This is a genomic window from Paenibacillus taichungensis (genome assembly GCF_013359905.1).
GTDB classification, from domain to species: Bacteria; Bacillota; Bacilli; order Paenibacillales; family Paenibacillaceae; genus Paenibacillus; species Paenibacillus taichungensis.
This window is the reverse complement of the sequence record NZ_JABMCC010000118.1, coordinates 692057-749727: the sequence shown is the minus strand read 5'-3', so window position 1 is coordinate 749727 and position 57671 is coordinate 692057. Positions and strand designations below refer to the sequence as shown.

The 57671-nt window shown below is 46.3% G+C and carries 53 protein-coding genes (2 of these 53 running past the window's edge); 44 read left to right on the top strand and 9 right to left on the bottom strand.

Annotated elements, in window-relative coordinates; all coding sequences use genetic code 11:
* The 6 genes from HP548_RS26610 to HP548_RS26585 form a co-directional block, all read left to right on the top strand.
* Positions 1–931, top strand: partial view of an ABC transporter permease gene (locus HP548_RS26610; protein WP_175383290.1) — the end only. It extends 1403 nt beyond the left edge of the window; only the last 931 of its 2334 coding nucleotides appear in the window; its start codon lies off the left edge, out of view; its stop codon occupies positions 929–931.
* Between the two features lie 13 nt (positions 932–944).
* Positions 945–1712, top strand: a complete 768-nt coding sequence (locus HP548_RS26605) for an ABC transporter ATP-binding protein (protein WP_099857017.1) — start codon at positions 945–947, stop codon at positions 1710–1712.
* Positions 1713–1772: 60 nt separating this feature from the next.
* Positions 1773–2408 (top strand): TetR/AcrR family transcriptional regulator, encoded by a 636-nt coding sequence (locus tag HP548_RS26600; RefSeq protein ID WP_099857019.1) that lies wholly within the window; start codon positions 1773–1775, stop codon positions 2406–2408.
* 20 nt (positions 2409–2428) lie between these two features.
* The gene (locus tag HP548_RS26595; protein ID WP_099857021.1) at positions 2429–3757 is read left to right on the top strand and encodes an MFS transporter; all 1329 of its coding nucleotides are present in this window, start codon (positions 2429–2431) and stop codon (positions 3755–3757) included.
* 342 nt (positions 3758–4099) lie between these two features.
* Positions 4100–4717 (top strand): hypothetical protein, encoded by a 618-nt coding sequence (locus tag HP548_RS26590; protein WP_099857023.1) that lies wholly within the window; start codon positions 4100–4102, stop codon positions 4715–4717.
* Positions 4717–5070 carry a GNAT family N-acetyltransferase gene (locus HP548_RS26585; RefSeq protein ID WP_175383434.1) on the top strand — a complete coding sequence of 118 codons (354 nt, stop codon included), beginning with the start codon at positions 4717–4719 and terminating at the stop codon, positions 5068–5070. The genes HP548_RS26590 and HP548_RS26585 overlap by 1 nt, the downstream gene beginning before the upstream one ends.
* Before the next feature lie 182 nt (positions 5071–5252).
* Here the strand turns inward: HP548_RS26585 and HP548_RS26580 are convergent, their stop codons facing one another.
* Complete coding sequence (locus HP548_RS26580; RefSeq protein WP_175383289.1) at positions 5253–7013, bottom strand: methyl-accepting chemotaxis protein; 1761 nt, start codon at positions 7011–7013, stop codon at positions 5253–5255.
* 259 nt (positions 7014–7272) lie between these two features.
* Between HP548_RS26580 and HP548_RS26575 the strand changes: the two genes are divergently transcribed.
* The 6 genes from HP548_RS26575 (at position 7273) to HP548_RS26550 (ending at position 11168) form a co-directional block, all read left to right on the top strand.
* Positions 7273–7506: a transcriptional regulator gene (locus tag HP548_RS26575; RefSeq protein ID WP_099857029.1), complete on the top strand. Its 234-nt coding sequence runs from the start codon at positions 7273–7275 to the stop codon at positions 7504–7506.
* Between the two features lie 64 nt (positions 7507–7570).
* Positions 7571–8131: a DUF4367 domain-containing protein gene (locus HP548_RS26570; RefSeq protein ID WP_175383288.1), complete on the top strand. Its 561-nt coding sequence runs from the start codon at positions 7571–7573 to the stop codon at positions 8129–8131.
* 196 nt (positions 8132–8327) lie between these two features.
* A complete protein-coding gene (locus HP548_RS26565; RefSeq protein ID WP_175383287.1) occupies positions 8328–8735 on the top strand; it encodes a hypothetical protein in 408 nt (135 codons plus the stop codon).
* A 150-nt stretch (positions 8736–8885) separates the two neighbouring features.
* Positions 8886–9398 (top strand): pilus assembly protein, encoded by a 513-nt coding sequence (locus HP548_RS26560; protein ID WP_175383286.1) that lies wholly within the window; start codon positions 8886–8888, stop codon positions 9396–9398.
* A gap of 562 nt (positions 9399–9960) precedes the next feature.
* The gene (locus tag HP548_RS26555; RefSeq protein WP_175383285.1) at positions 9961–10581 is read left to right on the top strand and encodes a hypothetical protein; all 621 of its coding nucleotides are present in this window, start codon (positions 9961–9963) and stop codon (positions 10579–10581) included.
* Positions 10582–10712: 131 nt separating this feature from the next.
* Positions 10713–11168, top strand: a complete 456-nt coding sequence (locus HP548_RS26550) for a DinB family protein (RefSeq protein WP_175383284.1) — start codon at positions 10713–10715, stop codon at positions 11166–11168.
* Between the two features lie 117 nt (positions 11169–11285).
* On the opposite strand, the gene HP548_RS26545 is transcribed toward HP548_RS26550, so the two are convergent.
* A complete protein-coding gene (locus tag HP548_RS26545) occupies positions 11286–11840 on the bottom strand; it encodes a stalk domain-containing protein (protein WP_175383283.1) in 555 nt (184 codons plus the stop codon).
* Between the two features lie 100 nt (positions 11841–11940).
* Here HP548_RS26545 and HP548_RS26540 point away from each other — a divergent pair, with 100 nt between their 5' ends.
* From HP548_RS26540 to HP548_RS26525, 4 genes are all read left to right on the top strand, one after another.
* Positions 11941–12384 (top strand): GNAT family N-acetyltransferase, encoded by a 444-nt coding sequence (locus tag HP548_RS26540; protein ID WP_076287906.1) that lies wholly within the window; start codon positions 11941–11943, stop codon positions 12382–12384.
* Between the two features lie 104 nt (positions 12385–12488).
* Entirely contained in the window at positions 12489–13367 is an 879-nt protein-coding gene (gene rarD / locus HP548_RS26535) for an EamA family transporter RarD (RefSeq protein WP_072734803.1), read from the top strand.
* A 285-nt stretch (positions 13368–13652) separates the two neighbouring features.
* The gene (locus tag HP548_RS26530; RefSeq protein WP_175383282.1) at positions 13653–16805 is read left to right on the top strand and encodes a GNAT family N-acetyltransferase; all 3153 of its coding nucleotides are present in this window, start codon (positions 13653–13655) and stop codon (positions 16803–16805) included.
* Position 16806: 1 nt separating this feature from the next.
* Positions 16807–17685 carry an amidohydrolase family protein gene (locus HP548_RS26525; RefSeq protein ID WP_076287908.1) on the top strand — a complete coding sequence of 293 codons (879 nt, stop codon included), beginning with the start codon at positions 16807–16809 and terminating at the stop codon, positions 17683–17685.
* Between the two features lie 169 nt (positions 17686–17854).
* Here HP548_RS26525 and HP548_RS26520 read toward each other — a convergent pair whose 3' ends face one another.
* Together HP548_RS26520 and HP548_RS33505 are read right to left on the bottom strand one after the other, a co-directional pair.
* Positions 17855–18811 carry a phosphotransferase family protein gene (locus HP548_RS26520; RefSeq protein WP_175383281.1) on the bottom strand — a complete coding sequence of 319 codons (957 nt, stop codon included), beginning with the start codon at positions 18809–18811 and terminating at the stop codon, positions 17855–17857.
* Positions 18812–18977: 166 nt separating this feature from the next.
* Positions 18978–19994 (bottom strand): hypothetical protein, encoded by a 1017-nt coding sequence (locus HP548_RS33505; RefSeq protein ID WP_246318217.1) that lies wholly within the window; start codon positions 19992–19994, stop codon positions 18978–18980.
* 261 nt (positions 19995–20255) lie between these two features.
* On the opposite strand from HP548_RS33505, the gene HP548_RS26510 reads away from it, so the two are divergent.
* Positions 20256–22313 (top strand): methyl-accepting chemotaxis protein, encoded by a 2058-nt coding sequence (locus tag HP548_RS26510; RefSeq protein ID WP_175383280.1) that lies wholly within the window; start codon positions 20256–20258, stop codon positions 22311–22313.
* A 173-nt stretch (positions 22314–22486) separates the two neighbouring features.
* Here HP548_RS26510 and HP548_RS26505 read toward each other — a convergent pair whose 3' ends face one another.
* Entirely contained in the window at positions 22487–22861 is a 375-nt protein-coding gene (locus HP548_RS26505) for an iron-sulfur cluster biosynthesis family protein (protein ID WP_256336612.1), read from the bottom strand.
* A gap of 85 nt (positions 22862–22946) precedes the next feature.
* Between HP548_RS26505 and HP548_RS33785 the strand changes: the two genes are divergently transcribed.
* The 7 genes from HP548_RS33785 (at position 22947) to HP548_RS26475 (ending at position 32118) form a co-directional block, all read left to right on the top strand.
* Entirely contained in the window at positions 22947–23072 is a 126-nt protein-coding gene (locus tag HP548_RS33785) for a hypothetical protein (protein ID WP_281364912.1), read from the top strand.
* Positions 23073–23109: 37 nt separating this feature from the next.
* Positions 23110–24138 (top strand): LacI family DNA-binding transcriptional regulator, encoded by a 1029-nt coding sequence (locus HP548_RS26500; protein ID WP_076287911.1) that lies wholly within the window; start codon positions 23110–23112, stop codon positions 24136–24138.
* Between the two features lie 182 nt (positions 24139–24320).
* Entirely contained in the window at positions 24321–25580 is a 1260-nt protein-coding gene (locus HP548_RS26495; RefSeq protein ID WP_076287912.1) for an ABC transporter substrate-binding protein, read from the top strand.
* 101 nt (positions 25581–25681) lie between these two features.
* On the top strand, positions 25682–26569 hold the full coding sequence (locus HP548_RS26490) for a carbohydrate ABC transporter permease (protein ID WP_063565348.1): 888 nt from the start codon (positions 25682–25684) through the stop codon (positions 26567–26569).
* A complete protein-coding gene (locus HP548_RS26485; protein WP_175383279.1) occupies positions 26562–27407 on the top strand; it encodes a carbohydrate ABC transporter permease in 846 nt (281 codons plus the stop codon). Before HP548_RS26490 ends, HP548_RS26485 begins: the two co-directional genes overlap by 8 nt.
* Before the next feature lie 82 nt (positions 27408–27489).
* Positions 27490–29022: a glycoside hydrolase family 30 protein gene (locus HP548_RS26480; protein ID WP_343054937.1), complete on the top strand. Its 1533-nt coding sequence runs from the start codon at positions 27490–27492 to the stop codon at positions 29020–29022.
* Positions 29023–29127: 105 nt separating this feature from the next.
* Positions 29128–32118 carry a beta-galactosidase gene (locus HP548_RS26475; protein ID WP_175383278.1) on the top strand — a complete coding sequence of 997 codons (2991 nt, stop codon included), beginning with the start codon at positions 29128–29130 and terminating at the stop codon, positions 32116–32118.
* 210 nt (positions 32119–32328) lie between these two features.
* On the opposite strand, the gene solA is transcribed toward HP548_RS26475, so the two are convergent.
* The gene (solA, locus tag HP548_RS26470) at positions 32329–33483 is read right to left on the bottom strand and encodes an N-methyl-L-tryptophan oxidase (protein ID WP_175383277.1); all 1155 of its coding nucleotides are present in this window, start codon (positions 33481–33483) and stop codon (positions 32329–32331) included.
* 229 nt (positions 33484–33712) lie between these two features.
* On the opposite strand from solA, the gene argH reads away from it, so the two are divergent.
* The 15 genes from argH to HP548_RS26395 all read left to right on the top strand — a co-directional run bounded on the left by argH (position 33713) and on the right by HP548_RS26395 (position 49655).
* Positions 33713–35221: an argininosuccinate lyase gene (gene argH / locus HP548_RS26465; RefSeq protein WP_343054936.1), complete on the top strand. Its 1509-nt coding sequence runs from the start codon at positions 33713–33715 to the stop codon at positions 35219–35221.
* 18 nt (positions 35222–35239) lie between these two features.
* The gene (locus HP548_RS26460) at positions 35240–36184 is read left to right on the top strand and encodes an amidohydrolase family protein (RefSeq protein ID WP_076287916.1); all 945 of its coding nucleotides are present in this window, start codon (positions 35240–35242) and stop codon (positions 36182–36184) included.
* Between the two features lie 61 nt (positions 36185–36245).
* Positions 36246–37601: an extracellular solute-binding protein gene (locus HP548_RS26455; protein ID WP_175383276.1), complete on the top strand. Its 1356-nt coding sequence runs from the start codon at positions 36246–36248 to the stop codon at positions 37599–37601.
* A 27-nt stretch (positions 37602–37628) separates the two neighbouring features.
* Entirely contained in the window at positions 37629–38576 is a 948-nt protein-coding gene (locus HP548_RS26450; protein WP_175383275.1) for a carbohydrate ABC transporter permease, read from the top strand.
* A gap of 25 nt (positions 38577–38601) precedes the next feature.
* Positions 38602–39462 (top strand): carbohydrate ABC transporter permease, encoded by an 861-nt coding sequence (locus HP548_RS26445; RefSeq protein WP_175383274.1) that lies wholly within the window; start codon positions 38602–38604, stop codon positions 39460–39462.
* 243 nt (positions 39463–39705) lie between these two features.
* Positions 39706–40530, top strand: a complete 825-nt coding sequence (locus tag HP548_RS26440; protein ID WP_175383431.1) for an alpha/beta hydrolase — start codon at positions 39706–39708, stop codon at positions 40528–40530.
* A gap of 109 nt (positions 40531–40639) precedes the next feature.
* Entirely contained in the window at positions 40640–42283 is a 1644-nt protein-coding gene (locus HP548_RS26435; protein WP_175383273.1) for an AraC family transcriptional regulator, read from the top strand.
* A gap of 117 nt (positions 42284–42400) precedes the next feature.
* The gene (locus tag HP548_RS26430) at positions 42401–43402 is read left to right on the top strand and encodes an ABC transporter substrate-binding protein (RefSeq protein ID WP_076287920.1); all 1002 of its coding nucleotides are present in this window, start codon (positions 42401–42403) and stop codon (positions 43400–43402) included.
* A gap of 24 nt (positions 43403–43426) precedes the next feature.
* Positions 43427–44434, top strand: a complete 1008-nt coding sequence (locus tag HP548_RS26425; protein ID WP_076287921.1) for a FecCD family ABC transporter permease — start codon at positions 43427–43429, stop codon at positions 44432–44434.
* Positions 44427–45449 (top strand): FecCD family ABC transporter permease, encoded by a 1023-nt coding sequence (locus HP548_RS26420; RefSeq protein WP_175383272.1) that lies wholly within the window; start codon positions 44427–44429, stop codon positions 45447–45449. Before HP548_RS26425 ends, HP548_RS26420 begins: the two co-directional genes overlap by 8 nt.
* Before the next feature lie 38 nt (positions 45450–45487).
* A complete protein-coding gene (locus HP548_RS26415) occupies positions 45488–46222 on the top strand; it encodes an alpha/beta hydrolase (RefSeq protein ID WP_217504819.1) in 735 nt (244 codons plus the stop codon).
* A gap of 105 nt (positions 46223–46327) precedes the next feature.
* Positions 46328–47083 (top strand): exodeoxyribonuclease III, encoded by a 756-nt coding sequence (locus HP548_RS26410; RefSeq protein ID WP_063565361.1) that lies wholly within the window; start codon positions 46328–46330, stop codon positions 47081–47083.
* Between the two features lie 269 nt (positions 47084–47352).
* Complete coding sequence (locus HP548_RS26405; RefSeq protein ID WP_175383271.1) at positions 47353–48336, top strand: alpha/beta hydrolase; 984 nt, start codon at positions 47353–47355, stop codon at positions 48334–48336.
* Positions 48337–48386: 50 nt separating this feature from the next.
* Positions 48387–48533, top strand: coding sequence for a hypothetical protein (locus HP548_RS26400; RefSeq protein ID WP_175383270.1), 147 nt, complete (start codon positions 48387–48389; stop codon positions 48531–48533).
* Positions 48534–48677: 144 nt separating this feature from the next.
* Positions 48678–49655, top strand: a complete 978-nt coding sequence (locus tag HP548_RS26395) for a diaminopimelate dehydrogenase (RefSeq protein ID WP_409347678.1) — start codon at positions 48678–48680, stop codon at positions 49653–49655.
* Between the two features lie 162 nt (positions 49656–49817).
* On the opposite strand, the gene HP548_RS26390 is transcribed toward HP548_RS26395, so the two are convergent.
* Positions 49818–50672, bottom strand: coding sequence for a pentapeptide repeat-containing protein (locus HP548_RS26390; RefSeq protein WP_175383268.1), 855 nt, complete (start codon positions 50670–50672; stop codon positions 49818–49820).
* A 304-nt stretch (positions 50673–50976) separates the two neighbouring features.
* On the opposite strand from HP548_RS26390, the gene HP548_RS26385 reads away from it, so the two are divergent.
* Positions 50977–51519 (top strand): NADPH-dependent FMN reductase, encoded by a 543-nt coding sequence (locus tag HP548_RS26385; protein WP_076288277.1) that lies wholly within the window; start codon positions 50977–50979, stop codon positions 51517–51519.
* A 194-nt stretch (positions 51520–51713) separates the two neighbouring features.
* Here HP548_RS26385 and gdhA read toward each other — a convergent pair whose 3' ends face one another.
* Entirely contained in the window at positions 51714–53090 is a 1377-nt protein-coding gene (gene gdhA, locus HP548_RS26380; RefSeq protein ID WP_175383267.1) for an NADP-specific glutamate dehydrogenase, read from the bottom strand.
* A gap of 388 nt (positions 53091–53478) precedes the next feature.
* Here gdhA and HP548_RS26375 point away from each other — a divergent pair, with 388 nt between their 5' ends.
* Genes HP548_RS26375 through HP548_RS26365 form a run of 3 tightly spaced genes read left to right on the top strand, consistent with a single transcriptional unit; the run spans position 53479 to position 55657 of the window.
* Complete coding sequence (locus HP548_RS26375) at positions 53479–53952, top strand: GreA/GreB family elongation factor (protein WP_175383266.1); 474 nt, start codon at positions 53479–53481, stop codon at positions 53950–53952.
* On the top strand, positions 53942–54448 hold the full coding sequence (locus tag HP548_RS26370; protein ID WP_076287930.1) for a cation:proton antiporter regulatory subunit: 507 nt from the start codon (positions 53942–53944) through the stop codon (positions 54446–54448). Before HP548_RS26375 ends, HP548_RS26370 begins: the two co-directional genes overlap by 11 nt.
* 3 nt (positions 54449–54451) lie before the next feature.
* Positions 54452–55657, top strand: a complete 1206-nt coding sequence (locus HP548_RS26365) for a cation:proton antiporter (RefSeq protein WP_099857080.1) — start codon at positions 54452–54454, stop codon at positions 55655–55657.
* Positions 55658–55809: 152 nt separating this feature from the next.
* Here HP548_RS26365 and HP548_RS26360 read toward each other — a convergent pair whose 3' ends face one another.
* Entirely contained in the window at positions 55810–56688 is an 879-nt protein-coding gene (locus tag HP548_RS26360; protein ID WP_175383265.1) for a PhzF family phenazine biosynthesis isomerase, read from the bottom strand.
* 180 nt (positions 56689–56868) lie between these two features.
* On the opposite strand from HP548_RS26360, the gene HP548_RS26355 reads away from it, so the two are divergent.
* On the top strand, positions 56869–57671 hold the 5' portion of the coding sequence (locus tag HP548_RS26355) for an NADP-dependent oxidoreductase (protein ID WP_175383264.1). It continues 124 nt past the right edge of the window; 803 of the gene's 927 nt are visible here — the first part of the coding sequence; the start codon lies at positions 56869–56871; its stop codon lies off the right edge, out of view.

The following is a 57671-nucleotide window of genomic DNA, read 5'->3' as shown; positions in this document are numbered from 1 at the left end:
ACACACGGACGATGTGGAGCAACGCTATGATAATCTGATCACCGAGATCAAAAATGACCCGAGTATCAAAACGTATTCCCCACTGGTAACCAGCCAGTTCAAGGTTCGGAATGCGGAGGGCAGCTATGATAATCTGAGCGTGGAGACCGGGGACTTCAGCATTTTCCCTTTGTCCTATGTCAGTGGTAATGCACCAGCAGCCGGGAACGAAATTGCATTGTCGGATGCGAACAGCAGCGAGCTCGGACTGAAAACGGGGGAACAGCTCACCCTGCTGGTAAACGGTAAAGATCAGGTCATGACAGTCAGCGGTATCTATCAAGACGTGACAAACGGCGGGAAAACAGCGAAAGCTCTGCTGCCATACAACAAGGACAGCGTTCTGTGGTATGTGGTCAGCCTTGATCTGAAAGATCGCGGTCAAATGGCGACCAAAATTGCCGAATACGAGACGTCCTTCGCTCCAGCCAAAGTGACGGATCTCCAAGGTTATCTCGATCAGACGCTCGGAGGAACCATTCAGCAATTAAAAATGGTGACCATGCTGGCCTTGGCCATTGGTGTATTCATTTCGATATTAATTACTTCGTTGTTCCTTCAAATGTTGGTAGCAAAGGACAACAATGATATTGCTGTATTGCGAAGTCTCGGTTTTGCCTTATCCAAGATAAAACTGAAGTATGTGGTGATGTCGCTTATTATTTTGGTCGTGGGCGTTGCTGCCGGAACGGTACTGTCCAATACGCTCGGGCCGTTGCTTGTCAGCAGCATCATGTCCACCTTTGGTGCATCCAGTATTGTCTTCGTAATTAACCCGGTACAGGCTTACATCCTGTGTCCGTTGTTGCTTGCAGGCACTATCGTATTGACGGCTTGGATCAGCATCCAGTCGATCAAGGAAACTAGCATATCCAAAATGATCGTGGAATAGGGGAGAATCAGCGATGACAACGATACTAGAAGCAAAAAACGTGAATAAATCCGTAGCAATCGGCGAGAATGATGAACATAGCATTTTGAAAGATATCAATCTCCAGTTAAAAAAGGGAGAGTTCGTCTCGATTATGGGGCCGTCCGGCTCAGGCAAGTCTACATTGTTGTACAACGTTAGCGGCATGGATCAGATCAGTGGCGGGAGTGTCTATTTTAACGGCAAAAAAATATCGGCATTTCAGGAGAGTGATCTGGCCAGTCTGCGCTTGACCAAAATGGGGTTTATCTTTCAGAACATTCATCTTCTCAAAAATCTGAATCTGCTCGACAACATTGTGCTTTCCGCGTATCTTGCCAAGAACAGCAGCAGGGATGCAATTAATACACGGGCGATGTCACTCATGAAAAAGATGGGGATTGATACGCTGGCTCATCACAACATCACGCAAGCTTCAGGGGGACAGTTGCAGCGGATTGCCATTTGCCGGGCGTTGATCAACAATCCGGATATTCTGTTTGGGGATGAGCCGACAGGGGCACTCAATTCCAAGTCAACACACGAAATCATGGATATTCTCGGAGACATCAATGCTGCCGGCACAACCATTCTCCTGGTAACACATGATGTCAAAGTGGCCGCCCGATCGGAACGGGTTCTGTTTATGATGGATGGCAAGCTGGTTGCTGACAAAAATATCGGAAAATATGCAAGAGAACGTCAGGATCTGAAAAACCGGGAAAGCCATCTGTCACAATGGTTAACCGAAATGGGGTTCTAACCGGAGAACTTCACGACTAGAATAGACCGACAGTCGGTCGAATGGATTGGAGGACAGAAAATGAGATTGATCAAAAATCCGGAAGAACGCAGAAATGAAATATTGGATGCCGCCGAGATTCTGTTCGTGACAAAAGGGTACACCAAAGCGACTGTCATGGATATCCTTCAGGCTTGCAGCATTGCGAAGGGTACCTTTTATTATTACTTCCAGTCCAAGGAAGAGGTAATGAACGCCATCGTCATGCGTTTTATTCTGAACGGGGAGGCATCAGCCAGACGTGTGGTATCTGATCCGAACCTGAACGCGCATGACAAAATTTTTCGCATTATTATGGCGCAGAATCAGCCTGATGACAACAAGCTGGGACTGATTGAGCAACTGCACCATGTACAAAATGTGGAAATGCATCAAAAGAGTCTTGTTGAGACAGTTCTTCGATTAAGTCCTATCCTGGCTGAAGTGGTTGAGCAGGGCATCGAGGAAGGAGTGTTTCACACACCCAATCCAAAGGAATCGATTGAGTTTTTACTGGTATCCTCACAATTTTTATTGGATCAGGGTATTTTTCAATGGGAGGAAGATCAGCTTCTCAAAAAAGTGGAAGCTTTCGCTCATATCACAGAACGTGTTCTGGGAGCGGAACAAGGAAGCTTTGCCTATGTTACCCGTTTGTATTTTCCCCATCAAGCCTAAACGAGAAAGGAGCGCTATCAATGGAACACACGGTTCACAAATCTTTCGGTAAGTTTCTGGTTGTATGGTTTGGTCAGCTGATCTCCATGATCGGAATTGGTCTCACGGCCTTCTCACTGGGGGTATATGCTTTTGAAAAGACGAATACGGCAACAAGTGTTGCACTCATTACGCTGTTTACATTTCTGCCCAACATTTTGCTTCGGCCGATTGGAGGTGTCTTGGCAGATAGGTTTGACCGCAGAACGATGATGATCATTGGTGATTTGGGTTCGGCTGCCGGTCTCGTTTTTATTCTGACCATCATGCTTACGGGTGATATTCAGTTATGGCATATCTATGTTGGGGTAGCATTCAGTTCTGTGTTTTCGGCACTGCAAAGTCCGGCATACAAGGCTTCCGCCACCGATCTGCTGGACAAAGACCAATTCTCCAAAGGAAGCGGACTTGTGCAGCTGGCCGAATCCTCCAAATTTTTATTTTCACCCATTATCGCGGGCATTCTGCTCAGTATCACAACCATTAAAGTCATTCTGGTCATTAATATTGCAACATTCCTGATCGCTATTCTGGCTGTGCTGGTTATACGGAAGAGCATGAAGGTGGAGCGCGAGGAAAAAGAAGATCAAAACTGGATGACGGATATTCAGGAGGGATGGCGCGAGGTTGTAACCAATAAGGGAGTGCTGCTGCTGGTCATTATTATCTCTCTGGTTACCTTCTACCTCGGATTCCTGGAGACGCTGATTGGCCCAATGCTCTTGTCTTTCACGGATGCCAAAACACTTGGAACATTTCAGTCAGTTAGCGCTATTGGCATGCTGATTAGCAGTTTATGTATCGGCATATTCACGATGACGAAGAAATACGCCAGTGTGCTGGTGATGGGGTTGATCATGTGCGGACTGTCCTTCTCACTACTTGGGGTCTCCACGAACATTTATTTTATCATCTTCGCTGGCTTCCTGTTCCTCTCTTCACTTCCGTTTGTCAACATGAGTGCGGATGTGTTGGTGCGTAATAACATTGCCAACGAGAAGCAGGGCAGGGTCTGGGGCATCATCGGTATTCTGTCACAGCTCGGCTTCATCATCGCGTACAGTTTGGCCGGATTTCTGGCCGATCACGTGTTCAACCCGCTCATGATGGAGGGAGGGGCACTTGCATCTTCCGTGGGGCAAATCATTGGAACCGGGCCGGGCAGAGGTATTGCCTTACTGTTTATCATTGCAGGTCTGTTCGTGATCCTGATCGCCATCATTACATCTCGTCTGAAAATGATCAAGACACTGGAGCAAAGCAGCGATATTTCATCTCCTCCCGATGTGGGTGGATTGGCACACGATTAGGGAAAATAATGCATCAGAACTGATTATGTTAACAGGAAACGAGAACGGAACAAATTGCCAAGGGGTGTTCTCACAGTGGGAGAACACCCTAACAAGTTTAGTGAAATATTACCGAGTAACGATGTACCGATTAGAGGCGCCTGATAAAATGAATCATGCTATCGTTCGTTCCGTATAGATTTAAGAAAAATTATCCCATGATTGGTTACTTATTGTAGTATATCGCCGCTTTTGTTTAATTAACGATTAGATTACCGTAACTTTCCATGTATTGGTAACGTTTAGAATGTGAAAAGCATGGAAGTGTGGCTAAAGCTAATAAAGAATGCGGAGTGAACAGTTATGAAAATGTACTCTAAGGGCGCCCTAATATCGGGTTTCGTAATTTTTATCATTAGTGTTTCAGGCGGTCTCATGGTATCCCAGAATACAAGTGCTAAAAATACGATTATTCCAAGTCATATCACAGCTATCAACTATTTTGAAAATGAATATGGACTGACATTCGGTAGGATTGAAGATTTGAAATCCGTTGAAATACTACCCGACTTAATCTATGCAGGAAGTGTAGACGGCATTGCTGGATATGTCATGAAAACAGATTATCTTAGTGAAACTACACGGACTGCCCCGCTTTTTGATGTTGACGGGAAAACCATCATTGGTTCTATTTTTGTTGGTGGTAAGAAAACGAATTATCCTAAAAATCGTAATGGGCAAACTTACGGTTCTGCCGTTGAGGCTACTTCTCCAGAAACAGAACCTCAACTAATTGAGGCTATTGGTGTGGATGGTACAGAAGGATATGTACTGAAAAAGGACCTGGATGGCGAGCAACCCAGTACACCTGAAGAAGCCATTGCACTACAGAACAGTAGAGCAGCGGATGGCCGTGATATTCCGCTGTATGATCTGGATGGTGAAAACGTGATTGGTGTGTTTCATGTTGGGGGAAAGTAATCAAAACCCTAGAAAGAACTATTACTCAAATCAATCACTCTTTTGCAGATTATTTCATAATTCATCATCTTGAGGTTGCTGTCGGTGGAATTAGAGTCGTGAAAAAAGATAATCAAATTTATAGTGTTAGCCCAATTTTTGTACTGCCAGAACATCAAGGAAAAGGGAATGCTCAAGAAGTCTTTACAATGGTTGAGCAGATATATGATGATGCAAAGTCATGGAAATCGGGTACCATCTTACAAGAAAAAGGAAACTGTTATTTATATGAAAAGATAGGCTATAAAAACACGGGTACAACAAAAGTAATTAACGACAAAATGACAATGGTATTTTATGGGAATCATTTATAGACGACTAGCTAGGATTAAGTTAACCGTCCTATTAGAAGATGAAATCCTACTCATAACGACTGATTCAACTAACAGGAAACGATAACTCAATAAAAAGAAGGAGGCAGCCGATTAACGTTGATCAGCTGCCTTCAATTAACTCAGGTTAGTTCATATTTGCAAGTGCACTCGCATTTTAGAGATTAATACTTAAATTGGATTGTCAAACGCTCTAACTGCTGTGACATATCCGACAAGGTTGTGGCTAAGCTCGTAATTTGCTCCATTGAAGCCAGTTGTTCTTCTGAAGATGCAGCTATATTTTGTGAGTTGTCTGCAGCTTGAAGCGCAAGATTGGAGACTTGCTCTTGACCCGCTGTTATTTCCTGGACACTTGCAGTTATCTGCTGTGTAACACTGGCGAGTTCTTCCGTTTGTTGTGCGATAAAGTTTGTGGACCCCACAATTTTGTTGAACTGTTGTTCTGTCTCACTAGCAATCTGTATACCGGAGTCGACGTCCTGTTTAACTCGTTCCAACGTTTTAAGAGATTGCTCTATATCTGTACGCATATCATGAATCAACGTGGAAATCTGCCCGGATGACTGATTCGATTGTTCAGCAAGTTTCCTCACTTCAGCAGCAACTACGGAGAAACCGCGGCCTTCTTCTCCTGCACGGGCAGCCTCAATCGAAGCATTTAAAGCCAGAAGGTTAGTCTGCTTTGCGATATCCGTAATGGCATGTAGCATCGTACCGATCTGCTGGCTGCGTTCATCAAGCATCCTCATTACTACATCGGTTTCATTAACGGAATGGTTAATCAGGTTCATTTGCTTCGTCGTGTGCTCTATGGCAGTACTACCTATATTCGCTAATTCCATCGCATCAACAGAAGAATCAGCAATAGTTGATGAGCTTTCCGCTATTCGCTGGATACCAATTGATATTTCCTCGAGTGAGTTGGTTGTCCTTTGAAGCATCATTTGTTGCTCCTGTGCGCCGACTGCAGATTCTTGGATCGAAATGGTGATATTCTCAGTTGCTTGACTGGTGTGCTCTGCTCCAAGGGTCAATTCTTTGGAGGATGAAGCTACCTGCTTTGTGGAGAGGTCGACTTGTCTAATAAGATATCTTATGTTTTTAATCATTTCATTAAAGTCTTTAGACAGCTCACCTATTTCATCTTTGGACTTCATTTTGACTTCTTCAACGGTTAGATCACCGTCCGCAACGGACTTCAGACGTTTGGCGATCTTAAGGATAGGCTTCGTTAGACGCCCTGAGACGATGCTGACGATAACTGATCCGAGAACTACTGCAACTGCCGTAACTATTATTACAAGATAAAGAACTTGCGTTGCACCGCTGTTGAACTCACTTAAATATGCACCTGAACCGACGATCCAGCCCCAATGTGGATCCATTTCAACATATGAAACTTTCGTTTCTATTTCACCTGTATCAGGTAGAGCCCACTTATAGGTGACAAATCCCCCTCCGGCTGATCCAACCTTAACAAGCTCTTTCCCCAAATACACGCCATCTTCCGTTACGACATCTGTCAAATCTTGACCTTCATTTGAAGGATTCATCACGGAATGAGCACTCTTATCAACTGCCCATGGATATCCTGTTTTCCCTACAGTATATTCACTTTTTACAGGTCGCTTATTTTCTGCATTTTTTTCACCGAGCAGTTCGACGCGGAGTTTTTCCTGTGCTTGCTCCAATGTTAAATCTCCGCTCTCTACTTGCTCATTGAGGATGCTAATCATGCCAATAACCATATTCACACTATTTTCAAGTGCTGCCTTGCCTGATTCATTCATTTCAGTTTTCGAAACCGTATACGAAGTGAACCCTATCACAATCGTGGGCACAATTAGTATAGCCAAGCATAGAGTGACTAACTTTGTTCTCAAAGATCTCATTTTTAGTATGGATACAATCTTTGTTTTCACTGTATTTCCCCCTCAACACAACAATTTACAGCTCCCATAACTTTAATAGTTAAAATTTAAAATAAAAGTCTGTACATAATATATCGAAAAAATATACTGTAAAATGAAGTCCTCGAGCTATGCCTTTCCTCTTATCTGAATCCACTTGACCTACTAAAAACATTACGACTAGGAGTTTGTGTTTGGTTTTTGTATAGGAATGCTGTTAATGGACTACGCTTAAGGTTAGATGTGATCTTATGAAGGAGGTCATCGTTTCTTGAAATTTGAACTAGGACGTTGCTTACTGAATGAACGATTGATGGAATCCGGAAAGTCAGCGGAATGGCTGGCAAAGGAATTACTTTTTAAACCGGAACGAGTTTACGACTTTATTGAAAACAAAAGAGTGATGCCACTCAAAATTGCCATATCGATCGCTGATTCCATCGGTTGTGATGTTCGTGCCTTGTATGAGTTAATTCCGAATGATTATGAAGTAATGGGAGACTAATGAAATAAGTGGTAGGTTATGTTAAAGATAAAAATGTGCTTCATAAAATTTGGAGGGAATGCCCTTGCCTAAATGGATTGTTTCATTGATTTTTGTATTTACGCTTTCTGTTGGAATCAACAATGACCTACTCATCGCATCAGCTAAACCTACGCTAGCTTTTTCAAATGTGGATTTGGACAAGCTGCAAACTGCTGCGGATTTCAAACTCTTTACGCCGTCTTACTTGGTTGAAAACTATAAATTAGAAATTAAGGAACCATACCCGTTTGATCTTAGACAATCAGTTTCAAAAGTTAGACTTCATTTTTTTGATGAATCAGGACAGACATATTTGTTTGGAATTGAAGAACATAAGGCGGGTGGATATAAAGTAAACCGAGTTGTCACTAACGTCGATGTTCGTAACCAATCAAGTACAACAAGAACTATAGTCGAGGATTTTATATTTAATGAACGTGGAGAGAAAATGAACATTAATGGAATCGAAGGGCGATTTGAACCATGGGCTAACCATATATCAGGAGGATACTTACGATGGGTACAAAATGATACTTTCATTGAAATGGATAGCAAAGAATTAACTAAAGAGGAAATGATCGCGTTAGCAAAATCAATGAGATGATTCAGTAATTCAAATTAACGGAAAACGAAAGCAATTAAGGCTGCCAGCTTACATGGGAGCCTATTTTATTTGACTTTTAGTAGACCACGAAAGCGGAATGACTTGTATTCTTGAAATTAAGCAACAAATTCAATATAAATCCGTTGTAGTATGAGAGAGGTGATATGATGTGACAAAAATGAGTAGTTGGATCTTAATGTTGGTATTAGTGGTACCCATGATATTTGCTGGGTGTTCATTAACAGAAAAAAATGAAGAAATTGTGACTCAAAGTGTAGTAGCAACTGATTTTGTTCTCGAAGTAACAACGCCAACTATTATAGTTACTGGTGAAGCAATAAAAGTAAAAGGGACTCTTAAATATACTGGTATTCAACCCGTTGAAGTTTCCCATGGAAAACCAATCATTCGTTTTTACTTTTTGGGTAGTAACGAGGAGCGTAATTATAAGGATATGGCATATTTAACTGAGTTTAAGTCAGGTCAACTAGTTGAGGTTGAAGATGAATTTATAGTAACAAAAAAAGGGAAACAAAAACTTCTTGTAAATATTGATGGGGATATCTCATTAACAATGAATCCAATTGAAATTCTTGTTAAATAATCTTAGTTGAATTCGACTAACGGGCAGGTTAACTTAGTGTCATTTTGTGAAATACAGATGTAACTTTCATTGATTTGATAGTGTTATTAATAACAAGGAATGTCCTAAAGGTTCAAGAATAACTATTAAAAGAATACGAGGGATAAAGTTGTGAAAAAAAAGGGGCTTTTTTTGGCTGTTTTATTATTATCTTTAACAACAGCGACCTTAACTGCCTGTGATTCAACAAGTTCAACTCAAGAGAATACCTCTACTCCAAAGTCTGGTGTATTATCAAGCAATTCAACAAGTACAACCCTTACTAATCCTTTAAGTGAAGAAGAGGATAAACCCTCGCACTTTATTGCTTCTGGGGGCGCAACGGTACAGCAACCCTTTACCGTAAATTCGGAATTCGTACATATAAAACTGCTAATGAAGAACAATAGTAGACACGAAGTCAATGTTAGTTTAACACATTTAGATACTAGTACAGTGTATTTCGCTAGAACGATTGCTGCCGGGGAATCTCTGGATTGGATAAATATTAATGAAGGTTTCACGCAAGGAATGCGTACTGGAGGCTACTTGCTTCAATGGAGTGGTGGCGGTTATAACGTTGATGGGGAAGTATGGGGAGCAGCTGGTTCAGACCCGGACGATACTGCTCCTCTATCTTATTGAACTAACGGGCAGGTTAGTTTTAATTTGAGGTATCGCTGCACGGAATCAATAGAACGAGCTATGTGGTAAAATATAGGAGGAGTACTATTCGAAAAATGAGGAGGCAACAAATACATAATGGTCAATGACCTATACCGAAAAATTGGTCCCTTGTTTATAAAGAAAAATCTAGTTCAGTTAGCATTTCAGTTTTTTATTTCTGCGTTAATCGGAGTTATATATACATTTATGATCATTGATGAAACAATAGGTGGCTATATTAATAAAGTATTACCCAGTAAGGATGGACCAGATTTTTATCATTATCTGCCCGTTGTGATCACTGTGTTAATTTACTCGTGTTTCATTCAAAGAAAAGAAAGAATTTTTATAGAAAAAATTTCATTCAGTTGTCTTCATATTCTGATTGCAATACTAAGCTGTATTTCTTCTCTTATCGTTATAATGATGGTTCAATTCCGAATGATGTAACTAATAAATGATTCAACTAACGGGCAGGTAAGTTCACGGCACTAAGTATACTAAAAGGCAGAATACCACGAAGCTTAGGAGGAATAGGAAGATGATTCGGGGTGTAATTATTGAAGGGATGTCTACTGTAGGAAAAACATCATTATTTTCTGCTATAAAGAGATTACATAGTCAAACACCGAATAATGAAAAAACTATAATTGCAATAAGTGAACACTATTCACAAGTATTGCATTCACACCAAGGTGTTTTAAGATCCATGGATAAGGATGAACATATTTCACTTCTAAGTCGACATGTTGATTATCTTGAACAACAATACGATTGGATTAACTCTCTTGGTCATTCCAAACCATCCAAAGGTATATTTTTTCTTTTAGAGAGGTTTCATGTAAATCATAGAGCCGCATTTAAAGCCTCTCCTGAGATTGAGTTGCTTGAGAAACGTCTAAGCAGGATGAATGCACTTTGTGTACTCTTAACCTTGACCCCGGATGCTGTTGAGTCTAGGTATATCGATAGTCGCGGTGAAGCTTGGAAGTCATATGTTATGGGGAATTCTAGAACTCCCCAAGTATGTGAAACGTTTTTAGATAATCAAGAAAATCTTCGAATGGCTACGAAACAATCATTGATTCCAACTATAGAGATTAACACAGATGAAGCGGATTGGGATGCTTATGGGAAACAAGTCCTTACGGATTTAGGTTAAACGATGGCGTTCAACCAAGACGCTATGGCATCCAGACAGAGATCAGTTAAATCGAATGAAAAGCTTCATTGATGAAACGAGCGGAAGACAACATGTTTAAGTAATCGATGAGACCAGGAGGGGAATTCGAAATGAAGACGATCAAGTGTATGATGGAACACCTGTACTGGGCAGACGGACGTATCCTGGACGCGCTCGAAGAGAGTGGGACGAAGAACAAGGACCTTCTGAAACTGGCTCGGCATGTTGCGGTCGCAGAACGAGTCTGGCTGTCCCGATTGCAGGGCAAGGGCAGCGCGCAATATTCGTTATGGGAAGAAGCGGAAGACCTGACGGCGCTCCGGACGATGTTCGAAGAAAATGCTGAGCAATATCGCGTCTATATCGAAGGGCTTGAGGAATCTGAGTTGGACGAAATGATCGACTACGCAAATCAGAGTGGGGTTTCATTCCGAACATCCGTCCGGGACATCCTGTTGCAGGTTCTCTTACATGGGCAATATCACCGGGGACAGATCAATCGGATACTTCGGATCGAATCGGCAGAGCCTGTCCAAGTAGATTACATCACATTCGCGAGACTCTAACGGGCAGGATAGCGTGGCATATAGAGGACTGGATATTCATAGATAGGTTTCTTAATAAGAGGAACAGAAACCTATCCTGGGGATAACCGAAAGAGAATAAAAAAATAAAGGTTTTAATTAATCATTAAACTCAACAAACACATGCATATACTTATCTAATCCTGGAAGACCGGTCGTTTCTTTGATATCCAAAAATTTAAGTTTTTCTTCCCAGTCCACTCTTTCTTGGTCGGACTCATCAGCAGCTACTTCAAAAATATATGCTAAGACAAATGCATCAATACTTGAGACTCCATTTTTTAATTGTACCCACTCTCGAGGGAGAATAACTTGATTTTTACCCGCTGTGATTTCTTTGCCAGAGAAATTAAGAATCAGTTCTTGGCCTTGATTTTTAACCGTAGTAATTTTTTTCTTTCCGTCCCAATTAAACGTTGCTCCAGATTGTTTAAAAACATCCTTCATAGGAACATAAGTGGAGTTATACGTCGTTCTAGTCAACTTGTGGTCCTTTGTGATATTTAGTTCTATCTTTTTTAATGAAGGATTATATGTATACGCTGCACGTTCCTTAAAAGGTAGATCCTTTAAAGGTTGGTCCGTAGCAGATGCAACCGAAACTACACCCACAACTAAAGTTGACATCAACAATAGAGAAACTAATCGCTTCATCTTGATTCCTCCTTAAGTATTGTTATTCACGTAACATAAACGCTACAAGACAGGAAAATGTTTCCTTTAAAATCCATTTGTATGAAAAGGGAGGTTAGGCATGGAAATTAAGATACGAGAAATTGTAGCGAATGATTATACTGAAGTTGTTTTTTTATGGAACGATGTGCTTGAGATTCGCAATGTTGATGATGAAAACTTCCGGGTTACTATAGAAAAAATGAATGAGGATGGGAATTACAAAACATTTGTTGCATTGTTTGAAAATGATGTGGTTGGTTTTGTAACTATAGTTCAGGCATTGTCCATAGGGGTTTCGATTGGTTATTTACATATACAAGCTCTGGCCGTTAAAAAGGAATTTCAGCATCGTGGGGTAGGTACACAACTATTAAGACACACTGAAAATTATGCTAAAGAACTCGGAATATCTAGTATTATTTTATGCAGCGGATTCAAGCGAACCGACGCCCATGCTTTCTATGAGCATAATGGCTATGACAAAGATTCATACTGCTTTGATAAGCTTATTAACCTTGGCTAGTAAGTAATAATTGAATCAAACTAATCAATATTTCCTTTACTTGAGAGGGGATTGAGACGTATAATCCGTTCAGACATCAGAGCAAGAAGAGGGGAAAAATGATTATGAATAACGGGTTAGTCAACGCTATTATTGCGTATATCATGTGGGGGGTTCTCCCGCTTTATTGGAAGTTGTTTAGCGAAGTTCCGGCAGGCGAGATTCTGTCGCATCGGGTTGTATGGTCATTCGTTTTTATGGGTATTCTGGTCGCTGCCCAGCGCCGCTGGGGTGACATAAAGCGGATTGCAACTAACCGCTCGCTTCTTCTGTCCCTCACCGCCAGTGGAATGCTGATTGCAGTTAATTGGCTTATCTTCATCTGGGCGGTCAACAACGGCCATGTCGTAGAGACAAGCCTTGGCTATTATTTGAATCCGTTGCTGAACGTCCTGTTAGCGGTTCTCTTCCTTCGTGAGAAGCCAAACCGCGGCCAATGGCTTGCGATTGCCATCGCTGGCGCAGCGGTGCTTATCATCGCGATTGACTATGGACGGTTTCCGTGGGTCGCGATCTCGCTGGCTGCGTCATTTGGTTTGTACGGCCTGGCGAAGAAAAAGATCAAGCAAGACGCTTCTATAGGTTTATTCTCGGAGACGGCTGTAGTCCTGCCTGTCGCGCTCGGCTACTGGATCTATTTGGCCGTTGTGGGGAAAACGACGGCATGGACGCTGCCTGCACCGACGTTCATTGAATTGCTTCTTTCCGGTGTGGTCACGGCGCTGCCGCTGCTCTTTTTTGCGCGAGCAGCCGCCCGGATGTCGCTGTCAACGCTCGGCTTCGTTCAATATATCGGGCCGACGATCATGTTGTTACTGAGCATATTCGTATTCAAGGAATCGGTCTCGCCGGTTCTGCTCGTTGGCTTTGCGCTCATCTGGACAGCGCTCGTCGTCTACGCTACAGCATCGATTCGCGGCGCGAAACTCGCGAAGGCGAGCTGATGGCACAGGACCCCGGTATTATCAAAATGGCTCTTTCCGTCCAATAAGGCGGAAAGAGCCATTTTTTGTTTGTGGTGTTATCTGACACTTCGAACAAGAGCCGAAAGGCACTTATAAGTTGATAAGAAAGATTTTTAATCCTCTGAAAAAGCTTCCATTTATAGTATGATAAGACTATCGCTAGCTTCTTCAAACATGGCCTGTATTATCTCTGCGGCTATCGGGCAAAGGCCATATCGAATGATCACGAAGACCATCCTATAGATAAAGATAAGGAGACCAAATATGACCGTAACTTCGATTATCGAACAAATCCGTATTATCGAATACGATCCCTCCTACGCTGCCGCAGTCGCTGATATGTGGAACCGCAGTAACGAAAGTTGGGGAGGTGGCACCAACCAGAGAACGGAGGATACCGTTCGCCGGGAGATGGAGACTTCGTCCAATCTTCATGTATTTCTGGCCGTTCATGAGAAAGAGGTTGTTGGCTTCTGTAGTTTTGCCCACTACCGCTATGACGAGAATGCCCTTTATGTACCGCTGTTGAATGTGCGCCCCGATTATCACGGCTACAAGGTCGGACGTAATCTGATCCTGAATGCCGTTCGCAAGACCGTGGAAGCGGGATGGCCTCGCCTGGATCTGTTTACATGGGCAGGTAACACCAAGGCTGTACCGATGTACAAGAAATGCGGGTTCTTCTGGGAGAAAAAGGATGAAAATGTGCATCTGATGAACTTCATCCCGACCATCTTGCAGACGGAAGCACTTGCTCCTTATTTTGAGGAGCTGGATTGGTACGAAGATAGCACCCGTGAACTCGTCATCGAGCCGGATGGCCGACGGGAGCGTGGTTTCGATTTCTTTGATTATTCTTGGAAAAAGGGAGATATCTCCTTGCGAGCCGAATTCGAGAAATCGGGTCGCGGGCTGACAGCTCTCGAAACACCGGAGTACGAAATTACCACAGAGATCGACGATCATGATCTCGTATTTGGTTCCACATACAAGGTTCGCTACCGAATCACGAACCGCTCAGCATCCGAGCTGAAGTTCGAGATCAAGGGTCAGGACAACAAAAATATTCGTTTTGCGCTGGACGTTGCAAGAGCGGTTGCTCCGGGAGAAACGGTAATCGTGGAGGGCGAATTCCACCTTGATCCGGTTCAAGAGGAGCAAAGTCAGAATAAGACCCATCCCGTTGTAACAAGCACATGGCTGATTGGTGGCAGAAAAGCCGAGTTTCGTATGGGCGTTGCCCCGAAATTCCCGGCCAAGATCAACACGGCTTTGCCCGTGAAAGAGCTCTATACAGGCATTCCTGCTGAGCTATACCTGAACGTGGAGAATAATTTTGATGCCGAAGCGGAGTTCACTTTTGACTTGCCAGAAGAAGAATTCCTAGAGTGGGCAGAACGTTCGGTGCGCCTCACGGTCCCTGCAAAAGGCAAAGCCTCTGTACCGGTAGCCTTTACCTTGCGTTCGTATGGTCTCTATGCGCGAGAAGTAGAGGTAACAGCTGTTCCGACGGATAGACAAACAGTATCTTTTACAACCAAGCTGTCTGTTCTAATGAAGGGAACACAAGGACGTTACGGTGGGGAAAACGGGGAACAGTGGGTGGCCGTGAACGGTGCATTCTCCCTCCATATGAGCAAGCAAGAGAACAACATGTGGATTGAATATCCTGGCTCCGTCCACACGTTCTGGTGGACCTATCCGAAGCTGGGTAAGCCATTTGCAGAAGAGTTTTCCAAGAAACAAGCCAAGGAAGTCAACATCTATCCGGAGGGAGAAAACCAGGTTCTCGAAGCACTGTATGAATCGGAAGATTTCCCTGGTATAGAGATCAAGTCCGTGGTCAAACTGTCTGCTAACGGAATTGCGGAGTTTTACCACGAAATTGGGAATACTCGCAGCGCAGAGCTGGAAGAGAATATGTTCTTGATGACGAACTTTGGTTTCTTCGGCAACAGGCTTATTCTCCCGTACCAAGGCCGTTATGTAGACATGGGCGATGCGTACTCTGGCGATCCGAGCCACTGGGACAGCGCCCAAATTACAGAGAACTGGTTGTTCTGTAAGGAAGAGTACGGTGCTTGCGGTATCTATTGGGACCCTTCCCTGAAGCTGCTTCGTCCGGAACACACGCTGGGGTTACAGCATGAGCTAGGCCGTATTCCAGCAGGAGCCGTTGTGCAAACGAAGGCGACCGTATTTGCTCTGAATACCTTTGCCAAATGGCAGGATTTCCGATCTTTCGCCCAAAAACGGCATAGCCCGGTTGTACCGAAGCTGGACAACCATCTTGAGCTGGCATTGGGTGGTGGCAATCCGTTCGCCCAGGATGTGCTGACAGCAGAACTGATTGAACGGAAGATGGTCCCGCTCGCTGGAAACCTGGAACTGTACGTGCAGAATGGTGGCACACCAGAGCACGTAGCTGCTGATATGGAATTAAATCGAGAGCAGGACCTGCGCTCCGCTAAATTGGAATTCTCCCCTGAGGAAAAGGATTCGACAGAAGAACGTGAATTTGGCTGGAAGGTTCGGGCCGTATATCGAGGAGAGGATCGGATTCATGAACGTACCGCGCTCTGGTATCCTCAGACAGGAACAGCCGTTGATTGCGTGATTGAAGAAGGTCCAGCAGGTCCTGTGTACACGGTGAGCAACGGAGTTCTTTCGATGGCAGCTGCCCCTGGTTTCGGAAGTGTCGTGCATTCCTTGAAGTACCAGGGTGAAGAATGGCTGGACAGCACGTATCCGGAAGCAGCCCCGCGTTCCTGGTGGAATCCATGGTACGGTGGACTGGGTGTAGGTATCCCTGGTATGAACGGTTTCAGCCGTCAGTTGGAACAAAGAAGCGCGGCTTGGACGGAGCGGAAGGATGAATTCGGTAACGTCTGGAAAGGAATTCAGATCACAACCCGCATCGAGAAGCATGAAGCGAATCGGGGAATCACGGTACAGCAGCATTACCTCATGCTGCCCGGCGTTCCAGTTCTCTGTGAGTTGCACTCGGTTACGAATGAAAGCGGATTGGCGCTGGATTACTCGCTAGCCGAGGAACATTTCTTCAAACCCTCGCCAGTCTTTGCTGATGGTTGGCTGGAACATCCAGAGCAAGGGCGGTATCCTCTAGGAAAGGTAGACGGATATCTTCAGTCCAAGGGTTTCTTGCGAATGGGAGCAGTTTCGCGTAAAGACATGCTGCATGCAGTGAATCGTTACCCTAATCAGAATGCTGCGGGGTTTGTGAACAATGTGGTGCTTGGTCACAATGTGTATCACAATCTGCCACTGCTGAACGGGGAAACGGTCTGGACAGAGCCGACCTATCTGATTTTGGGGCAAACTCCTCTGAATCCAGAGGATGTACGAGGCCTTCTGCAGCTAAACTTTGCAACTTCAAAAGGTGAAAAGGAGGCTTAACATGCCGATTATTGATATTCACATTCATCTGTCGGACATCGACAGCTTTCATCGAACGGCGATAGATTTATCGAAAGTGGATTATTCTGCCGCTGGCCTCAAGGCGGAGTTTGATAAGAACGACGTGATTCTTGGCATCGGAATGGGGGTTACGGAGCAGACAAAGGGAGCATTCCCGGATTCCAGTTCTCCCAACCCGATGGGACTTGATTTGGAAGAAACGGTTCCTTCATTCCTCATGGAATGCGTCGGCATTAATCCAAACCACCTTGGTGGTGATAACGCTCAGGCCGAGCTGGACCGGATTGAAGCACGATTACAAGCTCCTGAGGTAGCCGGAATTAAACTATATGCGGGGTACTATCATCACTACGTGTATGACAAAATCTACACACCGGTCTATGAACTGGCAGCCAAGTATAACGTGCCGGTGGTCATTCATACAGGAGATACGTACTCGATGAATGGATTGCTCAAGTATGCACATCCGCTGACCGTAGACGAATTAGCTTTTCAACAGCGCGGCGTGAATTTTATGATCTGTCATTTGGGTGATCCTTGGGTGATGGATGCCGCTGAAGTCGTGGCGAAAAATCCGAACGTTTACGCAGATTTGTCAGGCCTTGTTGTCGGTGATCGGCCCCATTTTGAACGGTTTATGAGCGAACCCTTGTTCATGGATCATTTCCGCCGGGCGCTTGTGTATTCGGATCATTACGAGAAAATGCTGTTCGGAACCGACTGGCCGCTCGCGCCGATCGATCTGTATGCAGAATTCGTCCGTCGACTTGTGCCGGAGCAGCATCATGAGAAGGTATTCTACGAGAATGCTTTTGGTTTATTTCCGCGCATTAAACAGCGAATTGCAGATCTGGGTTAAGCACCAGTTCATAATTATCTGAGAAAAATGTATGCCATGTAGGTCGTGGAAGCATATGATGTTCATGCTGAATCCCTATAATGTAAGCTCCTGTCACTTCTGGTGGCAGGAGCTTTTTTGTCCGGCAAAACTGTGAATTCATCTTATGCTTAAACTGGAATGAGGGGGATTAGGAGAACAAAGGTTGAGTTACCATCTTCATATACTTTTTTAAGTCGTCTTTTGCATATGAGTGTTGTTCCCATACCCCAAGGTTCCAACTCATATAGCGGATGCCGAGGTATCGGGATGCCAGGGAGAAATACTTTTCGAATTGATCTTGAGGAATATCGTATCCGTGGGAACTTAGGGCCTCCCGATAGATGTCTACTTGTCTCATATGGCTACAACGCAGAGGAATATCGAAGAACAGGGAGCCATACCGTGCTTCCTCCCAATCAATAAAATAGACATCCTTATTGTTATGTACCAGTACGTTTCCGGGATTCAGATCATTATGGATCATCGTATGCATATGTTCATCTCTGATCAGAACTTCAAGATCATCTACGATGGTACTGGCTAGAGCTTCAATTTCCGATATGATTGGTAATCCAAATTCCGCAATGAATGCTGGGTTTTCTATGGCGGCGTTCCACGAAGGTCTCCAACGATTTTCCATCATGCCGAAGATATGATTCCGATCCACAGTGGGTATCCAGGGCATTTCTTTTTTTAACCCCATATTCGTTCCATGTATGTAAGCCAGCGCTCGTAATTCTTTATTCTGAAGCAGATCCATATCCAGATGGCTATAATCGGTTTGGTAGTCCACATCCTGAATGCAGATCAAGCTGCGATCTTCAGTATGAGGCTCACTTGTTAGACTAAATGGCACATTCGCGCCTTGTGAAAATAATCTGGTCAATGCAGAGCGTTCTATGAACGTGGCTTTCTTCGTAATGACAGAAATGTTCTTTTGCACTCCATTGACTAGGAATTCAATATGATGTCGAAGCAATTCCACGGCCTGAAGTCCCAATTGGATAGGGTTACTTTCCATGCTTAGGATGTGAGCATCCGATGAGACATACTGATGGATGGTTTGTTTTATTAATACTTGTACTGTGATTGATTCCTTACTCATCTGATTGCTCCTTCCTGCTTATTAGTTAAGTAGCTTACCAAGCTTCGCTGTAATTACAAGTGAAACAAGCACCTTATTGGTGAGCCCACTCTACAAGAGCATTCCTGTGTTTCTCAGCAACGTCCCTATTTGCTATTGTTTTTGTGAAGACCTAATTACGGAATGATTATGGATTCGATAGAAGTATAAAATTATTAATGAATCCCTCTTTTTGAAGAAATACCTCTTCGAATTGTTGCGTTTTCAAATCATAGTAATAGATTCCCCGTTCATGTTTGACGTTTGCATCTACATATTCCCCAAGGAAATAAAAACCTCGTCCATCTTTGGATAAGTACAATTCGCTGCTGGCTTTGATAGGAAGGGACATTTTCGTTCTTTCGCCTGTTCTGATATTCACCATACTGTATTCAATGGGATATTTATTGATGTGTTTTGCTGTGGCAATCATGATCTGTTCTGCACGTGCGGACAGAGTTAAGATCTGTTCCTCATGCAGTTCAATGACCTTACGGGTCTGCATGGAAATAGGATCTATTTCAATGATGCTATGGTTTGGAGGGACCATCGGTGTTTGCGCCTTATTGGACTGCTCCATATGAATATACTGCTCTTCTTCAGAATATTGGATGGCATAGGTTTTACTCGTTTCTGGGTTAAACGAAATATCCCATGTAGTTGTATCCAAATCATCGTCATTCAAGATGTTCATCTCTTGTGTTTTCTGATCAAAGAAAATGACTTTGACAGGACGCTCTCCCTTTTTAACAGCAGCCATAACCAAAGTATGATCAACGGTATCTGGAATAATTGAATTAATTGCAAATAAGCCTGTGCTTAATTGTTGAGTCTTTTGTGCCTGAATATCATAGGAAAACAACTCGTCACCCTTATCTTTTCCAACTCCTGAATAATAGATGGTGTCATTTGCTAAGGAAGCTACAGTTAAGGGATATTGTGAGGTATAAGGTAAATCAGATAGTTTAGTTAGAGCCTTCGTTTGGATGTCGTATGTGTATACTCTCATGATCATACCATCATCGGTATCTGTTCCATTAACATATTCCGTGTTTGTAATTGAGAGATATTCATGTGCTTCTTCTTCTGGACCACACCCTGCAATGAAGAGAAGTAAAGTTATTACGACTGCAATAAATTGGTTGGGTAAGATTGTTCTTTTCATTATCTTTGCACCCTTTTCACTAAAAGAAACGATAGATGAATTCAAAGTGAATTATACCTTTATTTTACAAATGGAGTAAATGAAAAAAAATATAATACTAGTTACATATAGTTATATTTTTATTTAGATGAATATGAGTTTTAAAAAAACATTTTCAGTTCAAACGTTGTTCCTGCTGAATAATTGATTGATATCTACCGATATAAAGTTAACCCATACAATATTGGACACAATCAAGGATGAAATGGAAGGTGGATTCATTTGGTATTCGCGAAGGCGAGAGAACGCATGATCAACATGTCGTTCAGAGTCAAATTGCCGCTAATGATCAGTTTACTGGTAACCCTCGTATTGGCGGTAACTGCGGTATTATCTTACACTGTAGCAGCAGTGATTACCCTCGACAAAAGCAAGGATGAGATTAAAGCAACCTCTGACCGGATTGGTGCGGGCTTGCTCACTTCACTAACGTTGGAAGAACAGTCCACGTTCCTGATTACAACACATGGCACATTTCAGGAATTGCTGGAGATTCGAAATAGCGAAGGACAGAATGATGATGTCTTTTTCTCGGAAAATAGTGAACTCGTGGATAAGTCCAATGGTATATTGGCGGACAGCCTCGCAGGGATGGAAGGCAACAGCAATATCATATTGCTGGACCGGAAAGGCATCGTCGTTGCAGCGAACGATCCTGAAGCCCTCGGGGGAGAACGTGCAGATCGTGCGTATTTTCAACAGGCGGTTCAAGGCCAGAATGTAATTAGTGAAGGGGTTATCTCCAAGTCACTGGGTACGCTGGGTACTGCTTTTGCAATGCCGATCTACGATGAAAACAAACAAGTGGAGGGTGTACTCGTATCTACCGCATCAACCTCGTTCTTCGTTGATCAGCTTCAGAACATCAACATTAATGAAGAGGGAAAAGTCATTATTCTGGACCGCGTGGGCACGGTAATGTTCAATTCGGCGGATGAGAAGATGGCGGGGCAGAAGCTTGAGTCTGGTGAATATCAGTCACTGATTGATCTGCCTTCTAATGAGCAACTGCAACAAGGTGATGTTAGCACAAAAGACAAAGTAATCTTTTATTCCAAAATTCCAAGATCAGATTGGACCATCATTGTTGAAGATAAACTAAGTGATGTGCAGAAGCCATTAGGGAAAATGGCGAAACAGATGTATATCGTCCTGTTCAGCGCAATTGCGGTGTCTATCATCGCAGGAATACTGATCTCCTTACTGGTTACCAAACCCATTACAAGGCTAACAGCATTGTTCCAACAACTTGCAGACGGGGATCTGACGGTGCAGGCTAAGGGCAAATATAGCGGAGAATTCAAACAACTGGTGGACAGCTTTAACACGATGGCGGCGGGCAACCAACAGCTGATTTCCAGCATGAATCATTCCATCAGCGTACTGAAAACAAGTACAACCGAACTGGATCTGTCCACCCAGCAGACCTCGACCTCCATTGCCGAAACAACGACAACGGCGTTTGAAATTTCACGAGCCATGGAATCTCAGGCCAATGATACGGAAGCGATCGTGGATAAGTTCATGAACGTGGGCAATAAAATAGCGAACGTCAATGAGATGTCGCAATCAGTGAAGCTCAAGGCAGACGAGATTACGGATGCATTCAAGAACAACCATGAGGTCATTGATGCGTTGATTGCGGTGAACGGACAGAACGAGGCCGAAGTAGCCAACATTTCCAAAATCACAGTGCAGCTCGCTGAAAGCTCCTCTGGCATTCACCAAATTACAGGTACGATAACCGAAATTGCGAATCAGACGAAACTGCTTGCACTTAATGCCTCCATTGAAGCCGCTAGGGCGGGTGAGCACGGACGTGGCTTCGCCGTAGTTGCATCGGAGATCCGCAAACTGGCGGAGCAGACCACAGCCCAATCGGAGGATATCAGCCGGATTGTGATGCAGACGATTGATCATGTCGAGCAGAATAACCGGAGCGTACAAGCCATTGAGGCGATTGCAGAACAGCATAAGAGCAGTGTAGGCCAGACCAAGGAAACGTTCAATTTTGTCACCCAAAATATGAATGAAATGATGGACCAGGTTCAGGCCATTGCCTCTGAGATTGAATCCATTGAACGGGATAAGGATGACGTCATTGGAGCTGCTCAGAACTTATCTGCTTCGGGTGAAGAAGTGTCTGCATCCGTGGAGGAAGTAACCGCGACGATGGAGGAACAGTCAGGTATGACCGAGCATCTGTCAGAGATGGTACAGACCATCGATGGATTGACCAAACAGCTTGTAGAAGCATCATCCCGATTCAAAACAAAGTAAATAAGCGCATGATGTCATTTGATAAGATCCGGTATGCTGCGATTGGTCCTAGAGATAACTTTCCAGTCGCACAACTGGTGCAGGCCATACAAAAACAAACAAAGAAAAAACCTCCCAGCCCGTTAAGTTTCAAGGGTTGGGAGGTTTTTTCGTAGGTCCATATTTTCTAACTTTTATCGTACGAACCAACTGAGCGGCTGCGGCGAAGTGTCTGCGGTATCCCGAAGATCATGGGCTTTGACATGATTGCCGTAGATCATGGAATCACTGCTCAATCGGTAGGAAGGGAAACTGTTCTCTGATTGCAGGCGAAGGCAAGGCTCGAAATAGATCTGTTGCTGTTTGTTGATAAGGAAAGGAAGCGAATCGGATTCAATCCGAATGTCATCACTGTCCGGCTCGTTAACGATCAGAAGCACAGCAGTACCATCACATCCGCATCCATCGGTGTCATAAAACAGCTTGAAATAGCCCGGCCGATCTCCCAGCATCGCGTTAAGTCTTGATTCTGCCAGCGGACTGACCTGAATGATCATAACGTCGTTCACACTCCTCTAATCACCTTATGAATTCGCTTACAATCTAATATATGGAACAATGGTGTGAAATAGAAGGGAAAGCAGGCTGAATCCGATGAAAATTACAAGTTTGGTGGATCATCCGATCGAATGGTTCAATTACTTGAATATCATCGGTAGAGATGCTGTGATGGAGCCTCGGAATGAAACCCATTTCATCCCGATTCCTTATCTGGTATGATAAGCAGGAATATTAGAGAAAAAGGATGGTTCCACATATGACACCGATTACCATATATGACATCGCCAAAGAAGCGAACGTATCCGTATCCACGGTCTCCCGTGTGCTGAATGATACGGCACCTGTGCGTGCAAGCACAAGGGAGAAGATCATGTCCATCATTGAAAAACACCAGTTCCAACCCAACGCGCAGGCGCGCAGTCTGATCAAGAAAGAGACGGGAACCATTGCGATCATCCTGCCAGACATTACGAATCCGTTCTTCCCGGAAGTGTTCTGGGGGGCTGAGAACGAGGCACGTGGATTGGGGTATACGTTCTTCCTGTGCAATACGGCCGGGGATTACAGCCGGGAGTCCGAGTATTTGTCCATTTTGCGCGAGAAGCGGGTAGATGGTATTATTTTTCTCGGTGGACGAATCAACATGCAGGTCTGTCCGGATGAGATGGCTCAGGAATTGATTGATATGGGCAAACGTATGCCGATTGTGCTGGTCAATGGCAACATTGCCAAAGGCGGATTCCATCGGGTGTACACGGATGAAGGAGCGGGAGCCGTTTTGGCTGCTGAACATTTGCTCGAACTGGGACATCGGGATATTGCTTTTGTGGGCGGTTTGAAGGAGTTGTCCACCACGATGGTTAAGGTCAAGGCCATTCAGAAAAAACTGCGTGAGCATGGACTCGAAATTCCGAAAGAGCGTCAACTGCTTGGAAGCTTCTCCATTGAAGATGGCAAACGGGAGATGTCTAAGCTGCTGGACCGTGGAAACCCTCCAACTGCGGTGATCTGCGTGAACGACTACACGGCGATTGGTGCGATTAAGGCGACCATTGAGCATGGCTTATCGATTCCGAAGGATATTTCCATTGTCGGTTTTGATGATACGCCGCTCGCAAGTGCCGTTATACCGGAACTGACGACTGTGTCCCAGAATACGTATCAGCTGGGCAAGCTGGCCGTGGACAAGCTGCATGAACTGATTAATCAGGCTAATCCGAAGAAACAGACCATTCTGCAACCAGAGCTTGTTGTCCGCCAAAGTACTGGACCCGCACCACGATAAATGGGGAATGTTTGAAAAAGAAAGCGTTGACATTCCTTCGGAGGGTGAAATATAATGAGGTCGTGAATGAAACCCCTTTCATAAACTGGAACGGGTTTTAATTTTAAACTTTATGAAACCCATTTCATGAAATGGGTTTCAGTTGTCTGATCTTCCATTCATATTTCAAGGGGGCGCACGGTATGAGAAAAAGTTTAAAGGTCATTTCGTTATTGATGCTGGTCATGGTAATGGGTCTGACAGCCTGTAGCAAGGGTGACAGCGGTGCAGCTGGCGGCAAGGTCGATCTGAGCATGACGATCTGGGGCTCGGAGGACGAGAAGAAGATTTATCAGGAGAGACTCGACATTGTGAAGCAGACCTATCCCGATATTAACGTGAAACTGAACGTCGTTGCCGGGGACTATGACCAAAAGGTTCAGACGATGATCGCCGGGGGAACCGCACCGGACATCATGATGATCGCCGAGAACTATCAGGCGTACGCCTCCAAAAACCAAATTGTTTCGCTGGATGATATGATCCAGGCCAACAATGTGAACATGTCAGAGCGCTATTCTGACGACATCGCCAGCCTGATGAAATTCGATGGTAAACAGTTCGGAATGCCTGACCGTGCAGGCGCGATGGTGCTCTTTTACAACAAAGACCTGTTCGACAAGGCCGGAGTGGAATATCCAACTAAGGAATGGACTCAGGAAGACCTGCTCGCTGCTGCTCAGAAGCTGACGGTGAAGGAGAATGGCAAAACAGTTCAATGGGGTTACTACCCAGGCAGCTGGTGGCCGCAATGGATGCAATTGATCTACCAAAACGGTGGTTCCCTGTTCGATGAGAGCGGCAAACCTACCTTCAATACCGAACCTGTACGTAAGGCACTGCAATTCATGAATGACTTGACCTTCACCCATGGTGTGGGACCAACGCCAACGGAGATTGCCGACATGGGAAATATCGGTGCTGACCCATTGTTCGCCCAAGGCAAGATTGCCATGGAGACGACGGGATTCTGGAATATTGGTTCACTTGCCAAGGTGGAAGGCATCAATTGGGACATTTCTCCGATATGGGGAGAGACTAATGCGTTCTTCAATGGCTTTACGATTACGAACGCGTCCAAACATAAGGAAGAGGCATTCAAAATCATAGAAGCGCTGACTACACCAGAAGCACAATTACCGATGATCAAGGCGGGGCAGGATGCTCCTGCAACAAAGGCCGGCCTGTCCAGCGATGAGTTCCTGAATGCCGAATATGGCGGCAAGAAAATCAACATGGCTGCTTTCAGCGAGTCCACTATCTACGCCGAGCCGTTCAATCCGCAATGGAATGAAATGATGAAGCTCATTAACGACAAGCTGGGTGTCTACTTCAACAATAAAGCTTCACTGGATGATACGGTGACCGAAATTCAGAGCGGACTGGAAAGAATCTACAAATAGAGGTTGTTCACATGCATAAATAGCATCGACAGGGGACAGACGGAATTCGGCATGAATGAATCCGGGTTTCGTCTGCTCGCTTCGTTATGGGAGGGCTTAACGTGAGAAAAAAGGACGGGAAATGGTTTTATATCTTCATCTCGCCTTGGCTGATTGGATTCCTTGGACTTACCCTGGGTCCGATCCTGTTTTCCATCTACATGAGCTTCACCAATTGGGATCTGTTCCAGTCTCCTGAATTCATCGGTATAGACAATTACAAAAACCTGTTGACCGATGACCCGATCTTCTGGAAATCCGTAGGCAATACCTTCTTCTACGCATTAATATCGATTCCGCTGGGCATGTCCATCTCGCTCTGGATTGCGTATTACCTCAACAAAAAAATCAAAGGTATTACCTTCTTCCGCATCCTGTTCTATCTGCCATCTGTCGTTCCGGTAGTTGCAAGCTCACTGCTCTTCATCCATCTGCTTGCACCAACGGAAGGCTTGATCAACCAGGCACTTGCCATCTTCGGCATTCAAGGCCCTGCCTGGCTGCTTGATCCGAACTGGGTTAAACCAGCCTTGATCCTCATGTCGCTATGGGGCGTCGGGGGCGGCGTGGTACTGCTGTTGGCGGGTATGAAAGGTATTCCTCAGGAGCTGTACGAGGCCGCCGCCATTGATGGGGCGAAGAGCTCGCAATCGTTCTTCCACATTACATTTCCAATGCTGACTCCCGTCATCTTCTTCAATCTCGTCACCGGGATGATCGGGGCGCTCCAGACGTTCGCACAGGTATTCATCGTTACAGCAGGTGGACCGGATAATGCCAGTCAGATGGTTGTTCCTTACCTGTTCCAGAATGCGTTCCAGTTCTACAAAATGGGATATGCATCGGCCATTGCCTGGGTTCTGTTCATCATCATCATGGCGTTGACCCTGGTTGTGTTCCGTTCGTCGGCGCTATGGGTGCATTACGAGGAGGGAAAAGCAAATGAGTAATCCATCCACTGTGGAGAAAACGATATCTTACATTTTTCTGATTCTGGTCGGGGTGCTGCTTGCTTCCCCTTTCCTGTACATGATCTCCATCGCACTGGCGAGTGACGCTACAACCGTAAAATCAGCCTTTACCTTCATACCGCTCGAATTCCAATGGTCCAATTTCTATACGATCTTCACGAATAACAATCTGGGTATTTATCTGAAAAATTCAGTCATTATTACCGTCATTACCATTATCGGATCGGTGTTGTCAGCATCGGTCGTATCTTACGGCTTCGCTCGGATCAAGGCGAGAGGCAGTCGGTTCCTGTTCATTGTACTGCTTAGTACGATGATGATTCCGGGCGAGGTGACGATGGTGCCGCAGTTCATCATCTTCCGTCATCTGGATTGGATCAATACATTCTATCCACTGATCGTGCCTAGTTTTTTCGCCGGAGCATTCAACGTATTTCTCATTCGGCAGTTCGTCATGAGCATACCGAAGTCGCTTGATGAAGCTGCCATGATTGACGGCATGGGACATCCGGGAATCTACTGGAAGATCATTATGCCACTCACCTATCCGATACTTGCCGCCATCGCCATTTTCTCGTTTTCCTATAACTGGGGGAACTTCATGGGGCCGCTCATTTACATCAATGATCCGGAGAAAATGCCACTGGCGCTCGGTGTTCAGCTTCTGACTACGGTCGGTGGTGGACAGATGCCGCCATGGAACCTCGTTATGATTGCTTCCCTGTTCCTGACTATTCCAATGGTGCTGGTGTATTTATTCGGACAGCGTTATGTCTATGAAGCGAATATCAGTGGTGGCAGCAGCGGAATCAAGTAACGGGAGGTGAACGCAGTGTTGAAGCCAATGGTGAAAACTAAGACCCGTCTACATCGCACATGGGTAAAGGGCTGCATGTACCATGAATAACAACAAGGCCCCTTTCGACAATGACAACCATAATCATCACAAGCAGCGCAGGTGGCGCAGCCGGAGTTACATCCTGATGGGTGTGGCCCTGATCGCGCTCCTTGCAGGAGGAGGGATTATCATCAATCATTTTGCCAATGAATCATCCAAAACACTTACATTCCAAGGTGAGCCGATACGTCTGAAGCTGGAGCAAACCTATGATCATTTTGAAGGCTGGGGTACGTCGCTTGCGTGGTGGGCCAACGATCTTGGAGGATGGAAAAATCAAGCAAAGGTCAGTGAAGTCATGGATCTGGTGTTTGATGCAGAGAAAGGGCTAGGTCTGAACATTGTTCGCTATAATATTGGCGGTGAGGAGAACCCTGATATGAAGGCGCTTCGGCCCGGAGGAGATGTTCCCGGCTTCCAGCCTGAACCCGGCGTGTGGGATTGGGAGGCAGATGCAGGACAACGTGCCGTATTACAGGGATCTCTGGAACGTGGGGTCAACATTGCCGAGGCGTTCTCCAATTCACCACCTTACTGGATGACAATCAGCGGCTCAGTTACGGGTGCTGTAGATGGCAGCAACAATCTGCGAGAGGATCAGTATGATGCGTTTGCCGATTATCTAACCGAGGTCGTGAAGCATTATCGCGATGAGTGGGGCATTACATTCCGCACACTTGACCCCCTCAATGAACCTTCCTCTGATTGGTGGAAGAAAGGCAATATGCAGGAAGGCAGTCATTTTACCAATGAGAAACAGGCCGAGATTATCAAGAAGGTTGCGGCATCGCTCAAAAGTAAAGGGCTGGATGGTACGGTCATCAGTGCTGCGGACGATAATAGCATTGACGAGACGGTGCACAATTTCAGCCTTTATGATCAGGATACGCTTGATGTGATCGACCAGATTAACACACACTCCTATAATGGTAGCAAAATGGAAGAACTACGCACGCTGGCTGAACGGTATGGCAAGAAACTTTGGATGTCCGAGTATGGGACAGGTGGCAGTGAACCGCATAGTCATGAGGACATGACTTCCGTGCAGGAGCTCGCGGAGCGCATCATGTTCGATCTGAAAATCATGCAGCCTTCTGCCTGGGTGTATTGGCAGGCCGTTGAAGATGAAGGTGCCAACAATAACTGGGGTTTCATTCATGCCAATTTTAATGGCGAAGAGCAGTACGAGATGACAAAACAGTATTATGGCATGGCCCAGTTTACGAAATTCATCCGTCCAGGTGCAACGATTATTCCAACAGATGATGGGCGAACACTTGCCGCATATGATGCAGCTAATCAAAGGCTGGTGCTGGTGATTCGCAATGAGCTATCTGCCGGAACTACAGCATTTGAACTGGGGGCATTTGACTACAGCAATACTTCTACAGCTAAAGTTTATCAGACGTCACCGGATCGGAACATGGAGCAGCTTGAAAATGTTCCGGTATATACCAATGGACTGGAAGTCTCGACTGCGGACAATTCCATCACCACCGTTGTAGTGGAAGGTGTAACGTTGCAGGCGAACTGATGGCCTATTGAAATCGGAATCAAAAAAATCTGGGGATAACAGAGATCGGAAGGTTGTTCTGTCACCGCAGCGATGAACTCAAACACAGAGAAGGAGGGCTTATCTTTGACAGAGAAAACATCCCTTTTGCTTCAGGAGCAGGAAAAGAATAAAAATACCAGAACTGAGCATAGTGCTCGATCTGAACTGACTTACGATCAGCGCAGCTTCATGATGAATGGAGAACGAGTATTTCTGAACAGTGCCACCATTCATTATTTCCGCATGCCAAGGGAGGAATGGCGGGAGGTCTTGATGAAGGCGAAGCTGGCTGGCATGAATTGCATTGATACCTATTTTGCCTGGAACGTGCATGAGCCGGAGGAAGGACAGTGGTCGTTCGAAGGAGACAATGATTGTGGAGCCTTTCTGGACCTGTGTGCAGAGTTGGGCATGTATGTAATCACGAGGCCGGGTCCGTTTATTTGCGCAGAGTGGGATTTCGGCGGCTTTCCGTATTGGCTGGAGACGAAGCAGGGAATCAAGTTCCGACAAAATAATGAAGCCTATCTGCATTATGTAGATCTGTATTTTGACCGGATCATTCCAATCATTCGTGAGCGCCATCTATCTGCTGGAGGCACTGTTATTCTTGTACAGGTCGAGAACGAATACGGGTATCTGATGGATGATGCAGCAGCAAGTGCCCATATGAACCATCTTCGGGACGGTCTGCTTCAGCGAGGGATTGACGTTCCGCTTATCACCTGTGTAGGTGGCGCGGAGGGCACGATTGAAGGAGCCAACTTCTGGTCAGGTGCTGACGGGCATTATGCGAAGCTGCGGGAGAAACAGCCGGATACACCGAAGATCGTTACGGAATTTTGGACGGGATGGTTCGAGAATTGGGGTGGGCCTTCTGCCATTCAGAAGACGGCGCCACTGTTTGAGAAACGCATGATGGAAATTCTTCGCACCGGTTATACCGGAATCAGTCATTACATGTTCTACGGCGGAACCAACTTTGGTGGATATGGTGGCAGAACCGTGGGCAGCAGCGATATTTTCATGATTACTTCCTACGATTATGATGCGCCGCTGAACGAGTACGGGCGGGTAACGGCCAAGTATGCTGTAGCGAAGACGTTATCCTATTTTGTCCATGCGTTTGGCGCTTTGCTGATGGAGACGGAGGAAGTACCAGCGGAGCAGATCAAGGTACGTCATCCGCAAGGCATCTCTGTACGAGGCAGATCTAAAGGCAGCGAGAAGATATGGTTCTTGGAGAGTCACAAGGATGAGCGCGAGACGTTTCACGTCACCCTGGAGGAAGGCAGGACACTTCCTATAGCCCTGAACCCGGGGCAGATTATCCCGATACTGGACAGGATAGAGATTGCCGAGAATGTATATCTGACAGGTGGCACGATGATTACGGGCAATGAAGTGGTGAATGGAGAATTGACCCTGTTCATCGTTGCGGAGGCGGGACAGCGTTCAGTTGTGGAACTGGAGACAAACGTCTTGAATGTACAGGATAGCAGCATGCAGGTACTGGTTGAACGTGATCCGTTAAATGGAGCCTATCGCTTCGAACTGGTACATTTCCGTGAGCCAGGCATCATTCATCTGGAGGCGAGTGGCATCCCCATTCGGTTCGTGGTTCTGGACAAGGAAACGATGGATCGCACGTGGAGAATCAATGGAGGGGGAGGGGCGAAACAGCTGCGTTATGCAATCGGATTAGATGATATAGATGTCTCCCTATCCGGGCAGGTCACGGGTATGATCTCTGATCCGGATCGGAATATTTTGCTTCTCGGTAGCTGGACGGATGGTGAACGATCGTTGACTGGACGTGAGTTCATATACGGAGAAGCAAACGATTCACAGAGCGGCATGCAGGATGAACATGTTCAGGAGTCATCCGCAGCAATTCAGCATGCTCTGTTCAGCACGCCGCCAATGCCACCAAAACTGACGGATTCCCCTGAGTTGTCTCGTGTGATTTTGACAGCGGAACAGCGTGCTTCGAGTGGTCAACCAGCGCATTTTTCCCAGTACGGACAGGATTTCGGGTATCTGTTATACGAGTGCGATTTCGACCGTTCGGTGGATGGAATCACCACCCTGATTCTGCCATCTCTCCAGGACACGGCCAGAATATATGTCAATCGTGTGGAACAGGCACTGGTTCGTCAAGTTGGTGCAGCGGGTGTTCAGGTGCAGACGACGAAAGGAAAGAATACACTTCAGGTGCTGGTACAGCATATGGGCAGGCTAAATTTTTCTCCATATTTGGGTGAAAGCAAAGGTCTGGCAGGATCGGTTTACATCGGTGGTTCCGCTCAGGACATCCGCCGGAATTGGCATGCGGAGCATGGGGTGGTGCATCTCGATGAAGTGAATTATCTTGAGGATGCCCCGCTTCTGAGCAGAAGCTTTACGTTGGATGGCATGGACCGTGCGATTCTCGTTGGAGCGGTGAGCCAAGGATTGCGGCTTAATGGCATGGATGTGCCAATGGAAGGGTATCAGGACTGGTTTTCGTTTAACACGTTGGATCTTTCCCTTTATTTGCGGCCCGGAGAGATCAATACGTTGGAGATGCCTTATAACAGAACGCCGCTGAATCGGCTGGAACTGATCCTGTACCGGAGTGAAGATGAGTTGAAGGATTGGCGTATGGCAGGTACGGATGCCTTGCTTCCACGGCAATGGGGATTATATGAGCCACCGAACGTTTCAGGTCATCTCGATACCTATCGGCAGGCTGCGGACTATAGTGGCAATTGGAATGCCATGTCGGTGGGGAATGGTTCGTACGGTCAACCCGTTTGGTACCGCTGGCGCTTCTCCAAGTCAGCTGTGCCCGAACACTTCCGAGTGAACCTGATGCTTCGTCTTACCGGCATGAGCAAGGGAACACTTCATCTGAACGGGCACCATCTGGGACGTTATTGGCAGATCGGTCCGCAAGAGGATTACAAAATTCCGATATCCTGGCTGCAGGATGAGAATGAATTGCTGTTATTTGATGAGGAAGGCCGAACGCCAGAACGGGTGCGTTTCTTGTATGATAACTTGTCCCAGTATCCATGGGTTGTGGTCGAATAGCTCGTCTTTATATGTAACAGTACAACGGCAATAGACAGCGTTTCCTTCGTTGTATTTATTCTTTTTGCGGAGACTGTTCGGATATTTGAATCTATAGATTCAAATATCCGAACAGCTCAAGCTAACCCTATCTGCACCCACCACGATTGCACATACTCCTTTCTTGAAACATGATGAGCTATACCACACAACACGGTTCAAGAAAGGAGTTCACCTTGATATATGGCTACCAAATCGGGAAAGGGCAAATCGTCCAATATCCTGATCTGTATGGCCTGTTTGCATCAAATCAGACAATATTTTGCCCACTGCACTTGAGAATTTGAAGCCATGACCGGAAAATCCGCCTGCCAGCCATACATGGTTATGGGCAGGGTGACGGTCGATAATAAAATCTTCATCCGGTGTGAGCTCGTACTTGCATACCGCACCACGTTTCAGCTTTCCCGCTGCTAGAGGCATCCGAAGTTCAAGCAATCTCCGCAGATCACCCTCATCCGTTTCATCAGAGCCAAATGAAGCCAGTGTATCGCCTGGTGTCCACTCCCGCCCCGTATCGTGACGTCCAATCTTCAGACCCGACCCGCCAATGCTCGGAAATCCATAATATCCGCCTTCTTTTCCAGCCAGCGTAAAACCGGGAAAGTGATCCTCGGCGAACAATGCCTCCGGTGCATCGAACCATCCCACAGTTTTGCGTACAGCTCGAATGGGAAGATTGACGAACGGTTTCAGCGTCTGAAACCATGCTCCGGCACTGAGAATGACCTGGTTCGCATAATACGTCTCACCAGCAGATGTGATGACTCCAACAGAATCTGCGCTGCAATCGATATGTTCAACACGTGTGTGGGTTAAGATAGTGGCACCCGATGCTTCGGCTGCCTGACGGAAGGCGAGCACGCAGCGCTCACTGAATAAATATCCTGCATCAGGCTCATACATTCCCTCGTAATGTTCAGGGACTTCAATGCCTGGCCAGCGTTTCATGATTTCGGCTGCGCGCAAGGTTTCATACCGAATCCCCGCATCTTCAGCATGGGTTAAACGATTATGAAAAGAATGGATATCCGGGTCAACTATATTCAAGACGCCTGATGGTACAAGCAATTTGGCCCCGGTAGTATCCTCCAGTTCTTCCCACAGTTCCTGCGCCAGAAGTGCCATCGCTATATAATCAGGTCCCCCGCTATATACGTGGCGGATAAGCCGTGGTTCTCCGTGATGGCTGCCTTCCGTATGCGGAGGATCAAAGGCATCAATGAGCAATGTTTTTAATCCACTGCGCGCAAGATAATAACCTGCACTCATGCCCATCGATCCGGCTCCAACGATAATGACATCATAGGAATGTGATATAACCATCCCTCCTTCCGCTTATTTTTCAGAGACCAATCTTATACAGGATAATCTAGTCTCCAAATCTACGGCAGTCAATAGAACAGGTTATAGAGAAAGCCGATACGACAATAGAAAATTTTGATTAAGGATAAAGTTGTATGTATACCAAAATAGTGGTAGAGTTTTGAACTAAACATTCCGACCTGATTAGTCGGCATTTAAAATCACTGTATTCAGATGAAGAGCAAGGAAGGTGAAGTCAACGTCAACGAATCCAACACAAACGTCTGGTTTTCCCAGTCAAACCTATGCCGAAATTGTACTTGAACCCGCCTATAACCAGGCCACACAGCATCTGCTGAACCCCATGATGGCCGTAAACAAAGCACATCTGATTATGCTCCGTGAACAACACATCATTTCGGAGCAAGAGGCGTGCCACATCGCTTCCGCTATACAGAGTTTGGATGTAGATGGGCTCCGAAGTAGCGAATATTCCTTCCACGTTGAAGATTTGTTCTACCAAGTCGAAGTTGAACTAGAGAAGCTTGGCGGACCTTCTGTCGGGAATCTGCATTTAGCCAGAAGCCGAAACGATATGGGGATCGCCATGTATCGTATGGTGCTGAGGGAGAAGCTGAACTCAACGATTTCCTCAGGGTTGTCATTACACCGAAGCCTAAGAGAATTTGCATTACGTCATATCGATACCCTCATGATTGCTCACACGCACACCCAACAAGCCCAGCCGACAACACTTGCCCACTACATCTGTGCCGTTAGCGATTCCCTTGAACGGGATCTCAATCGATTGAGATCCGCCTATACAGGCTGCAATCGCAGCAGTCTTGGTGCGGCTGCTCTCACCACTTCTGGATTTCCGGTCTGTCGAGACCGGACCGCAGAACTGCTTGGCTTTGATGGCATTATTGAGAATGCCTATGATGCCGTCAGCGGTGCAGATTATGCAGGTGAAGCCGCCTCTGTAGCCCAACTGGCAGCTATCAATCTGGGGCGTTTCGTTCAGGATCTGCTGTTATGGTGCACACAGGAATATGGTGCATTAATTGTAGCTGCCCCTTACGTTCAGGTTAGTTCCATCATGCCGCAAAAACGGAACCCGGTATCGATTGAACACGCCCGTTCACTCCTTTCAAGTGCCAAAGGGGATGCAGCAACTGCGCTTATCATGATGCATAACACGCCCTTTGGCGACATTGTAGATACCGAAGATGATATGCAGCCCTATGTATGGAGAAGTCTGAATACACTTGAATCCGTATATCGCTTGCTGTCCGAAGTGATGGATACCCTTAAGGTCAATGTGTTATTGCTGCGTGAACGGGCAGAGCATAGCTTCGCAACGGTTACCGAACTTGCAGATACCTTGGTCCGCACAGAAGGATTATCGTTTCGACAAGCTCATTCCATCGTGAGCCGCATTGTAACACAGCTGACTGAATCCGGTACTTCCATTTCGGGATTGAACTGGGATGTTGTGAATACAGCGGTGCAGGAAATTGCCGCCAAACCGCTTGCCCTAACCTTTGAGCAATTAGAGCAAGCAATATCCCCTGAGCATTTTGTACACATTCGGCATGTGCGTGGTGGACCGAATCCGGAAGAAGTGGCAAGAGCATTGGAGGCCCAAGCGCTCCGTCTCGGCACACAGGAACAATGGAGTCTCGATACCACTAATAGACTCCGTTCTGTAGATGCAAAACTGGATTTAATTCTAAACGGCTGGCTTAACAGAATCTAAATGGAAGGAGCAAAATCAATGTTCTCCAATCCCGACTTTCGAGTTTTTGACATCCATGCCCATCTGCCTTATAAACTTTTGCTTTCCTCATATAAAAACCATGAGTTGGTGACGCGATATGGCAAGGAACGCAGTGAGCGAATGAGACTAACCTGGGACTTCCCGGCGGTGGAGGAGCAGGGAGAGGAAGCTGCGCGGCCGTTAATCGAACGGTGGGTAGATGAATTGGACAAATACAATATTGCTGGACTTAACTTTCTGACGGCTCTGGATAATGACAACTTGGCTGAACAAATATCCATATACCCGGATCGGTTTACCGGATTCGCCTATCATCCCATTGAAAATGAAGATGCATCCATTGAGCTGCGTAGGGCAGTTGATGAGCTCGGATTGCGAGGATATAAGTTGTTTGGTCCCCTCACCCAGATTCCCTTTGACTCTCCTTCGCTCGACCCGGTGTGGGCATTTCTTGCAGAGCGCCGCCTGCCTGTCCTGATTCATTTTGGCATGCTTGGTCATGCCGGAGGCATCGTTCATCATCCCAACATCAATCCGCTTGCCATCTTTAATACGGCCCGTGCCTATCCGGATATTCCGTTCATCATCCCTCATTTTGGCGCAGGGTATTTCCAGGAGCTTCTGCATCTAAGTTGGAGCTGCCCTAATGTGTACATCGACACATCGGGTTCCAATCAGTGGGTACGCTGGATGCCATACGAGCTGAACTTGGAGACGTTATTCCGCAAAACCTACGAACTGTTGGGTCCAGAGCGAATTATCTTTGGAACGGATGCTAGCGGATTTCCGCGTGGTTATCCTTATCGTTACTTGCAGGATCAGGTGCGTGTATGCCGTGAACTTCGCTTCCCTGAAGCGGACATTGAACTCATCTTTGGAAATAACGCAAGACGTTTGTTGAAGCTACCTGTTGGCAAAGCCGTCGGTTCCACCAATGCGTAAGCCAAGGAATTAAAGAAAGTTATAACACTTTTGTTGGAAAAAGAGGGGAGAGTGGCTTCACTTGACGGAATCCGGTTATTTTTCATTCAGGCCAAGCAAGGCCCTGCAATTATTGATTGCAGGTTTACTCTTATTGAGCATTACAGCTTGCTCAACCAAGCCATCCGAAGAGTCCGGTTCAGCAGCTGTTACAGCTTCGGGTGATCAGACGGAGACGGAGCCCATCACGATTGAGTACTGGCAGTACGAATTTCCAGCCAAGGTTGAACTGATCAATACCTTAATCCAGGAATTCGAGACTGAACATCCCAACATCAAAGTCAAACAAACCAATTTTCCGTACGACCAGTACAATCAAAAGGTAGCTACACTGGTTCCCGCCGGAAAAGGACCGGATGTCATTAATCTGTATTACGGCTGGTTGCCCAAATATGTGCAATCCGGTTATTTACAGCCGTTGCCTGAAAGCAGCTTTCCTGGCATAGCCGAGGCATTTTTCCCTTTTGTAGATACAGCCAAATTAAACGGAAGCTATTATGCTCTGCCTACAGGCGTGAGAACGCTGGGGTTATTTTATAACAAGGACTTGTTCGCCAAGGCTGGACTTGATCCCGACAAACCGCCTACGACTTGGGAAGAGCTTGTCTCGGATGCCAAGGCATTAACGGAAACGGACAAAAATGGGCAGTTGGTAACAGAGGGTTTCGCATGGGAACCGGGTTCCCAGCTTCATCACTGGTTCCGAGACGGATTGTTATATCAAGCGGGAGGCAAGGATACGAGCGAGGATCGTCGGAAAATCCTGTGGAATGATACCCCTGCAGGGCTTGAAGCATTCAAGTATCTGGTTGATTTTGCAACCGTGCATAAGGTGGGTATTAACGGCTTTTACACTGATGATGCCAATGCATTCAAAACGGGCCATGCGGCAATTAACGTGGATGGTTCATATCGATTGGGATCTATCAAAAAAGACGCTCCCGATTTGAATTTTGCTGTCGCACCGCTACCGGGTTATAAAGGGAAGTCGACACAGGCTTCATTCTGGGCGAATGCGATCCCTGCCAATGTTACCGGGGAGAAGCTGGAAGCAGCCACGGCCTTTTTACAGTTTTTGATCAGCAAGGGTGTTCAGGAACAGTGGGTGGAGAAGGTCGGTGAACTTCCCGCACAGAAAGAAGTGGCTCTTCAGGATAAGTATGTGAATGACCCGCTGCTTGGCCCTTTTATCTCTCAACTGAACGATGCCAACGCCCACTTCTTCATTGATGAGACGCAGGAACGTACGTTATTTGTGAACGCTGTGGATGAGGTGTTGCTTAATCATGTGCCGGAAGAACAGGCTTTCAATGATCTGGTGGCCAAAACCCAGAAGCTCTATGACGACTACTGGACGAAACAGGATAAGAAAAAATAAGTTCTCATTCAAGGAGGCTGCGCAGCTATGAGGACTACCGGGGTGATCCCTTCGCGGCCGAAACGGCGTCGTTTATGGTTCGGATCGGGAATAGGAAGACTCAATTACAGACATAAACAGCGGTTATTCATTTATGGCGGTTTGTTGATTCCGCTGATCTATTTTGTAGTCATCCGCATCTTACCGATTCTGTACTCCTTTAACGTGAGCTTTCGCGAATGGGGCATGCTGTCACCGGACAAACCCTTTGTGGGTTTTGATAATTATGCGACGTTGCTAAGTGACTCTCTATTCCTCAAGTCCCTGGTGAACACAGGAATCTACGTCGTTGTTGGAGTGCCTGCACAGTTGATTGCCGGATTAATCGTGGCTCTTCTTCTCCAGCAAGTGGTGAAGCTGCGCGGATTGTTCAGGACGGCCTACTTTATCCCGTATGTTACCAGTGTAGTGGCGGTAAGCTGGGTATTCCGGTGGCTGCTGATGAAGAACGGGATTGTAAATGCTCTATTTATAGAGTTGGGCCTTGGGCCGCAGTCATTCCTGTATTCGCGCTCACAGGCCATCTTCTGGATTATTGCGGTAATGGTATGGCAAAATATCGGATTTCAGATGCTCATTTTCCTGGCGGGTCTGCAAAACATCCCCAAATTGTATTATGAAGCGGCTGCGATAGACGGAGCCACGGGTTGGCAGCGCTTTGTGCATATTACGATCCCTCTGTTGAACCCAGTCATGCTTCTATCTGTCGTAATGGCAAGCATCGGGTTTCTGCAATCCTTCACTCAAGTGCTGAATATGACTGGCGGCGGACCGTTGGACTCCACCATATCTGTCGTGCTTCATATATACAATCTGGCTTTCAAAAGTTTTGATATGGGCTTGGCCTCGGCAGCGACTGTTATTCTGTTTGCCATCATATTCATGCTGACACTGATTCAGCTTAAAGTGCTGGGCAGCCGTTTTCAACAGGAGTAAAAGGAAAGGACGGTGCTCTTCAAGCATGAGCAGATCTGCGGCATGGGCCGATACCCGAACGACACTCCGCTGGAAACGTTCCGGGTCACTGATCAGTTATGTTTTACTTACGCTCGGACTTGGGTTGATGGTGTTTCCGTTTCTATGGATGATATCGACGTCGTTCAAGACGCTGGATGAAATCTACTCTCTAAGCCTCATCCCTTCCAGAGTCACATGGGACAATTATGCAGCCATTTTTCAGGGAACCCCATTTCCCCGTTGGATGTTGAATAGCCTATATGTAGCCGTTATTGCCACCGTGAGCGTCTGCGTATTTGATTCCATTACGGGATATATTCTGGCCAAATTTTCGTTCTGGGGGAAACAGGTTATTTTTGTGCTCATTCTAAGTACATTGATGGTGCCGACTGAAATGCTAATTATTCCATGGTATCTTGTATCCAGCAGTTTTAACGGCATGGATACGTACTGGGGTATTCTGTTTCCAGGTTTAATATCCGGATTTGGTATTTTTCTAATGAAGCAATTCATGGAATCCCTTCCTTCAGAATTACTGGACGCGGCACGAATTGATGGCATGGGAGAATGGGGCATTTTCCTTCGGATCGCTGTTCCGCTGGTTAGGCCAGCGTTTGCCACCCTCTGCATTCTGACATTCCTGGGCAGTTGGAATTCATTCATCTGGCCGCTCATTATTACGCAGAGTGAAGAAATGTTTACGATTCCGGTCGGGATGGCTTTCTTCTCCAGCGAGGCCAAGGATAGCAGCAACTGGGTGCAGATTATGACTGGAGCCACACTTTCGGTTCTGCCATTGATCATTCTCTTTCTTTGTTTTCAGAAGCAGATCATTCGTGGCATTGCTACAACAGGTCTCAAATAGCATTAAAGCGTCGGACATTTTTTATAGAAAAACAGAACACTACAAAACAAACAAAGTCGGTTACCCCGTCAGGGAGGGCCGGCTTTGTTCTTTACATGGAAATGAAAAAGCCTTGTATGCAATGAAGCGGTGCATTTTCCATATGGAAATGGGTGATTCGTCCATGGAAGGCCGGACCGACCTTGGATATAATCGGAGACTAAAGCCGTAGCAACCAGGAGGAATACTTTATTGAAACAAGTGATGAGACATGACGGAACAGAACCGGAAGTAACTTTGCCGGGAACTGCCTATTACCACATGCGTGCAGAACAGACCAAAAGAGAGTACGAGATCAGAGTTTGGGTGCCGGAGAGCGCCCCGCCAGCTTCCGGATATCCCGTGATCTATCTGCTGGATGCCAATGCGGTGTTTGGTACGATGGTTGAGGCCATGCGTATACAATCTTTACGCCCGGAGAAGACCGGGGTTGTGCCAGCAGTTATTGTTGGCGTGGGGTATACTGCCAGAGAACCCTTTCCACCGGACAGACACTATGATTTTATGATGCCGGTTCCCGAAGGGGAATTACCCCGGAGACCGGATGGAGCAACTTGGCCGGAGCATGGCGGCGCTGAAGCATTCACTCTTTTTATCGAGGAACAATTGAAGCCGGATATTGAACGACGCTATGCCATTGACCGGAGCAGACAATCCGTTGTGGGGCACTCGCTGGGCGGATTATTTGTTTTGCAGTTGTTACTGGAACGTCCGGGAACATACCGAAATTACATTGCAGGTAGTCCGTCTCTTCATTGGAACTCAGCCTGGATCGCCTGGCAGCAAGAGACGTTTGCTTCTCGCATGCAGGATAACAGTTCGGAAATTCACGTTTTACTTGGAGCAGGAGAACTGGAGGGGAGTCATCCCAGCGGGGTGATTGAACGTTCCCGAGCGTTTACCCAATGGTTGAACCATGCCGATGCAAGTGGAGTCCGTGCTGATTTTATCTGTTTCGAAGATGAAGGTCACATCTCTGTATTGCCTGTGTTGATCAGCAGGGCACTGCGATTTGCATCCAGAGATTGAACGGGTTTAGCACCATCATGAAAGAACTAGTAGATGCGGGGGTCTCCGAAAATTTGATATACTGATGATAGTTATTGAGAATGGTTATCAAATGGAGGCCTATAAATAGATGATTTCCCCTAACTTATACCCTAATCAAGAGGTGGATTCCACGTATCTGCTCGACAGATTGACTATAAAATTGCGTGACATGGAGAAAATGAAATCCACTTCGGACTGGAACATTCCCCAGCAGCATACCTCGTCTTATGTGCTTGTCTTGGTCACAGGTGGTGAAGCCTTACTGACACTGGATCGGGGGTCTATCCATATTCATGCACAAGGCGTATATTCCTGTGTACCCGAATCCACTTTTGGTCTGACTTCTTTCGGAGATGAAGGAGCCGAAGTAACGATCATGCGGTTTGATCTTTATCAAGAGCTGCATGATGATCCTGACACCTTGCATGTGGTTAAAGATACCCCGATGTTCAGATCTGGCAAGGAGCTGGCGGTGGCACCAACCGTTCAGCTCTCATTTATGTGCGAAGAAATACACAACCTGTGGCATAGTGGCAGGGCCATGGGACATTTTCAGGCACATGTGCAGTTTCTCCAATTACTCGCAAGCCTTACAGAAGCATCACCTCCGCTTAAGGAAGATTCCCAGATGATGATCCAGCGTACCAAAGATTATATCGATGAGCATTCCAATGAGAATCTAACCGTGGAATATCTGGCAGGCATGGCCGGGCTGAGTCCGAAATATTATGTGGACCTGTTCAAGCGAAGATATGGAATGAGTACAACTGATTATATTTCTTCACTCCGCATTAACCGGGCAAAACAACTGATGGCCGGTACTGAAATGCGTCTGCGGGATATTGCACATCAGGTTGGATATCAGGACGAATTTTACTTCAGTCGCAAATTTAAAAAAGCCATGGGAATATCCCCTTCGGTATATATGAACAGCCGCCGCCGTAAAATTGCGGCCTATCACATTGCGATTACAGGACATTTGCTGGCCCTGAACATGATTCCCTATGCCGCACCGCTGCACCCGAAATGGACATCGTATTATTATCGAATGTATGGCAAGGACATCCCTGTACATCTGAGTGCCTATCGGATTGACATGGAATGGCAATCCAAAATTCAGGCTCTGCAGGAGCATCAGCCCGACCTGATTATCAGTTACGACCATTTGCGACCTGAGGAGAAAGCACAGCTTGAAGGTATTGCACCGGTTCATTACCTCACGGTCTCAGATCACAACTGGCGATCACAGCTTCAGATTCTGGCTGAACATCTGGGGACACAGCAGGATGCCAAGAGTTGGCTGGAAACTTATGATCATAAGGTTGATCAGGTCAAAACGATGATGCAGCAAAAACTTGGCAACGAGAAGGTAGTTGTTGTCCGTTTGTTAAAACATCAGTTCACACGTTATTGTTCACCTTCCATGTTGGAAGTGTTATATGGAGATTTGGCGGTTAAACCAGCCCATGTCAGTGAAGAAGGGGAAATATATAACGAGCCGATTACGCTGGAACAGCTGGATGAAATGCAGACCGATTGGATATTTCTGATGGTATGTCAGGAGAGTGAGACGTTATCCTTCTGGGAGGATGTGCAGAAAACCTCCTTGTGGCAAAATATAAAATCCGTTCAGAATAACCGGTTATTTATCATCCCGGCTGATCCCTGGCTTGAGAACTCGCCCCTCGCCAATGAACGCATCCTGGACGATCTGATGGATCGCTATCGGTGAAAAATCCATAGAGATTCAGGACAGAGTCCATGGTTCTGTTCGTCATTCTTGTTTATCATTCAATAATGATTATTATTCTCAATTAGAATAATCGAAATTGAAGGGAGATCACCAGAGATGAAAAAGAAATTGGGGTTATGGTTGGTAATGATATGTATGCTCGCAGTATTGGGAGCGTGCGGCAATAAAGAGGACGCGTCAGGGAATGCGGAGAATTCAGCTTCGACCGGAACCGAGGCGTCGACCAATGAAACGGACACAGCTGAGGCAGCTGAAGGCACACGAACCATTAAATACTTAGATAAAGAGTACACAGTCCCAACAGAAGTTAACCGTATTGTTATTACTGGTTCCATGGAAGCGATGGAGGATGCGCTGGTTCTTGATGTACATCCGGTAGGGGCAATTACTTTTGGCGGCGAATTCCCGGAGATGTATGCTTCTATCACGGATCAAGCTGAGTCCATTGGGCAGAAGATTGAGCCTAACTTTGAGACCATTTTGTCCCTGAAACCGGATATTATCTTGGGTTCCACCAAGTTTAAACCTGAAGTGGCAGAGCAGTTAAGTAAAATTGCGCCATTTATTCAGGTATCCCATATTGCTACGGATTGGGAGTCGAACCTGAATCTGCTGGCTGAGCTGACTGGCAAGCAGGAACAGGCCAAACAGGAAATTGAACAGTATAAGGCTGCTCTGACTACTGCCCAGGCTGAATTAGGCGACAAACTTGAAAACAAAAAAGTGCTGGCAGTGCGTATTCGTAACGGACAAATGTATGTGTATCCTGAGTCTGTCTTTGTGAATCCGATTCTGTATGGAGACCTTGGATTCCAGGTTCCGGCCGAGATCCAGGCAGCCAAAGCACAGGAAGCACTTTCGGTAGAGAAGTTTGCAGAGATGAACCCGGATTATGTGTTTGTACAATTTGAGACATCTGAGAACTCCGATACCCCGAATGCCCTGACAGATCTGCAAAACAACCCGATTATCCAGAAGACAACCGCGCTGAAGGAAAATCATGCTTTTGTCAATGTCATTGATCCATTGGCTGAAGGTGGTCCGGCCTGGAGTCGTATTGAATTCCTGAAAGCAGCAGTTGAGCAGTTATCCAAATAATTAGAGCAAGGCGTGTATACTCCTATGCAAAAAAGAAGATTGAATCCGGTGGTGCTGTTCGCAGCAGCACCTCTGTTCATTGCAGTTACCATTCTGGCGTCCGTGATGTACGGAGCCAAGAGCATTGACGTTTCGACCATAACGGCAGCCATTTTCCATTTTGATACAGACAGCATCGATCACCAGATCATCGTGTCATCCCGGCTCCCGCGTGTTATTGGTGCTCTATTGATCGGGGCTTTTCTGGCGGTGTCAGGTGCGCTCATGCAGGGGATGACAAGAAACTATCTTGCATCCCCTTCCATTATGGGGGTATCCGATGGATCGGTAGTGGTCATCACCTTATGTATGGTATTTATGCCGAATACGTCATCTCTTGGTCTGATATTTTACTCTTTGGCGGGATCGGCAATTGGAGCAGGACTGGTATTTTTCATAGCCTGGTTACTGCCGGGCGGCATGTCGCCTGTTCGGCTTGCCATTCTGGGCACGATTATTGGTACATTCCTCGGTGGTGTATCTCAGGCCGTGGCTACCTATTATCAGGTGTCTCAAACGATCAGTTTCTGGTATAACGCCAGATTGCATCAGATGGACCCAGGCATGATCAAGCTGATTATTCCATTTGCTGTGGTGGGACTGGCGTTAGCCATCATTCTTTCCAAGTCTATTACCATTCTGTCGATGGGCGATGATGTGGCAACAAGCCTGGGGCAGCGTACCGGATGGGTTAAGGCTTTATCGATACTGAGTGTGGTTATCCTGACTGGAATATCTGTGGCTTTGGCGGGCAAAATCGCTTTTGTCGGTTTGTTGGTTCCGCATATTACCCGATTTCTCTTCGGGGTAGATTACCGCTGGATTATTCCGTGTTCCGCTCTGCTGGGCGGATTCTTTTTGGCCTGGTGTGACATCTTGAGTCGTTTCATTAACTCTCCGTTTGAAACACCAATTGGAGTAGTCACCGCATTATTTGGCGTTCCCTTCTTCCTTTATCTGATCAAAACCAAAGGAGGGGGAAAACATGCCTGAACCGCAGCGGGGAAGATTATGGGCCGTCATTTTCATAAGTTCAATAATCATTGCAGCATCCGTTTATATCAGTTTGACTAATGGTGCGTTTGACATATCGGTGATAGATGTGGTCAAAACGTTATTACGGCTGGACCCTGTCCATGAGCATGATCTGGTCATTTTTGATTTCAGGCTGCCGCGTATTGTCATTGCATTACTGCTTGGCCTGGGACTCGGGATTGCCGGAGCTGTTATTCAGGGCATCGCCCGCAATCCGCTGGCTGACCCCGGCATGCTTGGCATTAACGCAGGTGCCGGAACAGCAATGGTGCTCTTTATGCTTCTGTTTCAGGGGTCCATAACGGGTACAGGATGGTTGTCCATTATGGCGATGCCACTGTTTGGCCTGGTGGGTGGATTAACGGCAGTTATTCTCATCTTGTGGTTTGCACAGGAGCGTGGTCAGTTGGATTCCCAAAGGCTTATTCTGGTCGGGATTGCCATCGGTTCAGGTTTTAGTGCAATTACGCTTTATCTTTCCCTAAAGATGAACCCGTCCGATTTTGAGATGGCTACCGTCTGGCTGACAGGCAGCATTTATAATGCCAATTGGCGATACATATCGGCGATGATTCCATGGCTGGTTCTGCTGATTCCTTTGCTTTGGGCTAAATCCCGTGTGCTGGATGTCATGCAGCTGCAGGAGGCCAGCAGCATGGGACTCGGCGTGGATGTTCATCGGGAGAGAAAAATATTGTTGCTGGGCAGTGTTGGGCTCGTCAGTGCCTGTGTTGCCGTATCCGGGAGTATCGGATTTGTTGGGTTAATCGCTCCTCATATTGCACGGCGGCTGGTGGGGCTTCACCATAAACGGGTCATTCCGATATCCGGGTTGGTTGGCATGGCGATGGTTGTTGTAGGGGATTTGATTGGTAAAACGGTGTTTGCCCCGGCAGAACTGCCTGTGGGCATCGTTATCTCCATTATTGGCGTTCCTTATTTCATCTTTTTACTGCTCAAGAACCGGATGTAACAAGCCAGATTTGAAACAGGAGGGAAGGGTTCCATATCATGAGTAAATGGGTACAGGAGTCGGTTAATGGCTGGACGCTCCATCTGCTGCTTCCGCCATCTTACACAGAGGGAGATCGTCATTACCCGGTCGTTTATATTCAGGATGGAGGTGCGGTAGCCAAAGCTTGCAGCAATCTGCTGGATCATTCTTTTCGCTCCGAAAAATTGCCTGAATTGATTTTGGTCGGTATTGAACCTCACAATCGCAACGATGACTACACGCCATGGCCTGTACCAGCGCTGCATGCATCCTTTTCGGCCTTTGGCGGTCAGGGAAGCATATATCTGCAGGCGATCACTGAGCAGCTGAAACCGTATGTGGACTCGTCTTACCGTACTCTTGCAGATTCAGAGAATACAGGTATACTTGGCTGTTCGCTCGGTGGGCTGATCTCTCTGTTTGCGGCGATGGAATTCCCTCATATCTTTGGAAAGGTTGGGGCGTTATCGGCCTCAATGTGGTATGAAGGTTTCCTCGATTATATGAGTGACTATTCCTGGGCTGAACGCCGCGGGTTGAAGTTGTATATGTACGTTGGGAGTCTGGAAGGTGTGTACAAGGCTAATGCCCAAGCACAAATGCTGGAAAATACACGTTCTGCGTGTCGCATGATTTTGGCCCAGGGCTATCCTGCCGAGCGGCTGAATTACGTGGAGGAAGAGGGCGGGACGCATGATCTTTTATTTTTTGCCAAGCATCTGCCTGAAGCATTAACCTGGTTGTTTCAGTGAGCATAGGGCTTAGTAAGCGCTCATTCTGTTTGGATATCGTCACACCTCAGCTTGTCCTTCCGAATTCGCCCATGCTATATTGGGGAGATGTGAGGAGATGAGGATATGAAGCTGGTGTCCTGGAATGTAAATGGATTGCGGGCATGTGTTACCAAAGGATTCATGGATTATTATAACGAGAGTCAAGCCGATATTTTCTGTGTGCAGGAGACCAAGCTGCAGGCAGGACAGATCGAAATGGATCTGGGTGAAGACGTATATCAATACTGGAATTATGCTGTCAAAAAAGGATACTCCGGCACAGCCATATTTACCCGGATCAAGCCTCTATCTGTCTGGTACGGGATAGAGGAAGATAGTGAACCGGAAGGCCGAATGATTACGCTGGAGTTTGATCATTTTTATCTAATCAACGTATATACCCCCAATGCGAAGCGGGATCTGACCAGACTTCCTTACCGTTTGGAATGGGAGGATCGGTTCAGAGGGTACGTGCTGCAATTGGAGCAGACCAAGCCGGTTATCGTATGTGGTGACCTGAATGTAGCCCATCAGGAGATCGACCTGAAGAATCCGAAGCCGAATCTGGGCAACTCGGGATTCACGCTGGAAGAGCGAGGCAAAATGACCGATCTGCTGGCTGCTGGATATGTGGATAGCTTCCGTCATCTGTACCCGGATCGCACGGATGTGTTCAGTTGGTGGTCGTACATGCCTAAGGTAAGAGAGCGTAATGTTGGATGGCGGATCGATTATTTTCTTGTGTCCAATCAGCTGGCTCCGAAGGTTTCAGAGGCGCATATTGATTGCCATGTCATGGGCAGTGATCATTGCCCGGTGGGTCTCACGTTGCAATTGTAGATTGCAGAGGGTTTATTTGGCTTTTTACAAAATGAATATCATCAAAACCGCAGGTTTCCGTTATCGGGAATTTGCGGTTATTTTACGTTGTCTATATGATTATCTTCCCTTTGGTACAGGTCTCAATGGTATTTTTCATACTGCGGGTAGGGGGGAACTAGACTTAGGTTGGGGAAAGAACTGGACCCGGGATCGTTCCGTTTCCATCCGTACTTGGGTAAGATTAAAGAATACATATAGAAGAAGAGCCGGGTAAGGGGTAGAGAACGATGAAGAAGGGGTTACGGAGAGGTTTGAAGGGGCTGGGTGGCCTGATGCTGGCAACAGGGCTTCTGCTGCTGGCAGGAACCGCGTACGAGGCATATCAGTCGACACAAGACATGAAATCTTATACTGCACCGGGCAAAATGTATGAGGTAAGCGGACGTAACATGCATCTCTATACAACGGGAAGAGGAAATGCGACAGTTGTCCTCGCTTCAGGCTGGGGTACGCCCAATCCGTATGTTGATTTCAGCCCGCTATATAACAAGTTGAAATCCCAGGTGAAAATTGCGGTGTATGATCGGTTCGGTTACGGGTATAGCGATTATACGGATCGGCCACGTGATATCGATACCATTACAGAGGAGATCCATCAATTGCTGCGAGTATCCGGCCAACGTCCGCCGTATATCATGGTAGGTCATTCTCTCGGATCGCTGGAGACCGTGCGATTCGCACAAATGTATCCCGATGAGGTAGCTGGCATGGTCATGATTGATGGAGGAAGTCCCGAATATTACAGCACTGTTGCTATGGAGCAATCGGACTGGTATTTCGATTCAGCCCGTCTTCTGGTGAAAACAGGAATTGTGCGTACATTGCTGCATTCGGATCGGATAACGGAATCTTTGGTCGTTAACCCGGATCTCGTTACGGAGTCAATGAGAAAGGCAGCCACCATTTCCACACTCAAGCATGCATACAATGACAACGTGATTGGAGAGATGCGCAATTCCAAGACGAACGCAGCCCATATCCTGGAGCATAAAAAGGAATTCTCCTTCCCGCTAACCATTCTGACGGCCGGTTCAGAGAAACAGAGCGAAGGCAGCCGGGCATGGCAGACAGATCAAGCCGATTTTGCTTCATGGTCCAGTCAAGGAACACAGGTCACTGTGGCACACGCCAAACACGATATTCATAACAGTCAGCCGGATATTGTCGCTAGTGAAATTTTGGAGTTGGTGAAGCGGTCCGGTGAATTATGAAGAACATAATCCAGCCAAAATATAGCAAACAGGATGAGGAGGTAGGATGGATGAAAAAGATCAGAACCGCATCAAGATTCCTTTCCTTACTCCTGGCAAGTTGTCTGTTGTCTCTAACGGTGTTGTCCGTTTCCGTCTTGTTTGCTACTTCTTCCGTGGAAGCCATACCTTTTATCCATTCGGTTGGACGTGATTAGAATAAAAGGAATATATCAGGCCTTGCTGCTCTGCATGCAAGGTATTTTTATTTCAAACTGGAAACCTGACAATTTACATGTTATGTTATATCATTATACTAGATAAAGTAGGCAACTATAGATGAAGACAGGAGAGGATTGAACATGGTCAAAGTTGGTATCGTAGGTTACGGAAATCTGGGCAAAGGTGTAGAGAAAGCTATTACTCAAAACCCGGATATGGAGCTTGTTGCTGTATTTACACGTCGTAACCCGGAGCAGATGGTTGCAGAAGGTACGGAGGTTCGTTTCGAGCACATCTCTGCTGCTGAGCAATACATAGGCAAAATTGATGTGATGATTCTGTGTGGAGGTTCGGCAACCGATCTTCCGGAGCAGACACCTGCAATTGCAAAATTGTTCAATACGGTGGATAGCTTCGATACACATGCCAAAATCCCTGAATTCTATAAAGAAGTTAACGCCGCGGCAGAGCAAGGTGGCCACGTGAACGTCATTTCCACAGGTTGGGACCCAGGCTTGTTCTCCATGAACCGATTGCTTGCCCAATCGATCCTGCCAGAAGGTAAAGAGTACACGTTCTGGGGTAAAGGGGTAAGCCAAGGTCACTCCGATGCCATCCGTCGTGTTCCTGGCGTTAAGGCTGGTGTGCAATACACTGTACCTGTTGAAGAAGTAATCAACAGCATTCGTGCTGGGGAGACCCCAGAATTGACCACACGTGAGAAGCATCTGCGTCAATGCTATGTAGTTGCAGAAGCTGGTGCAAATCAGGACGAGATTCGTGAAACGATTGTATCCATGCCGAACTATTTCTCGGATTACGATACAACGGTGACGTTTATTACTGAAGAGCAATTGAAGGCTGAGCATGAAGGCATGCCGCACGGTGGATTTGTCATTCGTAGTGGAGTTACAGGCGCAGGCCAGAAACAAATTATTGAATTTGGTCTGAAGCTCGACAGCAATCCTGAATTTACCGCAAGTGTACTGGTGGCTTATGCAAGAGCCGCACAACGTTTGAGTCTGGAAGGACACAAAGGGGCTAAGACGGTATTTGATATCCCACTCGGTCACCTGTCTCCTAAATCGGCTGAGGACCTTCGCCGCGACTTGCTGTAGTCCGTTAATTCATTACTGTAGTTGCAAGTCCATGTAATACAACACAAATAGCTCGTCCTTCTAAAAAGAGGGACGAGCTATTTGTTGTACAAACGAATCAGTACATATTCATGAGCTGTTCATAGTGATTCATACTCGCAACTCATGTGGGGACAGTCTTCCCTACAGCCAGTGTGAGGGAATGTTTAAATGAGCCGGCAACTTGGTATCTGCACTGCCTTTTGCCGAGTTGAGCTGGGATTGCGTCAGAAAGATGCTGCCTCTCAGATCCGCTCCACCCAGATTCGCATCCCGCAAGTCAGCCCCAATTAGATCGGTCTTTCTCATATCTGCGTTTCGTAGGTCAGCCGCTATCATTAAGGCACCTCTAAAGCTTGCACCCCGAAGGTCAGCGCCTTTAAGATTGGCTCCTAGAAAGTCTCTTCCGGTACCCTTTTTGGTCTTCGATTTGGATGGTCCCTTACCCGAAGCTGGAACCTTTGCCCGCACCATCTCGCTGGCCTGTACAAGCAGTTCGTTCACCACCGCCCGATGTGCGGGAATATCGAGACGTAATATGGCAGATGGCTCCAGATCGGTTAGTCGTTCCATTTCCCGATATACGTCCTTCAACGCGGCATGGATGGATGATGTTTCCGGCAGCTGTAGCATTTCATTGATATAGCTCATCATTTCATGAAGCTGCTTCATGACAGGCAAGCAATCGAACATTTCAGCAGCAGTTTCGGGATGATTACGCCAATCCTTGCCCGCATATGTAATTTGTGATAGTTTCTGACCAGCGCCGAAACAATCGTAGACTGTGCAGCCCTTGAACCCTTTCTGTCGCAGCTGTGTATGGATGCCACAGCGGTTATCGGTACGGAGATTGGAACAGGGGGTGCCACTGGATTTATCAAAAGCAAAGTCTGAGGATTTGCCATACGGCAAGGCGACACAGCATAGCCCAAAACATTGCTCGCAGTCTGCGCTTAAATGCAGAGTAGCCTGATTGCTACTGAATGCTTGGTTAGTCATTTGTACACTTCCTTTTATTAAAAAGAATGCTATTTTAAGGTCAGTACAACTTTACCATCAGGCTGGATTTCGATCAATATGCTGCTATGTAGAATAAATTCATAACAATATTTGTATGATAAAGATAAAGTGAAAAAAATATATACAAACTTTACGTAAGTTACTTGACTAAATGAATTTAATTACTTATTATCAATATCAACAGAAGAAATTAAACCAAACGGTACAGGATGGTGTCAATATGGGTTTTATGGATAAATTATTTGGAAAAACAAACAACAACACACAAGAGGAGGAAGAAACGATGTCGAAACTTAACATTGGAATTATTCTTGGGAGCACACGTGAGGGGCGTTTGAGTCCACAGGTTGGAGAATGGGTAAAGCAGATTGCGGATGCACGTGGTGATGCCAACTATGAAATCGTGGATATTGCTGATTACAAGCTGCCTCTCTTGGGAGAAGCGGATGCAACGGAGCAGGCTACTGCCTGGAATGTGAAGCTGGCAAGTCTGGATGGGTTCGTATTCATTGTACAGGAGTATAATCACAGCATCTCCGCATCACTGAAAAATGCTTTGGATTATGCCCGTGAGGCATGGAATAACAAAGCTGCCGGGATTGTCAGTTATGGTTCCGTAGGTGGTGCACGTGCAGCAGAACATCTGCGGGGCATTCTAGGTGAGTTGTCGGTTGCTGATGTTCGTGTTCATCCGGCACTGTCGCTGTTTACCGATTTTGAGAACGGAACGACCTTTAAACCGGCCGATCTGCATCTGACCAATCTGAACGGCATGCTGGATCAGGTGCTGTCCTGGAGCGGAGCTCTAAAAACGGTACGTTCATAAGTACATGTGAGTCTACGGTTCTCTTTACAAAGGAATTAAGAGACTGATACTGCGATTCGAGTGACATCGTTATCTATATCTATGTTAAAGGGCAGTTCTCCATTCGGGAGAACTGCCCTTTGCTTATATCTATGCGATAAGATGCATCGTTTAGCAGATGTTCGGTAATGCAGAGAGTTATGACACCCAAAGAATTAGACGATACCTTGCGCAAGCATGGCGTCTGCCACTTTCAGGAAGCCAGCGATGTTCGCTCCGGCAAGCAGGTTACCTGCACAGCCGTACTCATCCGCTGCCTGAACACAGCTAGTGTAGATGTCAGACATAATGTCATGCAGCTTGGCGTCCACTTCTTCAAATGACCAGGACAACCGCATGCTGTTCTGCGACATTTCAAGTGCGGACACGGCAACTCCGCCAGCATTAGCGGCTTTGGCTGGTCCAAACAGAACGCCTTCTTTGTGGAAAACGTCAATCGCAGCCAGAGTGGAAGGCATATTCGCTCCTTCACCGATCGCTTTAACTCCGCCTTGCACGAGCAATGCAGCAGCCTGTTCGTCGATTTCATTTTGCGTTGCACAAGGCAGCGCGATATCACAAGGGATAGACCAGATGCCTTCACAGCCTTCGGTATACACGGCATGTGGATGCTCTTTGACATATTCGCTGATCCGCAGACGATCAACCTCTTTTAATCTTTTTACGGTATCCAGATTGATTCCTTGAGCGTCATAGATATAACCACCAGAGTCACTACACGCCACAACATGAGCTCCAAGCTCCTGAGCCTTCTGAATGGCATAGATGGATACATTACCCGAACCGGAGACAACCACCGTGCTGTCCTTGAAGCTCAGTCCTTTGGAGGCCAACATCTCTTTTACAAAGTACACGCATCCGAATCCTGTAGCTTCCTTACGCGCAAGACTTCCTCCGTACAGCAAGCCTTTACCTGTGAGTACGCCAGCTTCGTGTCCACCGCTGATGCGTTTGTACTGTCCGAACATATAACCGATTTCCCGTGCACCTACACCGATGTCGCCGGCAGGTACGTCCGCATCGGAACCGATATATTTGTACAGCTCAGTCATGAAGCTTTGAGTGAAACGCATGACTTCCAGATCTGATTTTCCTTTTGGATCGAAGTCGGAACCACCTTTACCACCGCCGATTGGCAGGCCAGTCAGGGCATTTTTGAAAATTTGTTCGAACCCAAGGAATTTAACGATTCCCGAATAAACGGAAGGATGGAAACGAAGTCCACCTTTGTAAGGCCCAATAGCGCTGTTGAACTGAACACGGAATCCACGGTTTACTTGTACCGTGCCTTGATCATCTACCCAAGGCACGCGGAACGTAATGACACGTTCTGGCTCAACTAGCTGTTCAAGCAAGCCATTCTCCCGATATTTCGGGTGAGCTGCAATGACAGGAATAAGCGAGTCCAGGATCTCTTTGACAGCCTGATGGAATTCACTTTCCTGTGGATTTCTGGCGATAACCGATTCGTAAACGGAATGAACATACTCTGCGGCAGTTACTTGAGTTGAATCCTTAGTTATAGTCGACACTTTTTCAATGCACTCCTTTATTGTGTTAAAGTCTTGGGATGGCTATTTGTATAAATTGCATAAAAGTTTGTAGTTAAATATACAGGAAACAAAATAAAAATACGAGATGAAAACCCATAAAATGTTTTTTATGACGTTATTAAAATCTTCTATGGATCTGTCATATGATGTAAAGGTTAAGTTTGGAAGCTGGATTGACGCCCTTTTTATCATTATACAACGCAAAGTTAACAGAATAGCTGGATTAAAAAATTTGTTTTGGTAAGATGGTAGTAAGACCGCGGTATCCGTGGTTTTTTTATCTATATGAAGGAGGAGAACAACATGATTAAGAAAAACATGCGAATTAACATGGAGAACAGGGCTTGTATAGGAGGTGAGATTTATTATGAACCATAGGACCTCCTTTCAAAATTGCAGAGAAATGCTGGTGAACCAGCTCATTATATTCGGTGAAGAGAAAAGAACATTTCTCGACGCCTATTTTGACGTGCGTGATCCGGAACGTTCGCAGATGGAACGACTGCTCGCAAACTATACGACGTGTGTGGAGAAGCTGCTCCTTGGTTCGGATGAAGCTCTGGAATCGGTGGTACTTATCGGTAGTTTGATCCGTTTTGAGTACGTTGACTTCCATACATCTGATTCATTCACCATTGTTATGCCAGATGACGCGGACCCGGATGCGGGGCATATTTCATTCCTCTCCCCTGTGGGGCGGCAATTATTGCTTGGGCTCAAGGGAGAAGTGAGGTCGATTAATATACCGGCTAGCTCCATGCGAGTACGCATTACGGATATTACGTTAAACAAAGAGTCCTTGAATCGGATGTCCACTGGGGGTGCAGATCATGCACTTTAAAGAGACGGATTTGCCGGGAATTGGACGCAAGTATTGGCTGCACACACGAAGCGGTGAGCATCTGGTCATTGTCATCCATAATGATGAGCGACGTGACCTGTTTCACATGGAATCAGGCGATTCACCTGAAGAACTGGGAGATATGGTGTCACTGGTCACACTGGATGATGATGAGGCACGTGCGGTTGCTGCTATTGTCGGTGGCATGACGTACAAACCAACCTTTCAGGATGAGCGTGAAGTTATGCTGGAGGGACTGTTAATTGAGTGGCTACGTATTGAGCCGCATTCAGAGAGCATAGGAAGAACGATCGGAGAACTGAATATTCGCCAGGCAACAGGAGCAGTTATTCTGGCTGTGGTGGAGAAGAACAGGACGAAGCAGTTTAATCCAGGTCCGGACTATATCTTTACCGCGGGGGCTACGGTTGTTGTCGCTGGTGAACGGGATCAGATCAAACTGTTAAAACAGTTGTTATCCAATGGACGGCTCTAGCCTATGGATATGCTCATATTCGAAGTGGGAATTGCCGTTGCGCTGATTACACTTACGGGGCTAATATCTGCAAGATTACGATTTTCGGTCATTCCTTTCTATATTCTGATTGGTATGGCTGTTGGACCGCATGCACCACAGATCGGCATTGTGGATTTGCGTTTTATCGAAAGCTCGGAATTTATTGAATTTATGGGCAGGCTGGGTATCCTGTTTTTGCTCTTTTATCTGGGATTGGAATTTTCGGTCTCCCGCCTGATGAAGTCAGGCAAAGCCATTCTGACCGGAGGTATGTTCTACGTTGGCCTTAACTTTGCTTCCGGTCTGCTGCTGGGATGGTTCATGGAACTGCCACTCAAAGAAACATTAGTTGTCTGTGGTATTATGACGAGTTCTTCCACAGCTATTGTGGCTAAAGTACTCGTGGATCTGAAGCGCACGGCGAACCCGGAGACGGAGATTATTATGGGCATGATCATGTTTGATGATCTATTCATCGCCATCCATATATCGATTCTGACGGGGCTTGTACTTAGTGGGGCTACCTCATTCCTCAGCGTCTTGCTCGTATCCCTATCTGCGCTGCTCTTTATTGTGCTATTTCTGATCATAGGCAGGAAATGCATCAAATATATTGATAAGGCACTCAACATCAAGTCATCGGAGTTATTTCTGCTTACGGTTATGACGCTGCTCTTTTTGGTGGCAGGTTTCTCGGAAACGTTGCATGTAGCCGAGGCGATTGGAGCTCTGATGATGGGGCTTGTTCTGGGGGAATCCAGACATGCCAGCCGAATTGAGCATCAGATTATGCCGTTCAAAGATTTCTTTGGGGCCATCTTCTTTTTCAGCTTTGGCCTGACTATTGAACCCTCGACCCTTGGCGGGGCCGTTGGAATGACCGTGATTGCCGTTATTCTGACCATTGCCAGCAACTATGGTGCGGGCATGATCGCTGGCAGACTCTCTGGGATGACTCCCAAGGCTTCTCTCAATGTGGGATTCACGCTCGTATCCCGTGGAGAGTTCTCTATCATTATGGCGAACATCGGCAAGGCAGGAGGCCTGATGGCATCCATTCAGTCTTTTGCCGTGTTATATGTGTTGATTCTGGCAGTGCTTGGTCCGATCCTGACGAAAGAATCACCTTGGATCTACAGTCAATACGCTCGCTTGAGGAAAAGAATGAGGGGGAAAGAGACGGGATGAATTGTGCATCTGTTTGCCACGTCTTTACAGCGTAGGTTAATACACAGATGCAAACACGCATTGAATCTAATCCATTGTTTAACCGTAAACGCCACACTGCTTGGAGTATATCTCTCCTTGGTGTGGCGTTTATTGTCCCCGGACCGGGGAATTCATGAAAGTTGGATTCGAATGTTCTCTATATGAACCGCGACCCCGCCCACTTGAATCTTGGTGATTTCATTGGAAATGCCCAGCGTTAATCTGGCACGAATCTCCGAGGGGCGGTTCATGGTGTATCCTTGTCTAATCGTATAGGTGGTATCGTGGGGATCTGAAATTTGGTTATTTTTATGTAAATAACAGAGTAAAGCACCGTTAGATGTACCAGTTGCGCTCTCTTCCGGGATATCGTAAAGGGGAGCAAAGTTCCGACATTCTGCGAGGGTGCTCTCTTTATCTGGTTTGAGTGCAAATACGTGATAACCTACGACATGGTTAGCTTTGCTAATTTCAGCGATAAGCTTAAAATCAGGAATGATTTTTGACAGCACATCAACATGGTTAACGGCAATCAAGATATCGCGCAGTCCGGTAGATACGATCTGTACAGGTAATTCAGCGTGTAAATCATGTGTAGAAATACCCAGAGAATCTGCAATGTCTTGTCGGTCAACGATCTTTCCAAACTCCGGAAGCGCCTGAGACAGATAGACTTCACCATTGTTGTGGACAACGACTTCAAGTATTCCGGCTAACGTCTCCAGCGTGTATACACCTACATCAACGATATGTTGTGCTTTCATTAAATAAAATAAGGCAATTGTTGCATGTCCACATAGATCAACTTCATCACTAGGGGTGAAGTAACGAACTTTGAAATCAGCCTGATCCGATGGCATAACAAACGCGGTCTCTGAGAATCCAACTTGTCTGGCAATCTCCTGCATCTGGGAGTCGGACAAGTGTCCTGCTTGTAAAACAACACCTGCGGGATTTCCGCCTAGAGGCTTATCCGAAAATGCATGTAACGTACTTACTTCAATTTCCACATTCCTACCTCGCTTGTTCAGTTATTTAGGTTCAACTGTACTACATTATATCATGGTTACTAATCAGGCTTGTGAACCCAAACCTGCTGCGAATTCATGAATATAGGTCAAATGAACGTCCGGGAAGGGTAATGAAGAAGGAGAGTAAACGATAATGCTATGGAAAGGCTGGGATCTCTAATGAAAGCAATTGTGATTGAAAAGTTCGGTGGAGCAGAACAATTGAAGGAAAAGGAAATGCCCAAGCCGGCATGTGGAGTCAATCAGGTGCTAATCCGCATTCATGCTACTTCTGTGAACCCGGTGGATTTTAAAGTCAGACAAGGCCATATGAAAGAGGCAGCGGATTCTTTTCCACTTATATTGGGCGGGGATGTTGCCGGTACGGTGACTGATGCGGGTTCGAATGTGGCAAGGTTCAGAGCGGGAGATCGCATATTTGCTCGTCCTCGTCATTTCGGGACTTATGCAGAATATGTGGCCGTGGATGCGGACATCATTGCCCGTATTCCGGAAAAACTGAGCTTTGAGGAAGCAGCTGCCATACCTCTAGCCGCCATGACGGCCTGGCAGGCACTTGTTGACCATGGACGGCTTGCCAAAGGGCAGAAGGTTCTCATTCACGCGGGAGCAGGTGGTGTAGGAACCTTTGCTATTCAGATTGCCAAATATCTTGGCGCTGAAGTGGCTTCCACGGCGAGTGAATCGAATGAAGAGTTGCTTCGTTCGCTGGGAGTGGACCATTTTATCAATTATAAAAAAGAAGACTTCTCGGAGATTCTCTCCGGGTATGATGTCGTGCTGGACACGATGGGTGGCGACATTCAGCGTGATAGCTTCAAGGTATTGAAGGCCGGTGGACATCTGGTATCCCTTGTGGGACAGCCGGATAAAACGCTGGCTAAGGAAGCAGGTGTAACGGCCAATGTGTTCATGATGGAACCCAAAGGGGATCAACTCGATCAGTTGGCTGAGCTCGCTGC

What these genes read in the sequence shown, in the direction of transcription:
- HP548_RS26375 (WP_175383266.1), top strand. Translation starts at nt 53,479, where the DNA reads ATGAACCATAGGACCTCCTTTCAAAATTGCAGAGAAATGCTGGTGAAC.
- HP548_RS26430 (WP_076287920.1), top strand. Translation starts at nt 42,401, where the DNA reads ATGAAAAAGAAATTGGGGTTATGGTTGGTAATGATATGTATGCTCGCA.
- solA (WP_175383277.1), bottom strand. Translation starts at nt 33,483, where the DNA reads ATGGTTATATCACATTCCTATGATGTCATTATCGTTGGAGCCGGATCG.
- HP548_RS26595 (WP_099857021.1), top strand. Translation starts at nt 2,429, where the DNA reads ATGGAACACACGGTTCACAAATCTTTCGGTAAGTTTCTGGTTGTATGG.
- HP548_RS26405 (WP_175383271.1), top strand. Translation starts at nt 47,353, where the DNA reads ATGAAGAAGGGGTTACGGAGAGGTTTGAAGGGGCTGGGTGGCCTGATG.
- rarD (WP_072734803.1), top strand. Translation starts at nt 12,489, where the DNA reads ATGAATAACGGGTTAGTCAACGCTATTATTGCGTATATCATGTGGGGG.
- HP548_RS26440 (WP_175383431.1), top strand. Translation starts at nt 39,706, where the DNA reads ATGAGACATGACGGAACAGAACCGGAAGTAACTTTGCCGGGAACTGCC.
- HP548_RS26550 (WP_175383284.1), top strand. Translation starts at nt 10,713, where the DNA reads ATGAAGACGATCAAGTGTATGATGGAACACCTGTACTGGGCAGACGGA.
- HP548_RS33505 (WP_246318217.1), bottom strand. Translation starts at nt 19,994, where the DNA reads ATGAAAAGAACAATCTTACCCAACCAATTTATTGCAGTCGTAATAACT.
- HP548_RS26555 (WP_175383285.1), top strand. Translation starts at nt 9,961, where the DNA reads ATGATTCGGGGTGTAATTATTGAAGGGATGTCTACTGTAGGAAAAACA.
- HP548_RS26485 (WP_175383279.1), top strand. Translation starts at nt 26,562, where the DNA reads ATGAGTAATCCATCCACTGTGGAGAAAACGATATCTTACATTTTTCTG.
- HP548_RS26370 (WP_076287930.1), top strand. Translation starts at nt 53,942, where the DNA reads ATGCACTTTAAAGAGACGGATTTGCCGGGAATTGGACGCAAGTATTGG.
- HP548_RS26495 (WP_076287912.1), top strand. Translation starts at nt 24,321, where the DNA reads ATGAGAAAAAGTTTAAAGGTCATTTCGTTATTGATGCTGGTCATGGTA.
- HP548_RS26435 (WP_175383273.1), top strand. Translation starts at nt 40,640, where the DNA reads ATGATTTCCCCTAACTTATACCCTAATCAAGAGGTGGATTCCACGTAT.
- HP548_RS26530 (WP_175383282.1), top strand. Translation starts at nt 13,653, where the DNA reads ATGACCGTAACTTCGATTATCGAACAAATCCGTATTATCGAATACGAT.
- HP548_RS26445 (WP_175383274.1), top strand. Translation starts at nt 38,602, where the DNA reads ATGAGCAGATCTGCGGCATGGGCCGATACCCGAACGACACTCCGCTGG.
- HP548_RS33785 (WP_281364912.1), top strand. Translation starts at nt 22,947, where the DNA reads ATGAAAATTACAAGTTTGGTGGATCATCCGATCGAATGGTTCAATTAC.
- HP548_RS26425 (WP_076287921.1), top strand. Translation starts at nt 43,427, where the DNA reads ATGCAAAAAAGAAGATTGAATCCGGTGGTGCTGTTCGCAGCAGCACCT.
- HP548_RS26460 (WP_076287916.1), top strand. Translation starts at nt 35,240, where the DNA reads ATGTTCTCCAATCCCGACTTTCGAGTTTTTGACATCCATGCCCATCTG.
- HP548_RS26565 (WP_175383287.1), top strand. Translation starts at nt 8,328, where the DNA reads ATGTTGGTATTAGTGGTACCCATGATATTTGCTGGGTGTTCATTAACA.
- HP548_RS26525 (WP_076287908.1), top strand. Translation starts at nt 16,807, where the DNA reads ATGCCGATTATTGATATTCACATTCATCTGTCGGACATCGACAGCTTT.
- HP548_RS26545 (WP_175383283.1), bottom strand. Translation starts at nt 11,840, where the DNA reads ATGAAGCGATTAGTTTCTCTATTGTTGATGTCAACTTTAGTTGTGGGT.
- HP548_RS26590 (WP_099857023.1), top strand. Translation starts at nt 4,100, where the DNA reads ATGAAAATGTACTCTAAGGGCGCCCTAATATCGGGTTTCGTAATTTTT.
- HP548_RS26450 (WP_175383275.1), top strand. Translation starts at nt 37,629, where the DNA reads ATGAGGACTACCGGGGTGATCCCTTCGCGGCCGAAACGGCGTCGTTTA.
- HP548_RS26500 (WP_076287911.1), top strand. Translation starts at nt 23,110, where the DNA reads ATGACACCGATTACCATATATGACATCGCCAAAGAAGCGAACGTATCC.
- HP548_RS26520 (WP_175383281.1), bottom strand. Translation starts at nt 18,811, where the DNA reads ATGAGTAAGGAATCAATCACAGTACAAGTATTAATAAAACAAACCATC.
- HP548_RS26410 (WP_063565361.1), top strand. Translation starts at nt 46,328, where the DNA reads ATGAAGCTGGTGTCCTGGAATGTAAATGGATTGCGGGCATGTGTTACC.
- HP548_RS26415 (WP_217504819.1), top strand. Translation starts at nt 45,488, where the DNA reads ATGAGTAAATGGGTACAGGAGTCGGTTAATGGCTGGACGCTCCATCTG.
- HP548_RS26385 (WP_076288277.1), top strand. Translation starts at nt 50,977, where the DNA reads ATGTCGAAACTTAACATTGGAATTATTCTTGGGAGCACACGTGAGGGG.
- HP548_RS26480 (WP_343054937.1), top strand. Translation starts at nt 27,490, where the DNA reads ATGAATAACAACAAGGCCCCTTTCGACAATGACAACCATAATCATCAC.
- HP548_RS26420 (WP_175383272.1), top strand. Translation starts at nt 44,427, where the DNA reads ATGCCTGAACCGCAGCGGGGAAGATTATGGGCCGTCATTTTCATAAGT.
- HP548_RS26540 (WP_076287906.1), top strand. Translation starts at nt 11,941, where the DNA reads ATGGAAATTAAGATACGAGAAATTGTAGCGAATGATTATACTGAAGTT.
- HP548_RS26365 (WP_099857080.1), top strand. Translation starts at nt 54,452, where the DNA reads ATGGATATGCTCATATTCGAAGTGGGAATTGCCGTTGCGCTGATTACA.
- HP548_RS26400 (WP_175383270.1), top strand. Translation starts at nt 48,387, where the DNA reads ATGAAAAAGATCAGAACCGCATCAAGATTCCTTTCCTTACTCCTGGCA.
- HP548_RS26600 (WP_099857019.1), top strand. Translation starts at nt 1,773, where the DNA reads ATGAGATTGATCAAAAATCCGGAAGAACGCAGAAATGAAATATTGGAT.
- HP548_RS26395 (WP_409347678.1), top strand. Translation starts at nt 48,678, where the DNA reads ATGGTCAAAGTTGGTATCGTAGGTTACGGAAATCTGGGCAAAGGTGTA.
- HP548_RS26390 (WP_175383268.1), bottom strand. Translation starts at nt 50,672, where the DNA reads ATGACTAACCAAGCATTCAGTAGCAATCAGGCTACTCTGCATTTAAGC.
- HP548_RS26605 (WP_099857017.1), top strand. Translation starts at nt 945, where the DNA reads ATGACAACGATACTAGAAGCAAAAAACGTGAATAAATCCGTAGCAATC.